Annotated in this window: 37 protein-coding genes; 27 read left to right on the top strand and 10 right to left on the bottom strand. The window is 72.4% G+C overall.

From position 1 onward, the window contains the following. Positions 1 to 483 precede the first annotated feature (483 nt). From ABD385_RS36450 to ABD385_RS36435, 4 genes are all read left to right on the top strand, one after another. Positions 484 to 1,743, top strand: coding sequence for an ABC transporter substrate-binding protein (locus ABD385_RS36450; RefSeq protein WP_344583950.1), 1,260 nt, complete (start codon positions 484 to 486; stop codon positions 1,741 to 1,743). Next, positions 1,740 to 2,663, top strand: a complete 924-nt coding sequence (locus ABD385_RS36445) for a carbohydrate ABC transporter permease (RefSeq protein WP_344583948.1) — start codon at positions 1,740 to 1,742, stop codon at positions 2,661 to 2,663. The genes ABD385_RS36450 and ABD385_RS36445 overlap by 4 nt, the downstream gene beginning before the upstream one ends. A 4-nt stretch (positions 2,664 to 2,667) precedes the next feature. Then, entirely contained in the window at positions 2,668 to 3,504 is an 837-nt protein-coding gene (locus ABD385_RS36440; RefSeq protein WP_344583946.1) for a carbohydrate ABC transporter permease, read from the top strand. Between the two features lie 331 nt (positions 3,505 to 3,835). Beyond that, positions 3,836 to 4,786 (top strand): TauD/TfdA dioxygenase family protein, encoded by a 951-nt coding sequence (locus ABD385_RS36435; RefSeq protein WP_344583944.1) that lies wholly within the window; start codon positions 3,836 to 3,838, stop codon positions 4,784 to 4,786. A gap of 35 nt (positions 4,787 to 4,821) precedes the next feature. Here ABD385_RS36435 and ABD385_RS36430 read toward each other — a convergent pair whose 3' ends face one another. Then, on the bottom strand, positions 4,822 to 5,664 hold the full coding sequence (locus tag ABD385_RS36430; protein ID WP_344583943.1) for an ArsR/SmtB family transcription factor: 843 nt from the start codon (positions 5,662 to 5,664) through the stop codon (positions 4,822 to 4,824). An 858-nt stretch (positions 5,665 to 6,522) separates the two neighbouring features. Here ABD385_RS36430 and ABD385_RS36425 point away from each other — a divergent pair. The 4 genes from ABD385_RS36425 (at position 6,523) to ABD385_RS36410 (ending at position 11,783) form a co-directional block, all read left to right on the top strand. Next, positions 6,523 to 7,422 carry an Lrp/AsnC family transcriptional regulator gene (locus ABD385_RS36425; protein ID WP_344583942.1) on the top strand — a complete coding sequence of 300 codons (900 nt, stop codon included), beginning with the start codon at positions 6,523 to 6,525 and terminating at the stop codon, positions 7,420 to 7,422. Positions 7,423 to 7,823: 401 nt separating this feature from the next. Next, a complete protein-coding gene (locus ABD385_RS36420) occupies positions 7,824 to 9,482 on the top strand; it encodes an amidohydrolase (protein WP_344583941.1) in 1,659 nt (552 codons plus the stop codon). Positions 9,483 to 9,571: 89 nt separating this feature from the next. Further along, the gene (locus ABD385_RS36415; protein ID WP_344583940.1) at positions 9,572 to 10,996 is read left to right on the top strand and encodes a purine-cytosine permease family protein; all 1,425 of its coding nucleotides are present in this window, start codon (positions 9,572 to 9,574) and stop codon (positions 10,994 to 10,996) included. Positions 10,997 to 11,210: 214 nt separating this feature from the next. Then, complete coding sequence (locus tag ABD385_RS36410) at positions 11,211 to 11,783, top strand: GNAT family N-acetyltransferase (protein WP_344583938.1); 573 nt, start codon at positions 11,211 to 11,213, stop codon at positions 11,781 to 11,783. A gap of 146 nt (positions 11,784 to 11,929) precedes the next feature. Here ABD385_RS36410 and ppdK read toward each other — a convergent pair whose 3' ends face one another. Both ppdK and dusB read right to left on the bottom strand, forming a co-directional pair. Further along, the gene (gene ppdK / locus ABD385_RS36405; protein ID WP_344583937.1) at positions 11,930 to 14,623 is read right to left on the bottom strand and encodes a pyruvate, phosphate dikinase; all 2,694 of its coding nucleotides are present in this window, start codon (positions 14,621 to 14,623) and stop codon (positions 11,930 to 11,932) included. A gap of 964 nt (positions 14,624 to 15,587) precedes the next feature. Next, positions 15,588 to 16,724 carry a tRNA dihydrouridine synthase DusB gene (gene dusB / locus ABD385_RS36400; protein ID WP_344583936.1) on the bottom strand — a complete coding sequence of 379 codons (1,137 nt, stop codon included), beginning with the start codon at positions 16,722 to 16,724 and terminating at the stop codon, positions 15,588 to 15,590. 65 nt (positions 16,725 to 16,789) lie between these two features. On the opposite strand from dusB, the gene ABD385_RS36395 reads away from it, so the two are divergent. Continuing rightward, positions 16,790 to 18,247 (top strand): MFS transporter, encoded by a 1,458-nt coding sequence (locus ABD385_RS36395; RefSeq protein WP_344583934.1) that lies wholly within the window; start codon positions 16,790 to 16,792, stop codon positions 18,245 to 18,247. A gap of 23 nt (positions 18,248 to 18,270) precedes the next feature. Here ABD385_RS36395 and ABD385_RS36390 read toward each other — a convergent pair whose 3' ends face one another. Further along, a complete protein-coding gene (locus ABD385_RS36390) occupies positions 18,271 to 19,239 on the bottom strand; it encodes a helix-turn-helix transcriptional regulator (RefSeq protein ID WP_344583933.1) in 969 nt (322 codons plus the stop codon). An 89-nt stretch (positions 19,240 to 19,328) separates the two neighbouring features. Here ABD385_RS36390 and ABD385_RS36385 point away from each other — a divergent pair, with 89 nt between their 5' ends. The 3 genes from ABD385_RS36385 to ABD385_RS36375 all read left to right on the top strand — a co-directional run bounded on the left by ABD385_RS36385 (position 19,329) and on the right by ABD385_RS36375 (position 23,433). Next, complete coding sequence (locus ABD385_RS36385) at positions 19,329 to 20,807, top strand: MFS transporter (RefSeq protein ID WP_344583952.1); 1,479 nt, start codon at positions 19,329 to 19,331, stop codon at positions 20,805 to 20,807. A gap of 183 nt (positions 20,808 to 20,990) precedes the next feature. Further along, positions 20,991 to 21,995, top strand: a complete 1,005-nt coding sequence (locus ABD385_RS36380) for an aldo/keto reductase (RefSeq protein ID WP_344583932.1) — start codon at positions 20,991 to 20,993, stop codon at positions 21,993 to 21,995. Between the two features lie 856 nt (positions 21,996 to 22,851). After that, complete coding sequence (locus tag ABD385_RS36375) at positions 22,852 to 23,433, top strand: TetR/AcrR family transcriptional regulator (protein ID WP_344583930.1); 582 nt, start codon at positions 22,852 to 22,854, stop codon at positions 23,431 to 23,433. 153 nt (positions 23,434 to 23,586) lie between these two features. On the opposite strand, the gene ABD385_RS36370 is transcribed toward ABD385_RS36375, so the two are convergent. Then, on the bottom strand, positions 23,587 to 24,969 hold the full coding sequence (locus tag ABD385_RS36370; RefSeq protein ID WP_344583929.1) for a glycine--tRNA ligase: 1,383 nt from the start codon (positions 24,967 to 24,969) through the stop codon (positions 23,587 to 23,589). 222 nt (positions 24,970 to 25,191) lie between these two features. Between ABD385_RS36370 and ABD385_RS36365 the strand changes: the two genes are divergently transcribed. The 4 genes from ABD385_RS36365 (at position 25,192) to ABD385_RS36350 (ending at position 28,660) form a co-directional block, all read left to right on the top strand. Next, positions 25,192 to 26,154 carry a metal ABC transporter substrate-binding protein gene (locus ABD385_RS36365; protein ID WP_344583927.1) on the top strand — a complete coding sequence of 321 codons (963 nt, stop codon included), beginning with the start codon at positions 25,192 to 25,194 and terminating at the stop codon, positions 26,152 to 26,154. A 124-nt stretch (positions 26,155 to 26,278) separates the two neighbouring features. Further along, positions 26,279 to 27,103, top strand: a complete 825-nt coding sequence (locus tag ABD385_RS36360) for a metal ABC transporter ATP-binding protein (protein ID WP_344583926.1) — start codon at positions 26,279 to 26,281, stop codon at positions 27,101 to 27,103. A 12-nt stretch (positions 27,104 to 27,115) separates the two neighbouring features. Continuing rightward, complete coding sequence (locus ABD385_RS36355; protein ID WP_344583925.1) at positions 27,116 to 28,009, top strand: metal ABC transporter permease; 894 nt, start codon at positions 27,116 to 27,118, stop codon at positions 28,007 to 28,009. 213 nt (positions 28,010 to 28,222) lie between these two features. After that, positions 28,223 to 28,660 carry a Fur family transcriptional regulator gene (locus tag ABD385_RS36350; RefSeq protein ID WP_344583924.1) on the top strand — a complete coding sequence of 146 codons (438 nt, stop codon included), beginning with the start codon at positions 28,223 to 28,225 and terminating at the stop codon, positions 28,658 to 28,660. A 40-nt stretch (positions 28,661 to 28,700) separates the two neighbouring features. Here ABD385_RS36350 and ABD385_RS36345 read toward each other — a convergent pair whose 3' ends face one another. Further along, positions 28,701 to 30,158 carry a purine-cytosine permease family protein gene (locus ABD385_RS36345; RefSeq protein ID WP_344583923.1) on the bottom strand — a complete coding sequence of 486 codons (1,458 nt, stop codon included), beginning with the start codon at positions 30,156 to 30,158 and terminating at the stop codon, positions 28,701 to 28,703. Between the two features lie 101 nt (positions 30,159 to 30,259). Here ABD385_RS36345 and ABD385_RS36340 point away from each other — a divergent pair, with 101 nt between their 5' ends. Then, positions 30,260 to 30,943, top strand: coding sequence for a TetR/AcrR family transcriptional regulator (locus ABD385_RS36340; RefSeq protein ID WP_344583922.1), 684 nt, complete (start codon positions 30,260 to 30,262; stop codon positions 30,941 to 30,943). A gap of 106 nt (positions 30,944 to 31,049) precedes the next feature. Continuing rightward, a complete protein-coding gene (locus ABD385_RS36335; RefSeq protein WP_344583921.1) occupies positions 31,050 to 32,672 on the top strand; it encodes an amidohydrolase in 1,623 nt (540 codons plus the stop codon). Between the two features lie 103 nt (positions 32,673 to 32,775). Here ABD385_RS36335 and ABD385_RS36330 read toward each other — a convergent pair whose 3' ends face one another. Together ABD385_RS36330 and recO are read right to left on the bottom strand one after the other, a co-directional pair. Further along, positions 32,776 to 33,594, bottom strand: a complete 819-nt coding sequence (locus ABD385_RS36330; RefSeq protein WP_344583920.1) for an isoprenyl transferase — start codon at positions 33,592 to 33,594, stop codon at positions 32,776 to 32,778. Positions 33,595 to 33,671: 77 nt separating this feature from the next. Further along, positions 33,672 to 34,418 carry a DNA repair protein RecO gene (recO, locus tag ABD385_RS36325; protein ID WP_344583919.1) on the bottom strand — a complete coding sequence of 249 codons (747 nt, stop codon included), beginning with the start codon at positions 34,416 to 34,418 and terminating at the stop codon, positions 33,672 to 33,674. A gap of 653 nt (positions 34,419 to 35,071) precedes the next feature. Here recO and ABD385_RS36320 point away from each other — a divergent pair. From ABD385_RS36320 to ABD385_RS36295, 6 genes are read left to right on the top strand one after another with little or no spacing between them, the layout of a single operon-like run. Then, a complete protein-coding gene (locus tag ABD385_RS36320) occupies positions 35,072 to 36,553 on the top strand; it encodes an ATP-binding protein (RefSeq protein ID WP_344583918.1) in 1,482 nt (493 codons plus the stop codon). Next, positions 36,550 to 36,978, top strand: coding sequence for a roadblock/LC7 domain-containing protein (locus tag ABD385_RS36315; protein ID WP_016575341.1), 429 nt, complete (start codon positions 36,550 to 36,552; stop codon positions 36,976 to 36,978). The genes ABD385_RS36320 and ABD385_RS36315 overlap by 4 nt, the downstream gene beginning before the upstream one ends. After that, positions 36,975 to 37,337 carry a DUF742 domain-containing protein gene (locus ABD385_RS36310; protein ID WP_043264273.1) on the top strand — a complete coding sequence of 121 codons (363 nt, stop codon included), beginning with the start codon at positions 36,975 to 36,977 and terminating at the stop codon, positions 37,335 to 37,337. The genes ABD385_RS36315 and ABD385_RS36310 overlap by 4 nt, the downstream gene beginning before the upstream one ends. 22 nt (positions 37,338 to 37,359) lie before the next feature. Further along, on the top strand, positions 37,360 to 37,944 hold the full coding sequence (locus ABD385_RS36305) for a GTP-binding protein (RefSeq protein WP_344583917.1): 585 nt from the start codon (positions 37,360 to 37,362) through the stop codon (positions 37,942 to 37,944). After that, positions 37,941 to 39,368, top strand: a complete 1,428-nt coding sequence (locus ABD385_RS36300) for a cytochrome P450 (protein WP_344583916.1) — start codon at positions 37,941 to 37,943, stop codon at positions 39,366 to 39,368. The genes ABD385_RS36305 and ABD385_RS36300 overlap by 4 nt, the downstream gene beginning before the upstream one ends. Beyond that, a complete protein-coding gene (locus ABD385_RS36295; protein WP_344583915.1) occupies positions 39,284 to 40,516 on the top strand; it encodes a cytochrome P450 family protein in 1,233 nt (410 codons plus the stop codon). The genes ABD385_RS36300 and ABD385_RS36295 overlap by 85 nt, the downstream gene beginning before the upstream one ends. An 84-nt stretch (positions 40,517 to 40,600) precedes the next feature. On the opposite strand, the gene ABD385_RS36290 is transcribed toward ABD385_RS36295, so the two are convergent. Beyond that, on the bottom strand, positions 40,601 to 41,320 hold the full coding sequence (locus ABD385_RS36290) for a TerB family tellurite resistance protein (RefSeq protein WP_344583914.1): 720 nt from the start codon (positions 41,318 to 41,320) through the stop codon (positions 40,601 to 40,603). A gap of 277 nt (positions 41,321 to 41,597) precedes the next feature. Beyond that, positions 41,598 to 43,355 (bottom strand): 2-isopropylmalate synthase, encoded by a 1,758-nt coding sequence (gene leuA, locus ABD385_RS36285; protein ID WP_344583913.1) that lies wholly within the window; start codon positions 43,353 to 43,355, stop codon positions 41,598 to 41,600. A 291-nt stretch (positions 43,356 to 43,646) separates the two neighbouring features. On the opposite strand from leuA, the gene ABD385_RS36280 reads away from it, so the two are divergent. The 3 genes from ABD385_RS36280 to ABD385_RS36270 all read left to right on the top strand — a co-directional run bounded on the left by ABD385_RS36280 (position 43,647) and on the right by ABD385_RS36270 (position 46,566). Beyond that, the gene (locus ABD385_RS36280) at positions 43,647 to 44,738 is read left to right on the top strand and encodes a M4 family metallopeptidase (RefSeq protein WP_344583912.1); all 1,092 of its coding nucleotides are present in this window, start codon (positions 43,647 to 43,649) and stop codon (positions 44,736 to 44,738) included. A gap of 94 nt (positions 44,739 to 44,832) precedes the next feature. After that, entirely contained in the window at positions 44,833 to 45,099 is a 267-nt protein-coding gene (locus ABD385_RS36275) for a protealysin inhibitor emfourin (protein WP_344583911.1), read from the top strand. A gap of 96 nt (positions 45,100 to 45,195) precedes the next feature. Beyond that, positions 45,196 to 46,566, top strand: coding sequence for a GH1 family beta-glucosidase (locus tag ABD385_RS36270; protein ID WP_344583910.1), 1,371 nt, complete (start codon positions 45,196 to 45,198; stop codon positions 46,564 to 46,566). Positions 46,567 to 46,826 lie beyond the last annotated feature (260 nt).

Here is a 46,826-nt window from a genome sequence, read left to right as displayed (position 1 = left end):
TTTCGCCTTCGGCGGGGGTGGTTGTGGGGTGGGGCTGCGGTGTGTGGTGGGTGGCGGGGGTGGGGCCTTGGGGGTGGGTGTGCGGACTGCTGCGCTTTACGTCCGCACACCCACCCCCAAGGCCCCACCCCCTCGCGCCGTCGTTACGGTTCCCCACCCCTTGAGGTGAGGAAGTAGGGGCCTGGCTGCTCACGTCCGACCCGGGCTTCTGGTCGGGGGCCCACCACAACGGGGCCGCTCTGTCCCCTCCCCCCACCGGGCGGGGGCGCTCAACGGCGAGGAGGGGTCGGGCCTGCGGGGGCGTTGTGCAGGACTGCTGCGCTTTACGTCCTGCACAACGCCCCCGCAGGCCCGACCCCGGCACCACCCACCAACCGACGCCCCCACCCGAACCCACCCCCGCCGAAGGCGAAACCGCACCCCCACGGCGAGAAAGCCGACAACGTGGTGCACGGCCCCGCCAGGTACGGCAAAGTACCTGCCATGACGATGATCGGCAGAAGACGGCTCCTCGCCGCCGGAGGCGGCATCGCGCTCACCGGGGCGATGGCGACCGCGTGCGGTTCCAACACCGGTCGTGGCGGCTCCGGTTCGGGCCCCGCGCTGGCGCAGTGGTACCACCAGTACGGCGAGCCGGGCACCCAGCAGGCGGTGAAGCGGTACGCCGCCGCGTACGAGAAGGCGGACGTCAGCGTCCAGTGGCGGCCCGGCGACTACGACCGGCAGACCGCGGCGGCGCTGCTGACCGACTCGGGGCCGGACGTCTTCGAGGTCAACGGGCCGCTGCTGGAGCAGATCCAGGGCGGGCAGGTCGCCGATCTGACCGAGCTGGTCGCGCCGGTCAAGGACGACTTCAACCAGGCGGTGCTGGCGCCCAAGATCTGGCAGGACAAGATCTGGGGCATCCCGCAGACCGTCGACACGCAGCTGCTCTACTACCGCAAGAGCCTGCTGAAGGGCGCCGGGGTGCAGCCGCCGCAGAGCGTCGACGCACTCGTCGACGCCGCGAAGAAGCTCACCACCGGCAAGGTCAAGGGGCTGTTCCTCGGCAACGACGGCGGCGTCGGGGTGCTCAGCGGGACGCCGCTGTTCGCCGCCGGGCTGAGCCTGATCACCGAGGACGGCAAGGTCGGGTTCGACGATCCGGCGGCGGCCCGGGTGCTGGCGAAGTTCCGGCAGTTGTTCGCCGACGGGTCGCTGTTGCTGGGCGCGCCCACGGACTGGTCCGACCCGGCGGCCTTCGTCCAGGGGCTGACCGCCATGCAGTGGTCGGGGCTGTGGGCGCTGCCGCAGATCAAGAAGGCGCTGGGGGACGACTTCGGGGTGCTGCCGTTCCCGAAGGACGGCCCGGGCGGGAAACCCACCGTGCCGGTGGGGGCGTACGCGTCGGCGGTGAACGCCCGCAGCAAGAACCGGGCGGCGGCCGGGGAATTCGCCAAGTGGTTGTGGATCGACCGGACGGATTTCCAGCAGGATTTCGCGCTGTCGTACGGATTCCACATTCCGGCCCGCCTGTCGCTGGCGAAGAAGGCCCAGAAACTCCACGAGGGGCCCGCGGCGGACGCGGTGCGTTTCGCCACCGACCACGGTTACGCCGAACCGCTGCTGTGGAACACCGCGGACCGCAACGCGTACCAGGACGCGCTCAGCCGGATCATCAAGAGCGGGGCGAACCCGGAGACGGAGCTGAAGTCCGTGGTGCGGACGGTCAACGCCGAGCTGCAGCGGGCCAAGAAGAAGTGAGCGCGCGCACCGCCTCGCTGCTCGGTCCGCAACGGCGCAATCTGTGGTTCTGGGTGTTCGTCGGGCCGTTCGCGATCGGGCTGACGCTGTTCACCTACGTCCCGTTGCTGTGGAGCGTCTACCTCAGTTTCTTCGACGCCCACAACACGGTGAACCCGACGGAATTCATCGGGCTCGACAATTACACGGCGATGCTCCAGGACGGCGCCTTCCTGAGCAGTTTGGGCACCTTCCTGCTCTTCACCGCGTTCATCGTGCCGGCCACGTTCGGACTGTCGCTGTCGTTGGCGCTGATGGTGAACCGGCTGCGTTTCGCGCAGGCGTTCTTCCGTTCGGTGTTCTTCCTGCCGACCGCGTGCTCCTACGTCGTGGCGTCGCTGATCTGGAAGCTGTCGCTCTTCAACGGGGTGCGGTTCGGACTGGCGAACACCGTGCTCGACTGGTTCGGGCTGGACCAGACAGCGTGGCTGTCGACGACCAGTCCGCCCTGGTACTGGCTGGTGATCGTCACCGTGCGGCTGTGGCTGCAAGCCGGCTTCTACATGATCCTCTTCCTCGCCGGGCTCCAGCGGATCTCCCCGCAGTTGTACGAGGCGGCGGCGGTGGACGGGGCCCGGCCGGGCTGGCAGGTCTTCCGGCACATCACCTTCCCGCAGCTGCGGGCCACTTCGGTGGCGGTGGTGCTGCTCCTGGTCATCAACGCCTTCCAGGCGTTCGACGAGTTCTACAACCTGCTGAGCGACGCCCGCGGCTATCCGCCGTACGCCCGCCCCCCGCTGGTGTACCTGTACTACACCGCGCTCGGTCGGGACCAGAACCTGGGGCTGGGCAGTGCCGGCGCGGTGATCCTGGCGCTGCTCATCGCGTTGGCGACGGTGGTCCAGGCCCGTTGGTTCGGGCTCGGCCGCAAGGAGGACTGAGACCATGCACGAGGCCCTGACCCGGGCCGGCCGGGCGCTGCGCAGGGTGCTGCTGGTCGCGCTGGCCCTGCTGTTCCTCGTCCCGTTCTACCTGTTGGTGCGCAACGGGCTGGCGAGCGAGGCCGACATCACGGCGCCCTCCTGGACGTTCTTCCCGCACGAGCTGCACTGGTCGAACCTGACGGAGGCGTTCGCCGATCCGGACCTGCCGTTGGCCCGCTCGCTGCTCAACTCGACGGTGATCGCGGTGGCGACGACCGTGGGCACGGTGGTGCTGGCCTCGATGGCCGGCTACGGACTGGCCCGCATCCCCTACCGCCACGCCTCGGTGGTCTTCTACGCGATCCTGGGCACCCTGATGGTCCCGGCGGCCGTGACGTTCGTGCCCAGCTTCGTGCTGGTCTCCACCCTCGGCTGGATCTCGACGCTGCGCGGCCTGGTCGTCCCGACGCTGTTCAGCGCCTTCGCGTGCTTCGTCTTCCGGCAGTACTTCCTGGGCTTCCCCAAGGAGTTGGAGGACGCGGCGCGGGTGGACGGGCTGGGGTACTGGCGGACGTACTGGCGGATCGTGGTGCCCAACACCCGGCCGGTGTTCGCGGCGGTCGGCACCATCGTCTTCATCGGGGCGTGGAACTCCTTCCTGTGGCCGCTGGTGATCGGGCAGGACCAGTCGGCCTGGACGGTGCAGGTGGCGCTGTCCACGTTCACCACCGCACAGAACCTCAACCTGCACGAACTCTTCGTCGCGGCGGGCGTGTCGATCGTCCCGCTGGTGGTGGTCTTCCTGCTGCTCCAGCGGTACATCGTGGCCGGCGTGGAGCGCTCCGGCATCGACGACTGAGCGCGGGCGCGGTCCGCGCGCCATGGGCAGCGGGCCGCGGATGCGGTACGGTGCGTGCCATGTGCACGTACCTGGATCTCCGTGAGGCGGCGCCGCGCGACCGCGGCCCTCACGGTGCGTGCGCCCCGCGCGGCCTGAGCTTCCTGCGCCGCCGCGGCCGGGTGGGTTCGCCCCCGGCCGGCTGTCCCGGCACCCGCTGAGGACCCGGAGCCCCGGCCCTGCCGCCGGCCTCCCGCCCGCGCCTCCTTCCCGGCACCCGCCCTCCCCTCCCCCGCGCCCGCCGCCCACCCGCGGCCGTGCGCCCACCCGACTCCGTTGCATGGAGGACCTGTTGACGACTCCCACCGACGCGCCCGCGACCGCCGGCACGCCGCCCCTGCGCCCCCACCGCATCCCCGCCGACGGCCTCTACGAAGGCCACCGGATCCTGCGCCGCACCCCGGACGACTGGCCGGACCGGCCCTACGAGCTGTTCGACGTCGTCCCGCAGTCCGCCACCATCGGGGCGGAGGTGCGGGGGCCGGACCTGTCGCGCCCGCTGTCCGCGGCGCTACGGGCGGAGCTGAACCGGGCCCTGCTGGAGTGGAAGGTGCTGTTCTTCCGCGGACAGCACCTGACGTCCGCCGCGCAGCGCCAATTCGCCTCCTATTGGGGGGAGTTGGAGACCAACCCGCTGCTCGCCCGGGGCGACTCGAAGGAGGTGGTGCGGTTTGACAAGGCGGCCGCCGGCGCTCGGACGTTCGAGAACGTCTGGCACACGGACGTAACCTTCCGCGAACGGCCGGCGATGGGCGCGGTGTTGCAGCTGCACGAGGTTCCGGCGGCGGGCGGGGACACGATGTGGGCCGACATGGCCGCGGCGTACGACAATTTGCCACTGGAAATCCGGGAGCGGATCGATGGGGCGCGGGCGGTGCACGACTATCTCCCGGGCTTCTCTCGATTCTTCTCTGCGTCCCAACTCGCCCCGCTCCAGGGGGAGTTCCCTCCGGTGGAGCATCCGGTGGCGCGCCGGCACCCGGAGACCGGGCGACGGATGCTGTTCGTCAACGCGTCGTTCACCACCCGGATCGTGGGACTGCCGGAGGCGGAGAGCGACCGGTTGCTGCGCCTGTTGTTCCAGCAGGCGCATGTCCCGGAGTTCCAGGTGCGGTTCCGCTGGCGGGCCGGGGACGTCGCCTTCTGGGACAACCGCGCCACCCAGCACTACGCGGTCTTCGACTACGGCACGCAGCGGCGGATCGCGGAGCGGGTGGCGATCGCCGGGGACCGGCCGTACTGACGGGACGGCCCCGCGCGCCGCGGCCGGCCGGCGACTCAGCGCTCGAAGACCGCCGCCCCGTCGAGGTGGGCGCCGCGCAACAGGGCGGCGCCCAGCGGCGTCAGGGTGTGCAGCACCGCGTTGCCCTGGCGCAGGGTGGACAGCAGGCCGGCGTCGCGCAGGACGGTGGCGTGCTGGCTGGCGGAGGCCAGCGAGACGTCGACGCGGCGGGCGAGTTCGCTGGTGGTGCAGCCGACGCCGATGCCGTGCAGGATCGCCGAGCGGGTCTGGCCCACCAGCCGGCCCAGCGAGCGGTCGGCCGGGACCGGCGGGGCGAGGCGGGGCGCCGGGTGCTCGACCGGATAGACCAGGACCGGCGTCAGGTCCGGGTTGTGGAAGGTCACCGGGGTGCGGCGGCAGAAGTACGAGGGCAGCAGGAGCAGCCCGCGGCCGCCGAGGTGGAGGTCGCGGTCCACCGGGTAGTCGGCCTCCAGGACGGGCGGACGCCAGCGCATCATCGGCGGCAGCGACGCCAGCAGCCGGTCCGCGCCGCCGTCCAGCAGGGCCCGGCCACGGGCGGCCCGGTCGGCCTCTATCCGACTGCGGACGCGGTGCCAGTGGGGGGCGACGGCCGCGTCGTGGTAGCGCTGGAGTATCCCGGCGAGGCGGCCCAGCGCGCGGGTCTCGCCGTCCGCCATGGCGCGTATCCAGGCGGGGAGCGGGCGCCCCGCGGCGGGCACCAGGCGGGCGAGTTCGGCGTGCAGCCGACCGACCGGCGTCTCGCGCAGCGCGCCGAGCGCCTCGCCCATGCCGAGCAGGCCCTCGGCGGGCGTCAGGAAATCCGGGAAATAGCCGCGGGTGGGCACCAGCGGTGCCAGCAGACGCGCTTCGCCATTCAACCTTCCACGGGTTTCCGATCGCCAACTGCCGAACGTGGAATCGTCACGCCGGTCGCGAAGCCGGTGAAAGCTTAAGACCGTCTCCCACAGCGCATCCGGGCGCGCGGCAATCCGCACGCGGGCCAGATCGAGTCCACTGAAATGGACGCGTAACACCGAACCCCCACTCTTTGGTTATCTCCGTCGGCCCCCGGCACGCCTGAGTATGCACGCAACCACACGCGGTCACCATGCCCTTTTGGCCAGAGTTGAAAAGGGTCGCGCGGGGCCCCGCCCGGACGGAATGCTGGAGGCAATTCAACGTCGGTGCGCACGGCCCGGATTGCTCGATCCCGTGGGGGGTGATGGGCAAACAACCGGCCGGGCACAGCCCCGTTGAAGGCCGCCTCCCACGCCGACTGGGAGGGCGGCAGCTCCCGAGGGGGGAGTCCGGAGAAAAGCAAGGGCGGCACCCGTGCGCACGGGTGCCGCCCTTGCCGTGCGCCGTCGTTCGCCAGCCGGCCGCGGGGCGTGCCGCCGCCCGGTCGGCCACGGCCCCGACTCCGACAACGGCCGACAACCGACCGTGACCCGCGCCACTAAACGGTTCCGATACGGACGGTTCCCGTTCGGACCATTGTGGCGCGGGGCATTGCGCCGCGGATGGTTCTCCTTTGGACGATTTCCGGTGCGACGGCTTCCGGTTCAACGGATTCCCGGTCGCCGGGTTCCGGTGCCGCTTCCGATCCCCGGCGTCGACGCTTTTCGGGATTTTGCGCAAGGGCCGCCGGGCCCCTTCTTCGGGCCGTACGCCGAAAGCCCCGAAAGCAGCGCCCGGAGCGGAGCGGCGGGCCCCGGCGTGGCAGACTGGGCGGCCCCATGAACCCCGCCCCCCTCGACCCCACGGACCTCGCGCTCGTCCGCCTGCTCCAGCACGACGGACGCACGTCGTACGAGACGCTCGCCGCGCGGATCGGGCTCTCCCGGGCCGCCACCCGGGCCCGGGTCCGGCGTCTCAAGGAGGACGGGGTGGTGCGGATCGTCGGCATCGTCCACCCGGCGGTCCTCGGGCGGACGGTCTGCGCGCACGTGACGCTGGCGGTCAACGGTCCGGCCGCGCCCACCGCCCGGGCCCTCGCGGCGCTCCCGGAAGCGGTCTTCGTCACGCTGACGGCGGGCCGCCGGCCGATCGTCGCGGAGCTGCGCACGGAGAGCTTCGACGCGCTCAGCGCCCTCCTGGCCGACGTCTCCCGGCTCCCCGGCGTGCGGGAGGTGGACACCACCCCGTACACCCGCGTGGCCAAGGACCCCTACCTGCCCGCCGACGCGCCGGCCGCGCCGGACCTCGACGCCACCGACCACGCCCTCTTGCAGGCGCTCCAGGCGGACGGCCGGACGTCCTACGCCGACCTGGCGGAACGCGTCGGGATGTCCCCGGCGGCGGCGCGGGCCCGGTCGCTGCGGCTGCTGGCGGCCGGGATGCTGCGGGTCGTGGCGCTGACCAGCCCCGGGGCGGTGGGCCTGGGGTACCTCGCGGGGTTCGCGCTGCGCCGCTCGGGCACCGGGCCGGACGTGGCCCGGCTGGTGGCCGCCGAATCGGTGCAGTTCGCCGCGGAGTGCGTGGGGCGGGCCGATGTGATCGGCACGGTGGGTGGCGCGAGCCTGCCCGACGTCCTGACGGCACTGGAGGAGCTGCGGTCCGCCCCCGGGGTGCACGCCCTGGAGAGCTGGCTCCACCTGGAGCTGGTGAAGGAACGGTACGACTCCACCGCTCGCTGACCCCGCGCACCGGGCCGCCGTCACACCCCACGGCGGCCCGCCCCTCGGTCACCCCGGCACCCCCTCCGGTGCAGCTCCCGCTCGGCCTCCTGCCGCGCCCGGTCCTCGCGCGCGCCGGGCCCGCCGCACCGCCGCCCCGCCCGGCCGCAGACCACCCCGGGCCCGCCCGCGGATTCCGTTTCGTTCGCGCACCCCTGCCAAGATCAACGAAAATTTTCTTTCGACACCCCTTGGCGAGCGATTCGTTTGCTCTCTACACTCGCGGCGAGCGAGACGGCAGCACGAGACCTTCCCGGCCACCGATGCGACGGTCCGCCCCGCCCCGCGGTCCACCGCGCTCCGCCCTCCCTCGCGGACCGGTGCCGCGCCCCTTCTCCCCCGCACCACACAGGAGCACCACCATGCCCAACCCGCCCCGGACGGCAGCCGAACGCACCCTCCTCGTGACCGGCGGCACCGTCCACACCCTCACCGCGACCGGCTCCGCCGAGGCGCTCGCGGTGCGCGGCGACCGCATCGTGCACGTCGGCACGGCCGAGGACTGCCGCGCCGCGCTCGACGGCCGCGTGGACGAGGTGCTGGACCTGGACGGCCGGTGGGTCCTGCCCGGCTTCGTCGACGCGCACTGCCACCCGGTGATGTACGGCCAGAACCTGGCCTGGGCGGACGTCCGCCCGGAGACCGTCGACACCATCGACGGCCTGGTGGCGGCCCTGCGGCGGCACGCCGAGGGCCTGCGCCCCGACACCGCCCTGCGCGGCTTCGGCTACGAGCACCGGCGGCTGGCCGAGGGCCGCCACCCCACCTGCCGCGACCTGGACCGGGTCGCCACCGACCGCGAGGTGTACGTGATGAACGCCTCCGGACACGGCGGCGTCGTCAACTCCTTCACCCTGCGCAAGTACGGCATCACCGCCGGGACCCCGGACCCGGCGGGCGGCCGCATCGGCCGTGACGCCTCCGGCGAGCCCACCGGCGAACTGTGGGACGGCGCCTGCGACCTGCTCACCGGCCCCGACGGCGTCAAGATCACCAACCACGGGCCGAACTTCCACCTCGACGACCCCGAGGACGTCATGCGCGGCCACCTGCTGCGCGCCCAGGAGACGTTCCTGGCCGCCGGGGTCACCACCATCGGCGACGCCCAGGCCTCGCGCCGCGAGCTGGGCACGTACCTGCGCGCCCGCGACAACGGCGACCTGCGCATGCGGACCTCCGTCTACCTCACCTCCGCCCTCCTGGACACCGCCCTCGACCTCGGCCTGACCCGACGGCTGGGCGACGACCTGCTGCGCGTCCAAGGCGTGAAGCTGTACGCGGACGGCACGCTCGGCGGCTGGACCGCCTACTTCCCCGAGGGCTACGCCGCCGACTGCTGCCACCACGGGCAGCTCTACCACTCCCCCGAGGAGTACGCGGACCTGGTGCTCCGCGCCCACCGCGCGGGACTCCAGACCGCCACCCACGCCCAGTCCCCGTACGCCATCGGCATGGTCCTGGACGCCGTCGAGCGGGCGCTCGCCGCGGCCCCGGCCGCCGATCCGCGGCACCGCATCGAGCACTGCGGCCTGCCCACCGACGAGGAGATCGACCGGATGCGCGCGCTCGGGGTGCACGCCGTGCTCCAGCCGCAGCACCACCTGCGCACCGGCGACGGCACGCTGACCGCGATCGGCGCACTCGGGCACCGGTACAACCCCTGCGGCCTGCTGCAACGCGCCGGCACCTCGTTCGCGCTCAGCTCCGACGCGCCCGTCGCGCCGCCGCGCCCCTTCGAGGCCGTCGCCGCCGCCGCGAGCCGCGTCACCGTCCTCGGCACCCGGCTCGGCACCCCCGAGATGCGGCTCGCCGTGGCCGACGGGTTGCGCGCCCACACCGTCGGCGGGGCCCGTGCGCTGCACCGCGAGGACGCGGTCGGCGCGCTGTTCGCCGGTGGCCTCGCCGACTTCGTGATCACCCCGGTCGACCCCTACGGCGTGGCGGACCTCGGGGAACTCGCCGCCCTGGGCGTCGACGAGACGTGGATCGGCGGTCAGCGGGCCTGGGCCGCCTCGGCCTGACCCACCCCGCGCCTGCCCCTCACCCCGCCCGAGGGGCAGGCCCCGCGCACCGCGCCGCCCGCGCCCGCCACCGTGAAGGAGCACCACCGATGAGCACCACCGCACCACCAGACGACCCCGGGGCACCCGCTGCGAGCGCGGTCGAACAGCACGGCTACGACTTCATCCCGGAGTCGGAGCGCTACCTCTCCCCCCGCCAACTCGGCTTCTTCTGGGCCGGGATCAACTCCTACCAGTTCTTCTTCGTCCTGGGCGCCGGGGCCATCGCGCTCGGCCTCTCCCTGGTCCAGGCCGTCGTGGCGGTGGTGATCGGCAACGCGCTCTTCACGCTCGTCGCCTACAGCTCGATCGCCGGGCCGCGCGCCGGGCTGCCGGCGCTCACCCTGAGCCGCGCCCCGTTCGGCGTCCTCGGCAACCGCGTCAACGCCCTGTTCACCTGGGCCATGTCGCTGGGCTTCAAGACCGTCAACGGGCTGCTCGGGGTCTTCGCGGTCCTCGCGCTCTTCGAACGGCTCGGCTGGCACCACCCCGGTGCCCCGGGCAAGGTCCTCGCGACCCTCGTGGTGCTCGGCGTGGCCATCGTGATCGCGGTCACCGGACACCGGCTGCTGGTCCGGGTGCAGCCGTTCTTCGCCCTGGCCATCGCGGTGATCTTCGCGCTGCTGCTCTGCCACACGGTCGGCGACGTCAACTGGAACTGGCACCCCGCCCACGCCCCGTCCGGCACCAGCACGATCGCGCTGGTCTTCTCCGCGGCGGCGCTCGTCGCCTCCGGGTCCCTGTCCTACCTCGTCGTCTCCCCCGACTACGCCCGCTACCTGCCCTCCGAGACACCGGTGCGCAAGGTGTTCTGGCGGGTGCTGGGCGGCGGCGCGGGCATGGCCGTCTACCTGGGCGTCACCGGCGTCCTGGTCGCCACCCGCACCAACCTCGCCGACCCGGTCGCCGGCGTCGAACCGCTCGTCCCCGGCTGGCTGTACGTCCTCTACATCGCCGCCTGCTTCCTCGGCTCGATCTCCAACAACGCCTCCGTCTTCTACTCCTCCGGCCTCGCCATCCAGGCCGTCGGCATCCCCCTCAAGCGCTGGCTGGCCACCGCGCTCGACGCCCTCCTCGCGCTGGTCGCGGTCCTGCTGATCCTGTTCGTGTACGACTTCGAGACCGCGCTGAACGACTTCCTGTCACTGGTCAACGTGTGGGCGGGACCGTTCGCCGCGGTCTGGATCACCGACGGGGTGCTGCGCCGCTGGCGGTACGACGCGCACGCCATCCACACCAGCGACGCCAGCAGCCGCTACTGGGGCCTGGGCGGCGTCAACGTCCGCGGCATCGCGGCGATGGCGTGCGGCATGGCGACGGGCCTGCTCACCATCAACTCGCCGCTGCTGCACAGCTGGCTGAGCGCCCGGCTCGGCGGCACCGACCTGTCCTGGTTCCTGCCCATCCTGGTGTCGGGCGCCGTCTACGCGGCGCTCGCCGGACGGCGGGTGCGCAGCGAGGTCCCGGCCGGCTGACCACGGCGTCCGAGGGCGGCACCCGTGCGCGGGTGCCGCCCTCCTCGGCGTTCCGGGCCGGACGGAGCGCGCCACCGGGCCCGGCGCGGGGATCGTCCGGCGCCGGTGGCTGGGCACGATCCGGATGGCCCCGCGGCCCACCGGCGGCCGGGGCCGAGCCGGCCGCCGCCCGCCCGGGGCGACCGCCGCCGCGAGACCGCCCGAGGAGCACCACGTGACCCACCCCGACCGCGAAGCCCTCACCGTCGCCCGCCTGGACGGCCCGACCGCCGAACGGGCCGAAGCCGACCTCACGCTCGTCCACGCCGACGCGTTCGCCGAACCGCCCTACTGCGAGACCGGGGACGGCGTCCGCGCCGCCTTCCGACGCTTCCGCGACACGACCCGGAACCCCACGTTCCGCGCCGCCCTGGCCCGCACGCCGGACGGCACCCCCGTCGGCATGGCGTACGGCACCCTCCTCGGCCCTCAGACCGACTGGTGGGACGCGCTCACCACACCCGTACCGGAGGCCGTGCGCCACGAGGACGGCCACCGCACCTTCGGCCTGAGGGAACTGGCCGTGCGCCTGCCGTGGCGCGGCCACGGCCTCGCCCGCCGGCTGCACGAGACCCTCCTCGACGGCATCACGGCCGAGCGGGTGGTCCTCCACGTCCACCCGGCGAGCGAGGCCGCCCAGGCCGCCTACCGGTCCTGGGGCTACCGCAAATACGGCGAGACCCACCTCCGAACCGGCACCACCCCGTACGACGCCCTCCTCCTCACCCTGAGACACCGACCCGCGTAGGCCCACCCCCGGCCCACGCACGACCGAGGGCGGCACCTCCGCACAGGTGCCGCCCTCGTGGGGTTCCGGAGCAGGTGGCGGGCCGTGAGGGTCGCAGGGTGTGCCCGCCGCCGGTTCCGGGGGTGTGGGGGCTCGCGCCCCGGGGGTCAGCGGCTGTCGCTGCCCTGGGACTCGGCTGCCGCCCGGCCCGCCTCCAGTCGTGCGACCGGGATGCGGAACGGCGAGCAGGAGACGTAGTCCAGGCCGACCTCGTGGAAGAAGTGGACCGACTCCGGGTCGCCGCCGTGCTCGCCGCAGACGCCGAGCTTGAGGTCGGGGCGGGTGGCCCGGCCGGCCGCCGCGGCGCTGCGGACCAGGGAGCCCACGCCGTCCTTGTCGATGGTCTCGAAGGGGCTGACGCCGAAGATGCCCTTCTCCAGGTACGCGGTGAAGAAGCTGGCCTCCACGTCGTCGCGGGAGAAGCCCCAGACGGTCTGGGTGAGGTCGTTGGTGCCGAAGGAGAAGAAGTCCGCGGACTCGGCGATCTGACCGGCCGTGAGGGCGGCGCGGGGCAGTTCGATCATGGTGCCGAGGGTGAGCTTGAGGTTGACGCCGCGGGCCTGCTGGACCTCGGCGATGACCTGCTCGGCCTCCTCGCGGACGATCTCCAGCTCCTGCACGGTGCCGACCAGCGGAATCATGATCTCCGCCCGCGGGTCGCCCTTGGCGTTCTTGCGCTCGGCGGCGGCCTCGGCGATGGCCCGCACCTGCATGGCGAACAGGCCGGGGATGACCAGGCCCAGGCGGACGCCGCGCAGCCCCAGCATCGGGTTCTGCTCGTGCAGCTTGTGCACGGCCTGGAGGAGGCGCAGGTCGTTCTCGTGCGGCTCCTTGCGGGCCTCGGCGAGCGCGACCCGCACCGACAGGTCGGTGATGTCGGGCAGGAACTCGTGCAGCGGCGGGTCCAACAGGCGGACGGTCACCGGCAGGCCGTCCATCGCCTCGAACAGCTCGATGAAGTCGGCCTTCTGGAGCGGCAGCAGCTCGGCGAGGGCGGCTTCCCTGTCGGCGTCGCTGTCGGCCAGGATCAGGCGCTCGACCATCTCCCGGCGCTCGCCGAGGAACATGTGCTCGGTGCGGCACAAGCCGATGCCCTGGGCGCCGAACCGGCGGGCGCGGGCGGCGTCCTCGGCGTTGTCGGCGTTGGCCCGCACGCGCAGCCGGCGCACCCGGTCCGCGTACGCCATGACCCGGTGGACGGCCTTGACCAGCTCGTCGGCGTCCTCGGCGCCGGCGTGCATCCGGCCCTCGAAGTACTCGACGACCGGGGACGGCACAACCGGGACCTCACCGACGTAGACCTTGCCGGTGGAGCCGTCGATGGAGACGACGTCCCCCTCCTCGATGACGGTGCCGTCCTTGGTGGTCAGCTTGCGGGTCTTGGTGTCGACCTCCAGCTCCTCGGCGCCGCAGACGCAGGTCTTGCCCATGCCGCGGGCGACGACGGCGGCGTGCGAGGTCTTGCCGCCGCGCGAGGTGAGGATGCCCTCGGCGGCGATCATGCCGTTGAGGTCGTCGGGGTTGGTCTCGCGGCGGATCAGGATGACCTTCTCGCCGGAGCGCGACCACTTGACGGCCGTGTAGGAGTCGAAGACGGCCTTGCCGACCGCCGCGCCCGGGGAGGCGGCGATGCCGCGGCCGATCAGCTCGGACTTCGCGTCCAGGTCGAAGCGGGGGAACATCAGCTGCGCCAGCTGGCCGCCGGTGACCCGCTGGAGCGCCTCGGCCTCGTCGATCAGGCCCTGGTCGACGAGCTGGGTGGCGATCCGGAAGGCGGCACCGGCGGTGCGCTTGCCGACCCGGGTCTGGAGCATCCACAGCTTGCCGCGCTCGATGGTGAACTCGATGTCGCACAGGTCCTTGTAGTGCGTTTCGAGCGTCTCCATGATCTGCATCAGCTCGTCGTACGACGCCTTGTCGATCGACTCCAGGTCCGCGAGCGGGACCGTGTTGCGGATGCCGGCGACGACGTCCTCACCCTGCGCGTTCTGCAGGTAGTCGCCGTAGACGCCCTGGTGGCCGCTGGCCGGGTCGCGGGTGAAGGCGACGCCGGTGCCGGAGTCGGGGCCGAGGTTGCCGAAGACCATGGAGCAGACGTTGACCGCGGTGCCGAGGTCGCCGGGGATGCGCTCCTGGCGGCGGTAGAGCTTGGCGCGGTCGGTGTTCCAGGAGTCGAAGACCGCGCGGACGGCGAGGTCCATCTGCTCGCGCGGGTCCTGCGGGAAGTCCCGGCCGGTCTCCTTGGTGACGATCTGCTGGAAGCGCTCGACCAGCGCCTTGAGGTCGGCGGCGTCCAGGTCGACGTCGACGGTGACGCCCTTGGTGCGCTTGGCGTCCTCCAGGGCCTCCTCGAAGAGGTCGCCGTCGACGCCGAGCACGGTCTTGCCGAACATCTGGATCAGGCGGCGGTAGGAGTCCCACGCGAACCGCTCGTCGCCGGCCTGCGAGGCGAGGCCGGAAACCGACGCATCGGAGAGGCCGATGTTGAGGACGGTGTCCATCATGCCGGGCATGGAGAACTTCGCCCCGGAACGCACCGAAACCAGCAGGGGGTCGTCGGCCTGACCGAGCTTCTTGCCCATCGTCCGCTCAAGGGCGTCGAGGTGGGCGGAGACCTCGGCACGGAGTGCCGCGGGCTCGCTGCCGCTCTCCAGGTAGACCTTGCAGGCTTCCGTGGTGATCGTGAAGCCGGGCGGGACGGGAAGCCCCAGGTTGGTCATCTCCGCGAGGTTGGCGCCCTTGCCACCGAGGAGGTCTTTGAGGTCCTTGTTGCCCTCGGTGAAGTCGTAGACGAACTTCACGGAAGAAGACTGGCTTACGTGGGGATCTTGTGTTTCCGGCACGGGTCTGACTCCTCGCCGACGGGCTGCCCTGACGGCGAGGAACATACCCAGATCGAAGGCGTATGGGTACGTCCACTTGGTCGACATACGTGCGTAACCCGGCGTCCGCCAGCAGATCGAATGTGATCAAGCATTTCGACCATCGTTTACTACCTGAATGCATCGCTGCGCTCCGCAGTCGTCAGGGCGGAGATCGCTACGGAGCGCTCGCTTTCACTTGATGGATTGAACGCATGCCGCGTGGCACCGGGTGCCACCTTTGCGAGAGATAGAGCCCACCCTTGAGTGCTCATATGAGCGCAACCCCTATCAGGGGTGGCGAGAATCACGCGCTCATGTGTGACGCGGGTCCATCATTTGGACCCTCTTCCGCGATGTGATCAAGGAATGCGTCGACCGGAACACCGGCCCTTTTCCGTACCGCGGACAGATCGGCGCACGATTCGGCCACCCGTCACGACGAACCGGCGCCGGTGCGCACCCCGAGCGCCGGATCGTCCTCCAGGCACCGGGCCCGCAGCACCTGGGGTGTCCGCCCCGCACGCCCCACCGCCGACCTCGGGGAAGCAGGAACCACGGACCGGGACCCACCTGTTGAACGCCTCGGTGGCCGTACGGCTCCGGCCCCGTGCGAAGCGGGGAGGGCGGCTCGACGTCCCCGCCCGGCGCGGCCGCGCCGGCGCCCGCGCACCGGCGCAGCCGCCCGGCACCGGGCGCACGTTGGAGCGGACGGTGCGGTCGGTGCAGGCGGGGCGCAGCAGCACCTGCTGCGCCCGAATCCAGGCGGTGCGGCGGGTCGCCGACCGCGGCGCGCCCGGCGTCCGTATCAGGCCATAGTTCGCCGCGGGCGGGAACGCCGCCTCGACCGTCCGGGGTCGTATACCGGCGGACGTCGACAGCGGTCGCCCGGGACGGCCGGCGGTCAGCCGCCGGAGGTGTCCAGCTCGGCGTCCTCGCCGACGCCGGCGCAGTCGTACGGGTCGCGCAGCCAGCCGTCCGGGAGCACCACGCGGTTGTTGCCGGAGGTCCGGCCGCGCGGGCCGTCCGCGCCGACCGGCCAGGGCTGGTCGAGGTCCAGCTCGTGCAGTCCCTCCGCCAGTTCGGCCAGCGACGAGCTGATCGCCAGCCGCTTGCGCATCTCGGAGCCGACCGCGAAGCCCTTGAGGTACCAGGCGACGTGCTTGCGGAAGTCGATCACGCCGCGGGCCTCGTCGCCCAACCACTCGCCGAGCAGGGTGGCGTGCCGCACCATCACGGCCGCGACCTCGCGCAGGTCGGGGGCCTTGGGGGCGCCGGTGCCCTCGAAGGCGGCGACCAGGTCGCCGAAGAGCCAGGGGCGCCCCAGGCAGCCGCGGCCGACCACGACGCCGTCGCAGCCGGTCTGCCGCATCATCCGCGCCGCGTCGTCGGCCGACCAGATGTCGCCGTTGCCGAGCACCGGGATCTCCGGGACGTGCTCCTTCAGGCGGGCGATGGCGTCCCAGTCGGCGGTGCCGCCGTAGTGCTGGGCGGTGGTGCGGCCGTGCAGCGCGATGGCGGTGACGCCCTCCTCGACGGCGATCCGGCCGGCGTCGAGGAAGGTGAGGTGGTCGTCGTCGATGCCCTTGCGCATCTTCATCGTCACCGGCAGCGCGCCGGCGCCGGTGACCGCCTCGCGGAGGATGGCGCGCAGCAGGGGCCGCTTGTACGGCAGGGCGGAGCCGCCGCCCTTGCGGGTCACCTTGGGGACCGGGCAGCCGAAGTTGAGGTCGATGTGGTCGGCCAGGTCCTCTTCGACGATCATGCGCACGGCCTTGCCGACGGTGACCGGGTCGACGCCGTACAGCTGGATCGACCGCGGACGCTCGCTGGCGTCGAAGTGGATCAGCTGCATGGTCTTCTCGTTGCGCTCGACCAGGGCCCGGGTGGTGATCATCTCGCTGACGAAGAGGCCCTTGCCGCCGCTGAACTCCCGGCACAGCGTCCGGAACGGGGCGTTGGTGATGCCGGCCATGGGTGCCAGGACCACGGGGGGCTGCACCGTGTGCGGGCCGATCTGCAGCGAACTCATGGCTCCCATTGTCCCGCACGCGGCCGGGCACCCCGCCGGGGGCCGTCCGGCCCGGATCGTTGTAGCGTTCAACCATGCCTGACCTCAGCCGTCGGCGGCGTCTGCTCGTCCTGGCGATCTGCTGCATGAGCCTGCTGATCGTCAGCCTCGACAACACCGTCCTCAACGTCGCCCTGCCGTCGATGCAGCACGAACTGGGTGCCTCGATCTCCGGCATGCAGTGGACGATCGACGCCTACACCCTGGTGCTGGCCTCGCTGCTGATGCTCGCCGGCTCGACCGCGGACCGCCTGGGCCGGCGCCGGGTCTTCACGGCCGGTCTGGTGGTCTTCTCCCTCGGCTCCCTGCTGTGCAGCCTGGCGCCCGACCTGGAGTGGCTGGTGGCGTTCCGGATGGTGCAGGCGGTCGGCGGGTCGATGCTCAACCCGGTCGCCATGTCGATCATCACCAACACCTTCACCGACCCCCGGGAGCGGGCCCGCGCCATCGGGGTGTGGGGCGGGGTGGTCGGCATCAGCATGGCCGCCGGGCCGGTGATCGGCGGGCTGCTGGTGCAGAGCGTCGGCTGGCGCTCGATCTTCTGGATCAACGTCCCGATCGGCGCCCTGGCGCTCTTCCTCACCCTGCGTTACGTGCCCGAGTCCCGCGCCCCCCGGCCGCGCCGGGTCGATCCGGTGGGCCAGCTGCTGGTGGTCGCGCTGCTCGGCTCGCTGACGTACGCGATCATCGAGGCGCCGGAGGCCGGCTGGACCTCGGCGGAGATCCTGGCGTTCACAGTGGTGGCGCTGGTCTCCCTGGCCACCCTGATCGGCTACGAGCGGCGCCGCCGGGAACCACTGATCGACCTGCGGTTCTTCCACAGCGCGCCGTTCGCCGGCGCGACGGTGATAGCGGTCTGCGCGTTCGCCGCGCTCAGCGGCTTCCTGTTCGTCAACACCCTCTACCTCCAGAACATCCGCGGCCTGTCCGCCCTGAACGCCGGCCTGTACATGCTGCCGATGGCGGGCATGACGCTGGTCTGCGCGCCGCTGTCCGGGCGGCTGGTCGCCAGTCGGGGCGCGCGGCTGCCGCTGCTGCTCGCCGGCTGTGCGATGGCGACCAGCGGCGCCCTCTTCGCGGCCTTCAACACCGCGTCGGCGACCGGTCTGCTGTTCACCGGGTACGTCCTCTTCGGCATCGGGTTCGGCCTGGTCAACGCCCCGATCACCAACACCGCGGTGTCCGGCATGCCCCGCACCCAGGCGGGCGTCGCGGCGGCCGTGGCCTCCACCAGCCGGCAGGTCGGCGGGTCGCTGGGCGTCGCGGTGATCGGCGCCGTACTGGCGGGCGGGGCGCACGCCGGCGCCACCCGCCCGGAGTTCCTGGCCGCGGCCCACCCGGCCTGGTGGATCATCACGGGCTGCGGCGGCGCCATCTTCCTCCTCGGCGCCCTCACCACCGGCCGCTGGGCCGCCGCCACCGCCCGGCGCACCGCCGCGCTCTTCACGGACGAGGCGCCGCAGGACCACCACAGGGCGCACACCGGTTCGTGACGGGCGCGGGCTCCGGGCTCCGGTTACGCGGGCGGCGCGTCGGCTCCCGCGGCCTCCCTGCGGGCTCCGGGCCGCTTCCGCGCCAGTTCCGCCAGCTCCACCAGGCGCGACCGGGACGTCTCGTCCACCGGCGTGTACGTGAGCACCTTCGGGCCGGCGTTGGGGCCCGTCCACAGGTTGGTGCCGGTCAGCTGGAGGACGCCGACGACCGGGTGCCGGAACACCTTGACCGCGCTCGTCGCCCGCTCGACCTCGTGCTCGGCCCACAGCGCGCGGAACTCCGGCGACGCCTCCGTCAACCGGGCCACCAGCGCCTTCCACGCCGGCTCCGCGACGTGCTCGGCCATCGAGGCGCGGAACTTGGCGGTCATCGTGCGGACCGTGGCCTCCCGGTCGACCAGGCTCGCCCGCCAGCCGGGGTGGGTGAACGCCAGCCACATGCAGTTGCGGTCCTCGTCGGGCAGCGCGTCCAGGTCGCACATCAGCTGCCCGTACGTGGCGTTGTAGGCGAGGATGTCGAACCGGCTGTTCTGGACGACTGCCGGGTACGGCTCCAGCCCGGCGAGGATGTCCCGCAGCGCCCGGGGGACGCCGGTGCACTCCTTGCCCGGCAGCGGATCGACCGCCGCGGCGAGGGCGAAGAGGTGGCTGCGCTCGGCGCGGTCCAGTTGCAGGGCGCGGGCGACCGCGTCCAGGACCTGCGGGGAGACATGGATGTCGCGGCCCTGTTCCAACCACGTGTACCAGGTGACGCCCACGGCGCCGAGGTGCGCGACCTCCTCGCGGCGCAGCCCCGGCGTGCGGCGGCGGCTGCCGCGCGGCAGCCCGACCTGCTCGGGGGTGATCCGCTCGCGCCGGCTGCGCAGGAACGCCGCCAGCTCGGCCCGTCGGACCGCGTCGTCGGCCCGGTGCCCGGCGCCGCCCGCCGGCCGTGGCCCCGTCGTACTGCTCGTGCGCGCCGCCCCGGCGAGCTCGGTCACGTCCACCGTCATGGGTCCAGAGTGCCCCAGACCGCAGCCGGTTGCCAGGTAGCACAGGTACCAGGATAAGGACACTCTGGTACCAGGCTGAGCGGCGCATGATGCTCGTCTACGTGAGCGAAACCCCGATAGCGTCCCCCGCCCCACCGGCCCCGTCCACCACCCGGACCACCGCGGCCCCGGTCCGCCCGGCTCCCGCCCCGCTGCTGACCCCGCTGGGCCTGCTGACCGTACTGCTGGGCGCGGCCCTCCCCCTGATCGACTTCTTCATCGTCAACGTGGCCCTGCCGACCATCGACCGCGACCTGCACGCCGGCCCGGCGATGTTGGAGATGGTGGTGGCCGGTTACGGCGTCGCCTACGCCACCCTGCTGGTGCTCGGCGGACGACTCGGCGACATGGCCGGGCGGCGCCGGCTGTTCCTGTGGGGACTGGCCGCCTTCGGCCTGACCTCCCTCGCCTGCGGACTGGCCCCCGACGCCTGGACCCTGGTGGCCGCCCGGGTCACCCAGGGCGCGGCGGCCGCGCTGCTGCTGCCGCAGGTGCTGGCCACCATCCAGGCCGCCACCACCGGCAAGCGGCGCGCGAAGGCCGTCAGCCTGTACGGCGGCACGGCCGGGGTCTCCAGCGCCGTCGGCCAGGTGCTCGGCGGGCTGCTGGTCTCGGTGAACCTGGCGGGCAGCGGCTGGCGCGCGGTCTTCCTGGTGAACGTCCCGATCGCGGCCGCGGCCTGGCTGCTCGCGGCCCGCACCGTGCCGGAGAGCCGCTCCCCGCACCCCAGCCGGGTCGACGGCCCCGGCACCGCCCTGCTCGCCACCGCGCTGATCACCCTGCTGCTGCCGCTGACCGAGGGCCGCGCCGCCGGCTGGCCGCTGTGGTCCTGGCTGTTGCTGGCCGTCTTCCCGTTCGCCGCCGTGGCGTTCGTGGCCGTGGAGCGCCGCGCCGAACGCACCGGCCGCACCCCGCTGGTGCCGCCCTCGCTCTTCCGCATCCCCTCCGTCCGCAGCGGACTGACCATGATCGTCCCGTTCTCGCTGGGCTTCGGCGGGTTCATGTTCGTGGTGGCGGTCGCCCTGCAGAGCGGGCTGCACTACGGGCCGTTGGCCGCGGGCGTCTCCCTGGCCCCGCTCTGCGTCGCCTTCTTCGTCGCCTCGCTGGCCGGCCCCCGGCTGGTGCAGCGCTTCGGGCGCAAGGTGGTCGTCACCGGCTCGCTGATCCAGGGCGCCGGCCTGCTCCTCCTGGCGCTGACCGTCCACGCGGACTGGCCCGGCATCCCGGTCGCCGCCCTCGCCCCCAGCATGACCGTGCTGGGCGCCGGCCAGGGGCTGGTGCTGCCGGTGCTGATGCGGATCGTGCTGAGCGAACTGCCGGCGACACAGGCGGGGGTCGGCGGCGGCGTGCTGGTGACCACCCAGCAGTCGGGCCTGGCCCTGGGCGTGGCGACGCTCGGCACGCTGTTCCTCTCCCTGGTGCCCACCACCGGCATCCGGGACGCGTTCCTCGCCGCCCTGCTCACCCAGTTGGCGATCGTCGCGGGCACCACCCTGCTCGGCCTCCGCCTCCCCCGCACCCTGCGCTGACCTGCGGCGACGCCCGCCCCCTACCCCACTCCGGGCGCCCCGGCCCGCACCTCCCCTCCCCCACCCCCCACCCTTACGAATGACAAATATTGAAATCTGTCAGCCGTCATGCGAAGGTGGATACCGGCACGGCGCGCCCCGGCACGCCGGCCGTCCCTTCCCCTCCCCACCCAGGAGCACGACGTGCAGACCCGCACCCTCGGCACCAGCGGCCCGCAGACCTCCGCCCTCGGCCTCGGCTGCATGGGCATGTCCGCCCTCTACGGCGACGCCGACCGCACCGAATCCCTCGCCACGATCCACGCCGCCCTGGACGCGGGCATCACCCTGCTCGACACCGGCGACTTCTACGGCATGGGCCACAACGAACTCCTCATCAACGAAGCCCTCCGCACGGCCCCCGCCGCCGCCCGCGAAAAGGCCCTGACCAGCGTGAAGTTCGGCGCCCTGCGCACCGTCGAGGGCGGCTTCACCGGCTACGACGGCCGCCCCGCCGCGGTGAAGAACTTCGCCGCCTACTCCCTCCAGCGGCTGGGCACCGACCACATCGACATCTACCGGATCGCGCGCGTCGACCCGGACGTCCCGATCGAGGAGACCGTCGGCGCCCTCGCCGAACTCGTCGAAGCCGGCCACGTCCGCCACATCGGCCTCTCCGAAGTGAACGCGGAGACCCTGCGCCGCGCCGCCGCAGTCGCCCCGATCTCCGACCTCCAGATCGAGTACTCCCTGCTCTCCCGCGGCATCGAGGCCGCGATCCTGCCCACCGCCCGCGAACTCGGCATCGGCATCACCGCGTACGGCGTGCTGTCCCGCGGCCTGATCAGCGGCCACTTCGGCCGCGACCGCAAGCTGGCCGCCAACGACTTCCGCGGCATGTCCCCGCGCTTCCAGGGCGACAACCTCACCCGCAACCTCGACCTGGTCGACGCCCTCCGCGCGATCGCCGAAGCGAAGGGCATCACGGTCGCCCAGACCGCCATCGCCTGGGTCCTCTCCCGCGGCGAGGACATCGTCCCCCTGATCGGCGCCCGCCGCCGCGACCGCCTGACCGAGGCCCTCGGCGCCCTCGACACCACCCTGGACGCCACCGACCTCACCGCCATCGAACGCGCCGTCCCCGCCGGCGCCGCCGCCGGCGCCCGCTACCCCGCCTCCCAAATGACCCACCTCGACAGCGAGCACTAACGCCACCCCCTTCGGGCCTCGCCCCACGTTGTCGGCCATCCCGCCGTGGGTTGTTGTTTGCACCTGCGGCGCGTTGCCGCTGCCGTTGCCGCTGCGCGGGGCTTCGTCGTACGTCGTCGGCCTCCCCACCGTGGGGGTTTCGCTGTTTGCGCCTGCGGCGCGGGGCCGCTGCCGTTGCCGCTGCGCGGGGCTTCGTCGTACGTCGTCGGCCTCCCCGCCCTGGGGGTTTCGCTGTTTGCGCCTGCGGCGCGGTGCCGCTGCGCGGGGCTGGTCGGGGGCGGTGCCGGGTGTGCGGGAGGTGGGGTGCCCGGACTGCTGCGCTTTACGTCCGGGCACCCCACCTCCCGCACACCCGTCCCCTCCCGTTTGTGGGTGGGAGAGAGGCGGTGGGGGTTCGCGTAGGTGGGCCAGTGCGCGTTGGGTGTGCCGCGCAGTGTGAGGGAGGGCGTGATGCGACACTCCCTACCCGCCTCGGCACGGGGGCGCGAGCCCCTGCTGCCTTGCCACGAACCGGCACCAGCCCACACACCAAGGGCCCCACTCACCCGTCTTTCAACCCACCCTCAACGGGAGGGGGCGGGCCGGAGGGGGTGGTGTGCAGGACGTAAAGCGCAGCAGTCCTGCACACCACCCCCGCAGGCCCGACACCGCCACCCAAACGCCCCGCGCAGCGGACAACGCCCGCCGCAGGCGCAACGGCGGCAAACCCCACAACGTGGGAACAGGCCCGCGCCGCCAGGCGCAAACCGCAACCACCACGGCGGAAAAGCCAAAAACGTGGGAAGCAGCCCAGCGCAGCGACCCGGTACCGTCCATAGGAGTCGCCCCCCATAACCCGAAAGGTCGGACCGACCCCATGCCACCCGAGACGTTGACGCCCGAGCGGATCCTCGAAGCCACCGAGGAGGTGCTGCGCCGGTACGGGCCGGCGAAGGCCACGGTCGTCGACGTCGCGCGGGCGCTGGGCGTGAGCCACGGCAGCGTGTACCGGCACTTCCGGACGAAGACGGCGCTGCGGGAGGCGGTCACGGCGCGTTGGCTGGACCGGACGAGCGCGTCGCTGGCGGGGGTCGTGGCGGACGCGGGGCCGGCCGAGGAGCGGTTGGGGCGCTGGCTCGGCATGCTCTTCGAGGCCAAGCGGCACAAGGCCGGGGACGATCCCGAACTCTTCGCCACGTACATGACGTTGATCGGGGAGAGCGGCGGCGTGGTGGACCGGCACGTCACCGACCTCGAAGGCCAGTTGGCGAAGATCATCGAGGCGGGGGCCGCGGAAGGGACGTTCCATGCGCCGGCCCCGGCCGTCACCGCGCACGCCGTGTTCGGGGCCACCAGCCGCTTCCACGACCCCTGTTACTCCGCGGAGTGGTTCCGGCCGGAGATCACCGACGACTTCGAGGCCGTCCGCGACCTGGTGTTGCGCGGCCTGCGGGGGTAGCGCCGCACGGAGCGACGGCCCGCCCGGGCGGGCAACGCGACGCCGGCCGGCCCCCAATTCCTCGGGGACCGGCCGGCGTTGGCGTGTGTGCCCGCGCGGGGCGGGCGGGTGCCCACGGCCGACCGTTCGCCGGCCGGGCCGCGGGCCGCGGGATCAGCAGCCGAGGAGGCGGCTGCCCAGGTAGGACTGGATCTGGTCCAGGCTGACGCGCTCCTGCTTCATGGTGTCGCGCTCGCGCACCGTGACCGCGTTGTCGTCGAGGGTGTCGAAGTCGACGGTGACGCAGAACGGGGTGCCGATCTCGTCCTGGCGGCGGTAGCGGCGGCCGATGGCGCCCGCGTCGTCGAACTCGATGTTCCAGAACTTGCGCAGGTCCGCGGCGAGCCCCTTGGCCTTCGGGGAGAGCTGCGGGTTGCGGGAGAGCGGCAGGACCGCGACCTTGACCGGGGACAGTCGCGGGTCGAGGCGCAGCACCGTGCGCTTCTCCAGCTTGCCCTTGGCGTTCGGCGCCTCGTCCTCGGTGTAGGCGTCGAGCATGAAGGCGAGCATGGTGCGGCCGACACCGGCCGCGGGCTCGATGACGAACGGGGTGTAGCGCTCGCCGGCCTCCTGGTCGAAGTAGGAGAGGTCCTGGCCGGACGCCTTGGCGTGCGAGGAGAGGTCGTAGTCGGTGCGGTTGGCGACGCCCTCCAGCTCGCCCCACTCCGAGCCGCCGAACTGGAAGCGGTACTCGATGTCAGCGGTGCGCTTGGAGTAGTGGGAGAGCTTCTCCTTGGGGTGGTCGTACCAGCGGACGTTCTCCTCGCGGAGACCGAGGTCGCGGTACCAGTTCCAGCGCTGCTCCATCCAGTACTCGTGCCACTGCTCGTCCTCGCCCGGCTTGACGAAGAACTCCATCTCCATCTGCTCGAACTCGCGGGTCCGGAAGATGAAGTTGCCCGGGGTGATCTCGTTCCGGAAGGACTTGCCCATCTGGGCGATGCCGAACGGCGGCTTCTTGCGGGAGGTCTGCTGGACCTGCGCGAAGTTGGTGAAGATGCCCTGGGCGGTCTCGGGGCGCAGGTACGCGACGGAGGCGGTGTCCTGCGACGGGCCGAGGTGGGTGGAGAGCAGGCCGGAGAACTGCTTGGGCTCGGTGAAACCGCCCTTGTTGCCGCAGTGCGGGCAGTTGATGTCGGCGAGGCCGTTCTCGGGGAGCTTGCCGTGCTTGGCCTCGTACGCCTCCTCCAGGTGGTCGGCGCGGAAGCGCTTGTGGCAGGAGGTGCACTCGGTGAGCGGGTCGGTGAAGGTGGCGACGTGGCCGGACGCCTGCCACACCTCGGGGGCCAGGATCACCGACGAGTCGATGCCGACGACGTCCTCGCGGGAGGTGACCATGGCGCGCCACCACTGGCGCTTGATGTTCTCCTTGAGCTCGACGCCGAGGGGACCGTAGTCCCAGGCAGCGCGGGAGCCACCGTAGATCTCACTGCAGGGGTAGACGAAGCCACGGCGCTTGCTCAGGCTGACGATGGTATCGATCTTGTCGGCGGCCACGGTGCTCTCTTCAGTACGACGTCGGACAGTGGATAGGAGGGCGCGAAGCGTCTCGCTCAAGCGTGGTGATCAGGAGACGGCTGGGCGAATAGTTCAGGGTAGCGGCGGGCGTACCCCACGGACCAAATCGATTCCGGATCGCTTCCGGCCGGTTGGCTTCGCCCTGTGACCTGGCGCGCACTTTGTTGACAATCATTTCCACCTTTGTTGAAAATGAGTGTCATGAACGTACGCCCGCACATATCCACCGCAGTCGTCGCCGGAGCCGCGGTCCTCGGCCTGCTGGCCCTGTCCGCCTGCTCCACCACCGCCTCCGGGCGCACCGACGACGGCAAGCTGAAGGTGACGGCGTCGTTCTACCCGATGCAGTTCCTCGCCCAGCAGATCGGCGGGTCGCACGTCGAGGTGTCCAACCTCACCGAGCCCGGCGTGGAGCCGCACGACCTGGAGCTCACCCCCCAGCAGACCGGGCGGCTCAGCCAGGCCGGCGCGATCGTCTACCTCAAGGGCCTACAGCCCGCCGTGGACACCGCGATCGCCCAGTCCGGGGTCAAGCACATCGCCGACGCGGCGAAGCTGACCCCCATGGAGGTGCACGGCCCCGAGGTCGACGGGCACCACCACACCACCGGCGACAACCACTCGCACTCCGAGTCCGAGCCCGGCCAGGATCCGCACATCTGGCTGGATCCGGTGAAGTACGCCCAGGTGGCGAAGGGCGTGAACACGACCCTCGCGGCGGCCGACCCCCAGCACAAGGCCGACTACCAGAAGAACACCGACGTCCTGGTGAAGAAGCTGGACGCGCTGAACACGGAGTTCGCGAACGGGCTGAAGAACCGCGCCTCGGACACCTTCATCACCACCCACGCGGCCTTCGGCTACCTCGCCGAGCGCTACGGCCTGACCGAGGAGGCGATCAGCGGCCTGGACCCGGAGTCCGAGCCCAGCGCCAACCGGATCAAGGAGCTGCACACGCTCGCCCAGAGCCACCACGTGTCCACGGTGTTCTTCGAGACGCTGGCCAACCCGGCCACCGCCAAGACCCTCGCCGGCGACCTGCACCTGAAGACCGACGTGCTGGACCCGCTGGAGGGCATCACCAACAAGTCCCGCGGCACGGACTACTTCTCGGTGCAGCGCGCCAACCTCGTCGCGCTGCAGAAGGCGCTCGGCACCAAGTGACCGGCCCCCGCCCGCGTCCCGCGCGCCACGTGCCCACCGGGCGCCCGGCGCGGCCCGCGCCGCACATCCCGCACACCCGGCACATCCCACACCCCAGGACGCACCGCACGACGGAGGTCACCAGATGAAGGACACCGGCCAGCCCGTCATAGCCCCGGAGGCCGCCGAGCGGTCGGCCGGGGACCGGTCGGCGGTCATCGCGCTGCGCGGGGCGACCGCGTCGCTGGGCGCCCGACCGGTGCTCCGCGGGGTCGACCTGACCGTGCGGTCCGGCGAGGTCGTCGCGCTGCTCGGCGCCAACGGCTCGGGCAAGTCCACCGCGGTCCGCTCGGTGATCGGCCAGGTCCCGCTGACCGGCGGCGACCTGGCGCTGTTCGGCACGCCGTTCCGCCGCTTCAAGGAGTGGGCCCGGATCGGCTACGTGCCGCAGCGCACCACGGCGGCCGGCGGGGTGCCGGCCACCGTCCGCGAGGTGGTCACGGCCGGTCGGCTGGCCCGGACGAAGCTGGGCCTGCTCCGCAAGGCCGACCGGAGCGCGGTGCACCACGCGCTGGAGCTGGTCGGGATGGCGGACCGGGCCAAGGACTCCGTCAACGCCCTGTCGGGCGGCCAGCACCAGCGGGTGCTGATCGCCCGTGCGCTGGCCGGCGAACCCGACCTGCTGATCATGGACGAGCCGATGGCCGGCGTGGACCTGGCGAGCCAGGAGGTGCTGGCCTCGGCCCTGCGCGAACAGGTCGGCCGCGGCGCCACGGTGCTGCTGGTGCTGCACGAACTGGGCCCGCTGGAGCCGCTGATCGACCGCGCGGTGGTGCTGCGGGACGGCTGCGTCGTCCACGACGGCCCGCCGCCCGAGGCGGTGGGGCAGCACGCCCTGCCCGGCCACGACCACGTCCACCCGCACGCCGACGCCGCCGCGGAACCGCTCCGCACCGGCCTGCTGAGCTAGGGGCCCGCCACCATGGAAATGCTCTCCTTCGCCTTCATGCAGCGGGCGTTGATCGCCGCGCTGATCGTCGGCATCACCGCACCCGCCATCGGCATCTACCTCGTCCAGCGCCGCCAGGCCCTGATGGGCGACGGCATCGGTCACGTCGCGCTGACCGGTGTCGGCCTGGGGTTCCTGCTCAACACCAGCCCGGTCTGGGTCGCCACCGCGGTCGCGGTGCTGGGCTCGGTGGCGATGGAGCTGATCCGCTGGTACGGCAAGACCCGCGGCGACCTGGCGCTGGCCATGCTGTTCTACGGCGGCATGGCGGGCGGCGTGATGCTGATGAACCTCTCGGACGCCGGCTCCAGCGCCAACCTGGGGACGTACCTGTTCGGTTCGATCACCACCGTCTCGCCGCAGGACATGACGACGATCTACGTGCTGGCCGCACTGGTGCTGGCGATCACGGTGGGGCTGCGCCGCCAGCTGTTCGCGGTCTGCCAGGACGAGGAGTTCGCCCGGGTCACCGGTCTGCCGGTGCGGCTGCTGAACCTCCTGGTCGCGGTGACCGCCGCGGTCACCGTCACGGTCGCCATGCGGGTGGTCGGCCTGTTGCTGGTCAGTGCGCTGATGGTCATCCCGGTCGCGGCCGCGCAGCAGATCAGCCGCAGCTTCGCGGTGACCTTCGTGACCGCGGTGGCGATCGGCGTGGTGGTGACCCTCACCGGCACCACCGCCTCCTACTACGTCGACGTGCCGTCCGGCGCGACCATCGTGCTGTTCGCCATCGCGCTGTTCGTGGTCTTCACGGCGGTGGCCACCCCGCTGGCCCGAAGGCGGGCCGGAGCGCCCGCGGCGGCCGGCGAGGGGTGCACCCTGGAGGTACCGGGCAGCCGCACCGCGCAGGACGACGTCCGGGTGTGACCTCGGCGGGGCCGCGGCGACGCCGGGCGTAACGGCGTTACAGGCGGTCGTGGGAAGTGTCGGAAACGGTGGCCGGGCGGTGCGTGTGGGACCGCCCGGCCGAGGGATACATAGAGGAGTACATGTAAGCGCCAAACAGGGCTTCCGGTCATCACCTGGCACAATGGCCAAACGCATGCGCGGGAGAAGTCCTGACGTCCTAGGGAGGCAACGGTGGCGACGAGCGCGGGATCTCCGGTCCGCGGCCGGTCGACGCGGCAGCGCACCGCGGTTTCGGCCGCACTCGACGAGGTCAACGAGTTCCGCAGCGCACAGGAGCTCCACGACATGCTCAAGCACCGCGGCGACTCGGTCGGGTTGACCACCGTCTACCGGACGTTGCAGTCCCTCGCGGACGCCGGCGAGGTCGACGTGCTGCGCACCAGCGACGGCGAGGCCGTCTACCGCCGGTGCAGCAGCGACGACCATCACCACCACCTGGTGTGCCGCGGCTGCGGCACGGCCGTCGAGGTGGAGGGCCCCGCGGTGGAGAAGTGGGCCGACCAGATCGCCGCCGAGCACGGCTTCCGCGACGTGGCACACACCGTCGAGATCTTCGGGACGTGCGGGGAGTGCGCGACCAAGGCGGAGGCGGGCGGCCGGGGCGTCTGACGGCCCCGGCCGGCACCGGCCCGCCGCCCCGCGGGCCAGTTCAGCGGCGCACGGCGCGCCGGGCCAGCAGCGCGTAGAGGGCGGACGCGACCACGAGGCCGGCCGGCAGGGCCAGGTCGACGCCGCCCGCGGCCGCCGCCAGCGGGCCGGTGTAGAGGGTGTCCACGCAGCAGGCGGAGACGGCGACGCCGCCGGCGAGGGCCGTGGCGCCGGCCCAGTTGACGCCCCCCGTGTACCAGAACGGCCCGCCGCGGCCCTCGTCGGTGAGCGCCGGGCCGTCGTAGCGGTTGCGGCGCAGCACGATGTCGGTGGCGTAGACGGCCGCGGTGGGGCCGAGCAGCACGACGGTCAGCTGGAGCACGTTGCTGACGGTGTCGAGGAAGTTGGAGACCAGCAGCGCGTAGAGGGTCAGGCCGACGGCGACCGCCCCGTCGGCGAGGATGCTGACCGACCGGCGGATGCGCAGGCCCACGGCCTGGAGGGCGAGGCCGGCGCTGTAGGCGGTGAGCGCGTTGATCGCGACGGTGCCGAGGACCAGCGCGAGCAGGAAGAGCGGCGTGAACCAGCCGGGCAGGATCCGTTGGAGCGCGGTCTGCGGGTCGGTCATGTCGACGGCGGTGGCGGCGAACGCGCCCAGGGAGCAGACGGCCACGCCGGGCAGGAAGCCGCCGAGGGCGGTCCAGCCCACCACCGCGAGCGGTGAGGTGGAGCGCGGCAGGTAGCGGGAGAAGTCGGCGCTGGTGGTGTACGACAGCGGTCCGGAGGCGATGAGGGTGATCCCGCCGAAGACGGTGGCCCACAGGGCGGTGCCGGTCAGCGGGTGGGCGGGCGCGTAGCCGAAGTCGGCGTGGTCGAGGACCGCGTAGGCGACGACCGCGAAGGCCGCGGTGAGGACCAGCGTGATCGGGGTGTAGAGCTTCACGATCAGCGCGTGCCCGTAGACGCTGATGGTCAGGGTGACCGCGGCGATGGCCACCACCACGACGGTCTTGACGCCGGTGGTGGCGTGGATGCCGGTCTCCTCGACGAGCGAGAAGGCGGCGCTGGCGGCCGAGGCGAGGTTCAGCGCCACGTAGCAGACCGAGATCAGCCAGCCGGTGACGGCGTTGTTCACGCGGTTCCCGCGGACGCCGTAGAGGGCGCGGGTGATCACTTCGCTGGGGGCGCCGGCGGCCGGTCCCGGCACCGCGAGCACGCCGGTGAGGACCCAGAAGAGGTTGCCGACCACGATCACCGCGAGGGCCTGCCGGAGGGTCAGGCCCATGAGGACCAGGGCGCCGCCGACCACCAGGCTGAGGTAGTTGACGTTGGCGGCGGCCCAGACCGAGAACAGTCCGCGCGGGCGGCCATGGCGGTCCGCGTCGGGGATGTGGTCGATGCCGTGGACCTCGATCCGGCCGGCGCGGTCCGGGGCCGGCGCGGCCGTCCCGGACGCGTCGTCGGTGCCGGCGCGCGGGTCGGGAAGTGTGGACGCCGGGTCGGGGGTCGTGGACGCCATGGGCCCTCCGTGGAGCTGGTCGTGAGCGACCTCGGCCACAACGAGCTGGTGCGTCAGCGGCCTTGTTGCTTATTGGTCGCACACTCAATAGCATCCGGGGTATGTCGTCAAGGGTTCAGCGCAAACGCATCCGGAAGGACCCGGCCGCCCGGCGGGCCGAAATCGTCGACGCCGCGGCCGCGGTCGCCCTGGCCGAGGGGCTGGAGTGCATCACCCTGCGGCGGATCGGCGAGGACCTCGACGTCCGCCCCGGATTGATCAGCCACTACTTCCCGTCCGCCGAGGAACTGGTCGCGGAGGCGTTCGGCACGGCCGCCCGCAACGAGCTCGACGGCCTGCTGCCGGCCGCGGCCCCCGGCCGGCGCCCCACCGAACGGCTGGCGCGGTTCTTCGCGCACACCACCGGGGAGGCGTACGACGCGATCAGCCGCCTGTGGATCAACGCCCGCCACCTCAGCCGCTACCGCCCGCTGCTGCGCGACCGGGTCGCCGAGCAGGAGGGCGCCTGGCGCGGCCGGCTCGCCGCGCTGCTCCACGAGGGCGTCGCCGACGGCGAGTTCCGCACCGCGGACCCGGACGTGACGACCATTCAGATCCTGGTGGTGCTCGACGGCCTCGGCGCGCACGCCAACACCGACACCGGCAACCGCCCGACGGCGGTGACCCGCATGGCGATCACCCTGGCGGAGCGCGAACTCGCCCTACCGGCTGGCGCGTTGGCCCCGCCGGTCGACGACGCGCCCGAGGACGCCGCCGGCGACGGTGCCGCGACGGACGGGGCGTAGCCCGCCGCCCGTACCGCACCCGCCCCTCCCCCGTTCCCTCTCCCGTTCCCCGCTCCCGTTCCCGCTCCCCGTTCCCGTTCCCGCTTCGCGTTTCCCAGGAGCCGCCGTGCCCGCCCCCCTCGTCCTGCTCTCCGCCCGCCTGCTCGACCCGGTGACCGGCACCTTCCTGCCCCAGACCGCGCTGGCGGCGACCGACGGGAAGATCACCGCGCTCGGTGCCGACCGCGAGATCCGCGCGCTCGCCGACGCCGCGACGACGGTGATCGACCTGAAGGGGGCGGTGGTCACCCCCGGCCTGACCGACGGGCACCTGCACCCGGTCTCCGGCGCCGAACTCACCCACGGACTGGACCTGTCGGGCTGCACCGACCTCGACGCGGTCCGCGCGGCGCTGGCCCGCGAGGTCGCCGCCCTCGCCCCCGGCGCCTGGCTGCACGGCTGGGGACTGGACCCCAACGTCTTCGGCGACCGCCCGATCGAGACCGCCGCGCTCGCGCCCGTCCTGGACGGCGTCCCGGCGCTGCTCCAGCTCTTCGACGCGCACTCCATGCTCGCCAGCCCGCGCGCCCTGGAACGCGCCGGCGTGGACGGCCCGCGCACCTTCGACCAGGCCGCCGAGGTCGTCTGCGACGACGCCGGCCGGCCCACCGGGCTGCTGTTGGAGGACGCCGCCTGTGAACTGGTCGAACGGGCCGCCCCGCAGCCCACCCGCGAGGAGCGCCGCGCCCGGCTCGCCGCCGCGCTGCGCGCCATGGCCGCCGCCGGCCTGACCGGCGGCCACGCCATGGACGCGAACGGCGACAGCCTCGCCTTCTACGACGAGCTGGACGCGGCCGGCGACCTGCCGCTGCGGCTGCGGGTCGCCCCCTGGTGCCAGCCCGGCACCGACGCCGACGGGGTGCGCGCGCTCATCGCCCAGCAGGGCACCAGCGGCCGGCTCTGGCGGACCGCGGGCGTCAAGCTCTTCATGGACGGCACCATCGACAACGGCACCGCCTGGCTGGAGCGCCCCGACTGCCACGGCGAGTCCACCCACGCCTTCTGGCCCGACCCCGCCGCCTACACCCGGGTCATCGGCCGCCTGCACGCCGCCGGCGTGCCCACCGCCACCCACGCCATCGGCGACGCCGCCGTCCGGCACGTCCTGGACGCCGTCGCGCAGGCCCGGCGCGCCGACCGCAACGGGGTCCGGCACCGGATCGAACACATCGAGACGGTGCCCGACGACACCCTGCGCCGCTTCGCCGAACTCGGCGTGCTGGCGTCCATGCAGCCCACCCACTGCTGCGACTTCACCCGCGCCGACCACACCGACAACTGGTCCCGCCGGCTCGGCGCGGAGCGCGCCGGCCGCGCCTGGCGCTGCCGCGACCTGACCGACGCCGGCGCCACCGTGGTCCTCGGCTCCGACTGGCCGATCGCCCCCTACCCGCCGCTGGGCGTGATGGCCGGCGCCCGCCACCGCCGCCCCACCCGTGACCTCGCCCAGCCGCCGCACGGCCCCGAGCAGGCACTCACCGCGCTGGAGGCCCTGCGGGGCATGACGGTGCACGCCGCGCACGCCGCCGGCGAGGAGGACCGGGCCGGCCGGATCGCCGTCGGCCACCGCGCCGACCTCACCGTCCTCGCCGACGACCCGCTCACCACGCCCGCCACCGACCTGCCCCGGCTGCCGGTCCTGCTCACCGTCCTCGACGGCCGCCCCACCCACCGCGACCGGAGCCTGTGAGCAATCCCGGACGGATCCGGCTGGAAACGGCGGACGGGCCGCCTCCCCACGCGTGGGGAGGCGGCCCGTCCGCCGTGCACCGGCCCGTTCCGCGGGCCCGGGCTCAGGTCGCCTTCTCGCCGTCGTCCAGTGGCGCCGCGCCGAAGCGGCGGTCCCGCTTGGCGTACTCGTAGCACGCGTCCCACAGGTTCCGGCGGTCGAAGTCCGGCCACAGGATGTCCTGGAACACCATCTCGGCGTAGGCGCTCTGCCAGATCAGGTAGTTCGAGGTGCGCTGCTCACCGGACGGCCGGACGAACAGGTCCACATCGGGCATGTCCGGGTAGTACATGTACTTCGCCACGGTCTTCTCGTTGACCTTGGACGGGTCCAGCTTCCCGGCCCGGACGTCCGCCGCGATGGCCGCCGCGGCGTCCGCGATCTCCGCCCGACCGCCGTAATTCACGCAGAAATACAGCGTCATCGCGTCATTGTTCTTGGTCTGCTCCTGGGCGACCTGGAGTTCCTGGACCACGGACTTCCACAGCTTCGGCATCCGGCCGACCCACCGGATGCGGATGCCCAGCGCGTCCATCTCGTCCCGGCGCCGCCGGATGACGTCCCGGTTGAAGTTCATCAGGAAGCGGACCTCGTCCGGCGACCGCTTCCAGTTCTCGGTGGAGAAGGCGTAGAGCGAGAGGTTCTTCACGCCCATCTCGATGCAGCCCTTGAGGACGTCCAGGACGACGCCCTCGCCGACCTTGTGGCCCTCCGTGCGCGGCAGCCCGCGCTCCTTCGCCCACCGGCCGTTGCCGTCCATCACGACGGCGACGTGGTTCGGCACGAGCTCGCCGGGGATCCTCGGCGGACGCGCGCCCGAGGGATGCGGCTCGGGCGTCTGGTACTCACGTCGGTTGCGCCCCAGAATCCCGCGTACTGCCATGCGCCCCACGTCTCCTATGCAATCTCGATGGACGGTGTGTTCACGAAGTCGTCGTGGCCGGTCGGTCGCGTCCGGCGCTACTTCTCCACGTAGCGCAGGGACCGCAGGCCGCGCTCCAGGTGCCAGTGCAGATACGCCGCGACGAGGCCGCTGCCCTCTCGGACGTGCCGGGCCTCGCAGGCGTCCGCGGTCTCCCAGTCGCCGGTCAACAGCGCGCCCAGGAGGCCGATGGCCTCTGAGGAGGGTACGACGCTTCCGGGCACCCGGCAGTCACCGCACACCACGCCGCCCGACGCCACCGAGAAGAACCGGTTCGGACCGGGCATTCCACACCGCGCGCAGGAGTCGAAGCTCGGCGCGTAGCCGTTCACCGCCAGCGAGCGCAGCAGGAACGCGTCCAGCACCAGGTGCGGGGCGTGCTCCCCGTTGGCCAGCGTCCGCAGCCCCCCGACCAGCAGCAGGTACTGCTGGACGGCCGGCTCGCCCTCGTGGTCGGTGAACCGCTCGGCGGTCTCCAGCATGGCCGTGCCGGCGGTGTAGCGGGCGTAGTCGGTGACGATCGCGCCCCCGTATGCGGCGATCGTCTCGCTCTGCGTGCACAGCGGCAGCCCGCGCCCGATCAGCTCGCCGCCGCGCGCGAAGAACTGCACGTCCACGTGGGAGAACGGCTCCAGGCGGGCCCCGAACTTCGACTTCGTCCGCCGCACGCCGCGCGCCACGGCCCGCACCCGGCCGTTGCCGCGGGTGAGCAGGGTGATGATCCGGTCCGCCTCCCCCAGCTTCTGGGTGCGCAGCACGATGCCGTCGTCGCGGAACAGAGTCATGCCGCCATTCTCCCGCACCCCCACCGGGCCCGCCGTCCCGCGCCCCGCGGCCCCTCCGGGCCGGGCCGCCCGCACCTCGGGGGCACGGCCCGCACCGCGCGATCGTGCGGAATATCACTGCACGGAACGCGGCGCTTTCCGGGCATCACGCCCCTCACCGTGCGCGGTGCGGGCGTGACGCTCCGCGACCGGTTCGGGTGGCGGGGCGACGGACGGGCCGCCACCCGTGCGCGGCGGGGCGGCGCACCGTCGCGGGCGACGATCGACCGCTCGTCAATTTTCCTGATGGACCATCAACTTGCTTACAGGGGTGAGGGGATGACGCGTCGAGGTGCCACGGTGCGGTCGCGCCGCGGCGCGGGCCGCCGCCACGGAAGGCGGCAAGAGCGGTCGATATGCGGCGACCTGACCGCGTTTCATCCGCGTCGCGTCCACATCATCTTCACAAGCCCTCTGCGGGGCTCCGGATGACGGAGCCTCATCACGTTACCCACCGGTCATCAACGCCTCAATGCGACCTTCCACACTTCTCCGCCCCCGCACGTCAAGCACCCTCACGGCGTGTCGAGCGACAGGTAGCATCCGGTGATGTTCGGCGGCACGCCAGCCGTAGCGGCCGAGACGTCCCCGGCAGTCCCCAAACGAGGATCTCGATGACATCCATACCGCAGGCGCTGTTGTGGTGCCTGGGCGCAGGTACGGTCGCCGCCGTCGTGCTGACGGCGCTCCTGGTCCGCGTGCGCAAGGAGCGTGCCGACCTCAGAGCCCGCCTGACTGCCGCCGAGGAACACAGCAGCGCCACGCTCCACGGCAACACGGAGCTGTCGGCCAGGCTGCGGGCCACCGAGGCCGAGGTACGGCACCTCGCCGAGGCCCGACTGCCCGACCTGACCCTGGCACTGGCCCACCCGCACGTCCCGGTGCGCGGCCTGCTCGACGCACGGTTCGGCGGGTCGGAGACCGACGAGGCGCTGGACGCCGTCATGGCGCAGGTCAGCGAGGCCATCACCAAGGAACGGACCCGGGTCGACGCGGCGGCGCAGTCCACGCTGCGCGGCGCCACCACCACGATCCAGGCGCTGTTGTACCAGGTGCAGACGTCGCTCCAGGCGATGCAGCACAAGTACGACGACCCGCAGATCGCGCAGGACCTGCTCGACGCGGACTTCCTCAACGAGCAGGCGCTGCGCCGCGTCCAGGCCACCGGCGTGGTCTGCGGCGCCTGGCCGGGGCTGACCCGCGAGGACTCCTACCTCGCCGAGCTGGTGGTCGGCGCCACCTCGCGGCTGCGCGGCTACGAGCGGGTGCAGGTCAGCAACCAGCTGCGGGACCCGGTCGCGGTGGTGGCGCGGGCCGTCGAGCCGATCGCGATCACCGTCACCGAGCTGCTCGCCAACGCGCTGCACCACTCGCACCGGGAGCTGCCGGTCACCGTCACGCTCCAGCAGGGCAACCGCGGCGCCTCGGTGATCATCGACGACTACGGCGTCGGCATGCACGACGACGAGCTCAAGCACGCGATGGAGCTGCTGGCCAGCAACGACGGGCTGCTGCTGACGCAGTTGGGCGACCCGCCCCGGTCCGGTTTCGCGGCGGCCGGCCAGCTGGTCCGGCAGTACGGCTTCGGCGTGCACGTGGAGCCGTCGCCGTACGGCGGCGTGCGGGCCGTCGTCTACATCCCGGGCGATCCGCTGCTGACCGTCCTCGACGAGGGCGCCCGGCCGATCTCGGTGATGGCGCCGATGCCGCACCGGGCCCCCGGCGGGCCCCGGGACCGGGCCGCGGTGCCGTCCGCGATGCCGACCGGAGCGAGCGCACCGGCCACCCCCGCGGGTGCCGTACCGACGCCGCGGCCCGCGGCCGAGACGCACTCCGTACCCGTCCGGCCGGCCCCGGCCCCGCCGGTCGCCGAGCCCGCACCGCAGCAGCAGCCGGCCGAGGGCGAGTTGCCGCGCCGGCGCCGGCGCCGGCCGCAGGCCGAGCAGCAGCCCGAGTCACAAGCCGACACGCTCAACCTGCGCTCCCCGGAGGAGACCGGGTCCCGCTGGGCGGCGCTCCAGCGCGGCACCGAATCCGGGCGGGCCGCAGCCCATGTCGAACCCCCGCGCAGTCCCGAAGGGAACGCCCAGTCATGAACAGCCCCACCCGCCGCCGTGTCACCGAGGACAAGTCCTGGGTGCTGGCTCCCCTCTTGGAGCTGCCGCATGTCGTGCACGCCGCCGTCATCTCCGGCGACGGCTTCATCGAGGGCGCCTCGCCGGGCCTGTCGCGGGAGGCCGCCGAGGGCGTCGCGGCGATGATGTCGGCGCTCCAGGGCGCCGGGCGCGCGGTGACCGCGGCCTTCACCGAGCAGGACGACGCCCGGCTGCGGCAGACCGTCATCGAGTCCGACGAAGGTTTCGTTTTCGCGATCCCGGCCGGCGAGAACACCTGCCTGGCCGTCTTCGCCGATCCGGAGGTGAACATGGGAGTCGTCGCGCACCACATGCAGATCCAGGTGACGACCCTGGGCAAGAAGGTCATGAACAGCCCGGCTCGGGACACCGGTAGCCACGCATGACGCCGCGCCAGAGCAGCGGACGCCGCCTCGTACCGGCCTACCTGGCGACCGGCGGGCGTGCCCGACCGAGCCGCAACACGTTGGACCGGCTGACCGTGCTGATCGGCGTCGACATGCCGATCACCAGTGAGGTACGCCCCGAAGAGCACCGGATCCTGGAGCTGCTCCGGCCCGGTGCGCTGACTCTGGCCGAGGTGGCCGCCCACCTCCACCTGCCCGTGAGCGTGGTGAAGGTGCTGGTCGCCGACCTCGTCGATGCCGGGCGCCTGCACGCCCGAGTCCCCATACCCGAAGCCGAGCAATTCGACCGGCAGATCCTGGAGAGGGTTCTCGATGGACTCCGCTCTCTCAAGTCCTAGCCCCGGCGCCGGGACCGGCCCCATGTACCTCGCCGGCGAGCACCAGACGCTGGTCAAGCTGCTGGTCGCCGGGCCCTTCGGGGTCGGCAAGACCACGCTGATCCGGGCGCTCTCGGAGACCCCGCCGCTGCACACCGAAGAGGTGATGACGCAGTCCGGCGCGATGGTCGACGACCTCGCCGGGGTGCGCGACAAGACCACCACCACCGTCGCCATCGACTTCGGGCGGCTGACGCTCCCCGGGGACCTGGTGCTGTACCTGTTCGGCACGCCCGGGCAGAAGCGCTTCCGCCCGCTGTGGCAGGACATCGCCCGCGGTGCACTGGGCGCGCTGGTCCTCGCCGACACCCGCCGACTGGCGGACTCGTTCGAGGTGATGGACATCGTGGAGGAGGCCGGACTGCGCTACGCGGTCGCGGTCAACACCTTCCCCGACGCCCCGCAGTACGACGTGGAGAAGATGCGCGAGGCGCTCGACCTGCACCCGGACACCCCGCTGGTGCTGTGCGACGCCCGCGACCGGGAACAGTCCGTCGACGCGCTGATCGCACTGGTCCGCCACGTCCTGGACCACACGCCCCTGCCCGAGGAGAACCCGAACCCGTGACTTCCCCGTACGAGCCGGGCGCCGCCCCACCGCCGTCCTGCCCCGGGCAGGCCGTCCCGCCGCCGGCGGCCGCCGCCCCACCACCGGGCTGTCCGGCGCACGCGGGGCCGCCGCAGGCCACGGCGCACCCGGAGGCGCACGCCCCGGTGAAGCTGTACGGACCCGACTTCGCCGCCGACCCGCACCGCATCTACGCACGGCTGCGGCAGTACGGGGTGGTGGCGCCGGTGGAGATCGCGCCCGAGGTCCCGGCGCTGCTGGTGACCGACTACCGGGCGGCGCTGGAGCTGCTGAACGACGACGCGACCTGGTCCAAGGACTCCCGGGCCTGGATGCAGACCGTCCCGGCGGACTCGCCGGTCATGCCGATGCTGCACTGGCGGCCGAACGTCTTCTACAGCGACGGGCCGGCGCACGTCCGCTACCGGGACGCCATCGTCGACAGCTTCAAGCTCGTCGAGCCGCACGAGCTGCGGGCGCGGGTGCACCACGCGGCGGACACCCTGATCCGGCGGTTCGGTGACCACGGCGAGGCGGATCTGATCGCGGACTACGCGCGGCTGATCCCGCTGCTGATGTTCAACACCCTCTTCGGGCTGCCCGATTCCTACAGCGACCGGCTGATCGCGGCGATCGCGGGGATGCTGGAGGGCAATTCGCCGGAGGAGGCGACGGCCGCCAACGAGGCATACACGCAGTACATCATGGAGCTGGTCGGCGCGAAGAAGGCACAGCGCGGACCGGACCTCACGTCGTGGATGATGGACCATCCCAACGACCTGAGCGACGAGGAACTGATCCACAACATCATCCTCGTGATGGGTGCCGGCAACGAGCCGCTGGCCAACCTCATCGGCAACGCGCTCGCCCGCATGCTCTCGGACGACCGCTACTACAACACCGTCTCCGGTGGCGCGCTGACCGTCCACGACGCCATCAACGAGGTGCTGTGGAACGACCCGCCGATGGCCAACTACTCCGCCCACTACCCGGTCCGGGACGTGTTCTTCCACGGCACCTGGGTGCGCGCCGGACAACTGGTGATGGTCTCCTACGCGGCGGCCAACAGCCAGTTCGACACCACCGGCGCCAACGGCCCGGGGTCGGGCAGCGGCTCGCACCTGGCGTGGGCGGCGGGGCCGCACGCCTGCCCGGTGAAGCGGCACGCGCTCTTGATCGCGATCACCGCCATCGAGCGCCTCACCGCCTGGCTCTCGGACATCGAACTCGCCACCTCCCCCGCGGAGTTGACGTGGCGCAACGGCGCCTTCCACCGTGCCCTGGCCGCGCTCCCGGCCCGTTTCACCCCCATCACCCCGGACCAGGCAGGAGCCACGCCATGGCAGAACAGCGACCGCAGCCCGTCGTCATCGACCCGGCCGGCACCGACATCCACGGCGAAGGCGACCGCCTCCGCGCGCTAGGCCCGGCGACCCGGATCGAGCTGCCCGGTGGCATCCGGGCGTGGGGCGTGACCGGTCACGCCCTGCTCAAGGAGCTGCTCACCGACGACCGGATCTCGAAGAACCCCCGGGACCACTGGCCCGAGTGGCAACGCCCGGAGATCCGTGGCAGTTGGCTCCAGTCGTGGATCGGCGTGACGAACATGTTCACCGCCTACGGCCCCGACCACCGCCGGCTGCGCAAGCTGATCGCCCCGGCGTTCACCGCGCGCCGCACGGACGCGATGGTGCCACGGGTGGCCCAGATCACCGGCGACCTGCTCGACGGGCTCGCGGCGCGGCCGGCCGGCGAGGTCGTCGACCTGCGGGAGTCCTTCAACCACCCGCTGCCGATGCAGGTGATCTGCGAACTGTTCGGCTACCCGGAGGGCGCGCCGCGCAGCGAACTGGCCCGGGTCGTCTCCGAGATCATGGACACCACGGCCACCCCGGAGCAGGCCGCGGCGACCCAGCTGGCGGTCGCCGAACTGCTCGGCTCGCTGGTCGCGGCCAAGCGCGCACAGCCCGCGGACGACCTGACCAGCCTGCTGGTCGCGGCCCGGGACGACGAGGGCCAGGGGATGACCGAGCGGGAGCTGCTGGACACCCTGCTGCTGGTGATCGGCGCCGGCCACGAGACGACCGTGGACCTGCTGGGCAACGCGGTGTTCGCGCTGCTGACCCATCCCGAGCAGCTGAAGCTGGTGCGGGACGGCGCCGTGTCGTGGAACGACGTCATCGAGGAGACGCTGCGCTGGACGCCGAGCATCGCGAGCCTGCCGCTGCGGTTCGCGGTCCAGGACGTGGCGCTGCCGCACGGCGAGGTGATCCGCAAGGGCGAGGCGCTGCTGCCGATGTACGCGGCGGCGGGCCGGGACCCCGAGCAGCACGGTCCGGCGGCCGCGACGTTCGACGTCCAGCGGGCGAGCCAGGACCACTTGGCGTTCGGCCACGGGGTGCACCACTGCATCGGTGCGCCGCTGGCCCGGCTGGAGGCGCGCACGGCGCTGCCGGCGCTCTTCGAGCGGTTCCCGGACATCCATCTCGCCGTGCCGGCCGAGGAGTTGCAGCCGGCGGGCGGGTTCATCGCGGGCGGGGTGGCGAGCCTGCCGGTGCGGCTGACGGCCTGAGCCCACGAGCGGGCATACGGCCCCGCCGCCGGTTGCGACCGGCGGCGGGGCCGTCCTTGTGCCGGGCGGCGCCCGGGGGCGGGGCTAGCCGCGGTAGCGGGACGAGCGGGCCGCGGCGAGGAGCAGCCGGTCGACGTCCTGCGGGCGGAGCGTCAGGGCGGCGCCGGCGGTGCTGAGCACCTCGCGCTCGGCGGGGGTGCACGGGCCGTCGGCGAGGGCGATCCGGGCGGCCTGGAGGAGCAGCGCCTCCCGCCCGGCGGGGGCGAGGTGCGGGGCGAGCGGCTCCAGCGCCTCGTGGAGTTCTATGGCCAGCGCGGTGCCGCACGGGTCGAGGCCCTGGTGTCCGCAGTCCTCGCCGGTGGCCGCCTCGTAGGTGCCGCTCATCCGGCCGGTGTCGGCGGCCAGCGCGGCGAGCAGCGTGAGGAGTTGGTCCTCGGTGCAGTCGGCGGAGCCGGCCGCACGGACCGCGGTGACCGCGGCGTCGCGGACCGTGCGGGAGGCCGTGCCGCCGGCCGCCAACAGGGCCAGGGTCAGGGTGTGGACGGCGTCCCGGAGCATCGTGGAGAGCCGGACGGTGGTCGGGTGGTCGAGGGCGTCGAGCCCGAAGCGGCCGCGGCAGGCGGAGCATTCGAGGATCGGGGCGGCGGCACCGCGGGCGAGGACGGGGACGCCGAGGACGTGCAGGCGGCGCCGGCCGGTGCGGCGGAGGTAGTTGCGGTCGCCGCCGCAGTCGGGACAGAAGAACTCGCCGTCGGCGACGGTCCGCCACGAGGTGCGCACCCCCACCACACGTACGTTGCGCATCACGTCAGCCCTCCGTCATTCCCCCACGGCCGCTGGGGCATGGGTGGGGGTGCCCCCAGCGGCGGCCGGGAGAGAGCCCCCTTCGGCTCCGTTGCCGTTCGTTACGTGATGTTAGCCACATCGATGACGTGTCGTCAGCACCCCGTATCGGACAACGGACCGGCGGCTGGCCGGATGCGGGCGGGAATGCGTACGGAATGTGTACGGATGCGCGCGGCCCCGCCGTTCCGGTGTGCGGAGCGGCGGGGCCGGGCGACAGGCGGGGCCGTCAGGTGCGTCAGCGTGCCGAGCGGTTGACGGCGGAGACCACGGCCTTGAGGGAGGCGCGGGTGGTGTTGGCGTCGATGCCGATGCCCCACAGCACCTTGCCGTCGATGGCGCACTCGATGTACGAGGCGGCCTGCGCGGAGGCGCCCTCGCTCATGGTGTGCTCCTGGTAGTCCAGCAGGCGGGCGTCGATGTCCAGGCCCGACAGCGCGTCGAAGAACGCGGAGATCGGACCGTTGCCGGAGCCGGTCAGGACGGTCTCGGCGCCGTCCACCTCCGCCTCGACGGTGAGGGTGTCCACGCCGTCCTTGTCGGTGGTGGTCTGCCCGGCCCTGACCTGGATGCGGCCCCACGGGTTCTGCGGGTTGGGCAGGTACTCGTCCTGGAAGGAGTCCCAGATGGCCTTCGGGGTGATCTCGCCGCCCTCGGCGTCGGTCTTCTCCTGGATGATCCGGGAGAACTCGATCTGCATCCGGCGCGGCAGGTCCAGCTTGTGGTCGTTCTTCAGGACGTAGGCGATGCCGCCCTTGCCGGACTGCGAGTTGACCCGGATGACGGCCTCGTAGGAGCGGCCGACGTCCTTGGGGTCGATGGGCAGGTACGGCACCGCCCACTCGATGTCGTCGACGGTCCTGCCCTGGGCGGCCGCGTCGGCCTCCAGCGCGTCGAAGCCCTTCTTGATGGCGTCCTGGTGGGAGCCGGAGAAGGCGGTGTAGACCAGGTCGCCCGCGTAGGGGTGGCGCGGGTGGACCTCCATCTGGTTGCAGTACTCGCTGGTGCGGCGGATCTCGTCGATCTGCGAGAAGTCGATCTGCGGGTCGACGCCCTGCGAGAAGAGGTTCATGCCCAGCGTCACCAGGTCGACGTTGCCGGTGCGCTCGCCCTGACCGAACAGGCAGCCCTCGACGCGGTCGGCGCCGGCCATCACGGCCAGCTCGGCGGCGGCCACGGCGGTGCCGCGGTCGTTGTGCGGGTGCGTGGACAGGCAGACGAACTCGCGCCGGCTCAGGTTGCGGCTCATCCACTCGAAGCGGTCGGCGTGCGTGGACGGGGTCGAACGCTCCACGGTGGCCGGCAGGTTGAGGATGATCTCGCGGCCCTCCTCGGGCTGCCAGACGTCCATCACCGCCTCGCAGACCTCCAGCGCGAAGTCCAGCTCGGTGTCGGTGAAGATCTCCGGGCTGTACTGGTAGCCGAAGACCGTCTCGTCGCCCAGCAGCTTGTCGGCGTACTCCATCACCAGCCGGGTGCCGTCCACCGCGATCTGCTTGACCTGCTCCTTCGAGCCGCGGAAGACGACCCGGCGGAAGGTGGGGGCGGTGGCGTTGTAGAGGTGGACGGTGGCGCGGGGGGCGCCGCGCAGCGCCTCGACGGTCCGCTCGATCAGCTCCTCCCGGGCCTGCGTCAGCACCGAGACGGTGACGTCGTCCGGGATCGCGCCCTCTTCGATGATCGACCGGACGAAGGCGAAGTCGGTCTCGCCGGACGACGGGAAGCCGACCTCGATCTCCTTGTAGCCCAGGCGTACCAGCAGGTCGAACATCTCGCGCTTGCGGGCCGGCGACATCGGGTCGATCAGTGCCTGGTTGCCGTCGCGCAGGTCGGTGGAGAGCCAGCGGGGGGCCTTGGTGATCCGCTTCTCCGGCCAGCTGCGTCCGGAGAGGTCCACGGCCTCGAACGGGCGGTACTTGTGGATCGGCATCCCGGACGACGCCTGGGTGTGGGTGGCGTTGGTGATCGGGGTGGGGCGGCCGACAGGCTGCGACATTGCGTTGGGCTCCTCGGGGAGTTCCGTGTGACGGCCGACGGTCGAACGCAGCACCAGATCCCGCGGGGAGGGGGTCGGCCTACGACTACAGGCCCTCGCCGCGGCAGCTAAGGAGAAGCAGCCCGAAACGCATGATGGACAGCACCGTAGCCGAGGCATCGAAGATCCGCAGTCGCGTATCAGTATGCGGGACCGTGTGGACGTAGAGGCGAAAATGCGACCAACCACACGTTTCCGGGAACTTCGGCCGCTGGCAGTGACAGACGCATTACACAGTGCCACCGTCTTCCTATGAAGGAATCCGTGACCCAGAAGCGCACCGCGCCCGCCCCCACCACGCCCGTCTTCTGCACGATCGTGCCGCCGCACATCCTGGGCAAGCTCGCCGAGTCCGACGACCCGGCCCACCACGAGCCGGCCCGCCGCACCCTGGAGCACGACGCCCTCCACCGCACCCGCCGCACCGACCTGGCCGCCCAGTCCCTCGTCCCGCAGGAGGTCCGGGCCGCCGCCGACAAGCCGAACCGCACCGTCTACGACGCCGGCCACCAGCAGGACCTCCCCGGCAACAAGGTCCACTCCGAGTCCGAGGGCCCGTCCAAGGACGCCTCCGTCAACCGCGCGCACGCCGGCCTCGGCGCCACCTTCGAGCTCTACCTGAAGGTCTACGGCCGCAAGTCCATCGACGGCGCCGGACTCCCGCTCAACGCCACCGTCCACTACGGCGAGAAGTACGACAACGCCTTCTGGGACGGCCAGCGGATGGTCTTCGGCGACGGCGACGGCACGCTCTTCAAGGACTTCACCATCCCCGTCGACGTCATCGGCCACGAGCTGACCCACGGCGTCACCCAGTACACCGCCAACCTCGACTACCAGGGCCAGTCCGGCGCCCTCAACGAGTCCGTCTCCGACATCTTCGGCTCCCTCATCAAGCAGTACGCGCTCGGCCAGGGCGCCGACCAGGCCGACTGGCTGATCGGCGCGGACCTGCTCGCCCCGGGCGTGCACGGACAGGCCCTGCGCTCGATGAAGGCCCCCGGCACCGCCTACGACGACCCGCAGCTCGGCAAGGACCCACAGCCCGCCACCATGGCCGGCTACGTCCAGACCACCGACGACAACGGCGGCGTCCACCTGAACTCCGGCATCCCCAACCACGCCTTCTACCTCGTCGCCAGCACGCTCGGCGGCAAGGCGTGGGAGCGCGCCGGCCAGATCTGGTACGACGTCCTGACCGGCGGCCACCTGACGAAGAACGCGCAGTTCGCCGACTTCGCCCACCTCACCGTGCAGGCCGCCCAGACCCGCTACGGCGCCTCCGGCAGCGAACACGAGGCCGTGGTCAAGGCCTGGTCCACGGTCGGCGTCACCGGCAAGTGACGCTTCCCCGGCGGGAGCGGCGCCCGACCGCTCCCGCCCACCCGGGTGCCCGCGCCGGGTCGACTACGTCCACCCCACCGGGTAGGAACGCCCCATGCGCATCCACATCCGCCGCACCGGCGGCTTCGCCGGCATCGAGCGCCACGCCGAGATCGACACCGCCGACCGCACCGACGCCACCGACTGGCACGGCCTCGCCGACCGCGCCATGACCGCCGCCCACGCCGCCCCGCCCACCGGCGTCCCCGACGGCTTCCGCTACGCCCTCACGATCGACGACGAGACCGCGTACTGCACCGACCCCGACCTCACGGACGACCAACGCGAGCTGATCACGAGGGTGCTGAAGGAGGGGGCGTAGCGGCGCCGACCGCCGGCCCAACCCCCTGGCCCGGACCGGCACTTGACGACACCCACCCCTTGACACCGTTACCGGCGGTTACCAGGATCCGGGGGCATGACACCGGAGCCCGCACCCGCACCCGCGCCGCCCCCCGCCCCACTCCGCTTCCCCCGCGGCTTCCTGTGGGGAGTGTCCACCTCCGCCGCCCAGATCGAGGGGGCGGTGGACGAGGACGGACGGGGGCCGTCCGCCTGGGACACGTTCGCCGCCGGGGCGGGACGGATCAAGGACGGCTCGGACCCGCGGGTGACCACCGACCACTACCACCGGTACCGGGAGGACGTCGCACTGCTCAAGGAACTGGGCGTCGGCGCGTACCGCTTCTCGGTGGCCTGGCCACGCGTCGTGCCCGACGGCCGCGGGGCCGTCAACGCGGCGGGACTGGACTTCTACGACCGGCTGGTGGACGCGCTGCTCGCGGCCGGGGTCGCGCCGGTGCCGACGCTGTTCCACTGGGACACCCCGCAGGCCCTGGAGGCGTCGGGCGGCTGGCTCCGACGGGAGACCGCCGAGCACTTCGCGGCGTACACGGACGCGGTGGCGGCCCGGCTCGGCGACCGGGTGACGCGCTGGATCACCCTCAACGAACCCGCCGAACTGACCCTGCTCGGATACGGCCTGGGCCAGCACGCGCCCGGCCGGCAGCTGCTCTTCGACGCGCTGCCCGCCGCCCACCACCAACTGCTCGGCCACGGCCTCGCCGTCCAGGCGCTGCGCGCCCGCGGCGCCACCGACATCGGCATCGCCAACTCGCACGGCCCGACCTGGCCGGCGTCCGACTCCCCCGCCGACACCGAGGCCGCCGCCTTCTACGACCTGCTGCTCAACCGACTCTTCGCCGAACCGATCCTGCTGGGCCGCTACCCCGACGACGAGATCGCCGCGCTGCTGCCCGGCCCGGTCGCCGACGACCTCAAGACCATCTCCGCGCCCCTGGACTGGTACGGGATCAACTACTACCAGCCGACGAAGATCGGGGCGCCGACGACCGAGGCGACGGACTTCTTGGGAGTCCGCCTCCCGCCCGGACTCCCGTTCGCCCCACGGGAGATCACCGGCCGGCCGCGCACCGGCTTCGGCTGGCCGGTCGTCCCCGAGGCCCTCACCGAACTGCTGCTGTCCTTCCGCGACCGCTACGGCGCCGCCCTCCCACCCGTGATGATCACCGAGAACGGCTGTGCGTACGACGGCATCGAGGACCCCGAACGGATCGCCTTCCTCGACGGACACCTGCGGGCCCTGCGAACGGCGATGGACGCCGGCGTCGACGTCCGCGGCTACTTCGTGTGGTCCCTGCTGGACAACTTCGAATGGGCAGAGGGATTCGGCCAACGCTTCGGACTGGTCCACGTCGACTACACCACGCTCCGCCGCACACCGAAGGCGTCGTACCGGTGGCTGCGGGGGGTTGTCGCCGAGGCGTGAGGGTTGCCTTCCCACGTTTTTGGCTTTCCCGCCGTGGTGGTTGCTGTTTGCGCCTGCGGCGCGTTGCCGCTGCGCGGGGCTTGCCCCACGTTGTCGGCCTCCCCGCCGTGGTTGCTGTTTGCGCCTGCGGCGCGGGCCGCTGCGCGGGGCTTGTAGGTAGGTGCGGTGTCGGGTTGGCGGGTGGTGGGGTGCCCGGACTGCTGCGCTTTACGTCCGGGCACCCCACCACCCGCCAACCCGACCCCTCCCGTAGATGGGTG

The organism is Streptomyces lunalinharesii (genome assembly GCF_039532155.1).
Classification (GTDB): Bacteria; Actinomycetota; Actinomycetes; order Streptomycetales; family Streptomycetaceae; genus Streptomyces; species Streptomyces lunalinharesii.
The sequence above is the reverse complement of the archived record's forward strand: the minus strand, read 5'-3'. Positions and strand labels throughout refer to the sequence as shown.

Bases quoted from the DNA above. Each gene is read 5' to 3' on its own strand.
- ABD385_RS36450 (WP_344583950.1), top strand. From the start codon at position 484: ATGACGATGATCGGCAGAAGACGGCTCCTCGCCGCCGGAGGCGGCATC.
- ABD385_RS36440 (WP_344583946.1), top strand. From the start codon at position 2,668: ATGCACGAGGCCCTGACCCGGGCCGGCCGGGCGCTGCGCAGGGTGCTG.
- ABD385_RS36425 (WP_344583942.1), top strand. From the start codon at position 6,523: ATGAACCCCGCCCCCCTCGACCCCACGGACCTCGCGCTCGTCCGCCTG.
- ABD385_RS36420 (WP_344583941.1), top strand. From the start codon at position 7,824: ATGCCCAACCCGCCCCGGACGGCAGCCGAACGCACCCTCCTCGTGACC.
- ABD385_RS36415 (WP_344583940.1), top strand. From the start codon at position 9,572: ATGAGCACCACCGCACCACCAGACGACCCCGGGGCACCCGCTGCGAGC.
- dusB (WP_344583936.1), bottom strand. From the start codon at position 16,724: ATGGGAGCCATGAGTTCGCTGCAGATCGGCCCGCACACGGTGCAGCCC.
- ABD385_RS36395 (WP_344583934.1), top strand. From the start codon at position 16,790: ATGCCTGACCTCAGCCGTCGGCGGCGTCTGCTCGTCCTGGCGATCTGC.
- ABD385_RS36390 (WP_344583933.1), bottom strand. From the start codon at position 19,239: ATGACGGTGGACGTGACCGAGCTCGCCGGGGCGGCGCGCACGAGCAGT.
- ABD385_RS36385 (WP_344583952.1), top strand. From the start codon at position 19,329: ATGCTCGTCTACGTGAGCGAAACCCCGATAGCGTCCCCCGCCCCACCG.
- ABD385_RS36375 (WP_344583930.1), top strand. From the start codon at position 22,852: ATGCCACCCGAGACGTTGACGCCCGAGCGGATCCTCGAAGCCACCGAG.
- ABD385_RS36365 (WP_344583927.1), top strand. From the start codon at position 25,192: ATGAACGTACGCCCGCACATATCCACCGCAGTCGTCGCCGGAGCCGCG.
- ABD385_RS36360 (WP_344583926.1), top strand. From the start codon at position 26,279: ATGAAGGACACCGGCCAGCCCGTCATAGCCCCGGAGGCCGCCGAGCGG.
- ABD385_RS36355 (WP_344583925.1), top strand. From the start codon at position 27,116: ATGGAAATGCTCTCCTTCGCCTTCATGCAGCGGGCGTTGATCGCCGCG.
- ABD385_RS36345 (WP_344583923.1), bottom strand. From the start codon at position 30,158: ATGGCGTCCACGACCCCCGACCCGGCGTCCACACTTCCCGACCCGCGC.
- ABD385_RS36340 (WP_344583922.1), top strand. From the start codon at position 30,260: ATGTCGTCAAGGGTTCAGCGCAAACGCATCCGGAAGGACCCGGCCGCC.
- ABD385_RS36330 (WP_344583920.1), bottom strand. From the start codon at position 33,594: ATGGCAGTACGCGGGATTCTGGGGCGCAACCGACGTGAGTACCAGACG.
- recO (WP_344583919.1), bottom strand. From the start codon at position 34,418: ATGACTCTGTTCCGCGACGACGGCATCGTGCTGCGCACCCAGAAGCTG.
- ABD385_RS36320 (WP_344583918.1), top strand. From the start codon at position 35,072: ATGACATCCATACCGCAGGCGCTGTTGTGGTGCCTGGGCGCAGGTACG.
- ABD385_RS36315 (WP_016575341.1), top strand. From the start codon at position 36,550: ATGAACAGCCCCACCCGCCGCCGTGTCACCGAGGACAAGTCCTGGGTG.
- ABD385_RS36310 (WP_043264273.1), top strand. From the start codon at position 36,975: ATGACGCCGCGCCAGAGCAGCGGACGCCGCCTCGTACCGGCCTACCTG.
- ABD385_RS36305 (WP_344583917.1), top strand. From the start codon at position 37,360: ATGTACCTCGCCGGCGAGCACCAGACGCTGGTCAAGCTGCTGGTCGCC.
- ABD385_RS36295 (WP_344583915.1), top strand. From the start codon at position 39,284: ATGGCAGAACAGCGACCGCAGCCCGTCGTCATCGACCCGGCCGGCACC.
- ABD385_RS36290 (WP_344583914.1), bottom strand. From the start codon at position 41,320: ATGCGCAACGTACGTGTGGTGGGGGTGCGCACCTCGTGGCGGACCGTC.
- leuA (WP_344583913.1), bottom strand. From the start codon at position 43,355: ATGTCGCAGCCTGTCGGCCGCCCCACCCCGATCACCAACGCCACCCAC.
- ABD385_RS36280 (WP_344583912.1), top strand. From the start codon at position 43,647: ATGAAGGAATCCGTGACCCAGAAGCGCACCGCGCCCGCCCCCACCACG.
- ABD385_RS36275 (WP_344583911.1), top strand. From the start codon at position 44,833: ATGCGCATCCACATCCGCCGCACCGGCGGCTTCGCCGGCATCGAGCGC.
- ABD385_RS36270 (WP_344583910.1), top strand. From the start codon at position 45,196: ATGACACCGGAGCCCGCACCCGCACCCGCGCCGCCCCCCGCCCCACTC.